44 protein-coding genes and 1 pseudogene (1 of these 45 running past the window's edge) are annotated in these 57,671 nt (G+C 48.2%); 18 read left to right on the forward strand and 27 right to left on the reverse strand.

All coding sequences use genetic code 11. The annotated features are described in order from the left end of the window. Positions 1-125: 125 nt before the first annotated feature. Positions 126-881 (reverse strand): annotated as a pseudogene (locus tag S2091_RS20615) (LLM class flavin-dependent oxidoreductase); the annotation flags it as partial. Between the two features lie 144 nt (positions 882-1,025). Here S2091_RS20615 and lldD point away from each other — a divergent pair. After that, positions 1,026-2,165 carry an FMN-dependent L-lactate dehydrogenase LldD gene (lldD, locus tag S2091_RS20620; RefSeq protein WP_105533857.1) on the forward strand — a complete coding sequence of 380 codons (1,140 nt, stop codon included), beginning with the start codon at positions 1,026-1,028 and terminating at the stop codon, positions 2,163-2,165. A gap of 79 nt (positions 2,166-2,244) precedes the next feature. Here the strand turns inward: lldD and cysK are convergent, their stop codons facing one another. Beyond that, entirely contained in the window at positions 2,245-3,222 is a 978-nt protein-coding gene (gene cysK / locus S2091_RS20625) for a cysteine synthase A (protein WP_105533858.1), read from the reverse strand. 274 nt (positions 3,223-3,496) lie between these two features. Between cysK and S2091_RS20630 the strand changes: the two genes are divergently transcribed. From S2091_RS20630 to S2091_RS20645, 4 genes are all read left to right on the forward strand, one after another. Further along, a complete protein-coding gene (locus tag S2091_RS20630; protein WP_105533859.1) occupies positions 3,497-4,609 on the forward strand; it encodes an HDOD domain-containing protein in 1,113 nt (370 codons plus the stop codon). Positions 4,610-4,791: 182 nt separating this feature from the next. After that, a complete protein-coding gene (locus S2091_RS20635) occupies positions 4,792-7,032 on the forward strand; it encodes a S9 family peptidase (RefSeq protein WP_341477013.1) in 2,241 nt (746 codons plus the stop codon). A 177-nt stretch (positions 7,033-7,209) separates the two neighbouring features. After that, the gene (locus S2091_RS20640; protein ID WP_105533860.1) at positions 7,210-8,613 is read left to right on the forward strand and encodes an FAD/NAD(P)-binding protein; all 1,404 of its coding nucleotides are present in this window, start codon (positions 7,210-7,212) and stop codon (positions 8,611-8,613) included. A gap of 230 nt (positions 8,614-8,843) precedes the next feature. Next, positions 8,844-9,992 carry a porin gene (locus tag S2091_RS20645; protein ID WP_105533861.1) on the forward strand — a complete coding sequence of 383 codons (1,149 nt, stop codon included), beginning with the start codon at positions 8,844-8,846 and terminating at the stop codon, positions 9,990-9,992. Positions 9,993-10,022: 30 nt separating this feature from the next. Here the strand turns inward: S2091_RS20645 and S2091_RS20650 are convergent, their stop codons facing one another. The 15 genes from S2091_RS20650 to S2091_RS20720 form a co-directional block, all read right to left on the reverse strand. Next, positions 10,023-11,270 carry an EAL domain-containing response regulator gene (locus S2091_RS20650; protein ID WP_105533862.1) on the reverse strand — a complete coding sequence of 416 codons (1,248 nt, stop codon included), beginning with the start codon at positions 11,268-11,270 and terminating at the stop codon, positions 10,023-10,025. An 81-nt stretch (positions 11,271-11,351) separates the two neighbouring features. Then, entirely contained in the window at positions 11,352-12,248 is an 897-nt protein-coding gene (locus tag S2091_RS20655; protein ID WP_105533863.1) for an Hpt domain-containing protein, read from the reverse strand. A gap of 27 nt (positions 12,249-12,275) precedes the next feature. Next, positions 12,276-12,605, reverse strand: a complete 330-nt coding sequence (locus tag S2091_RS20660; protein ID WP_105533864.1) for an STAS domain-containing protein — start codon at positions 12,603-12,605, stop codon at positions 12,276-12,278. Positions 12,606-12,616: 11 nt separating this feature from the next. Next, on the reverse strand, positions 12,617-12,985 hold the full coding sequence (locus tag S2091_RS20665; RefSeq protein WP_105533865.1) for a response regulator: 369 nt from the start codon (positions 12,983-12,985) through the stop codon (positions 12,617-12,619). Between the two features lie 333 nt (positions 12,986-13,318). Then, complete coding sequence (locus S2091_RS20670; protein WP_243405515.1) at positions 13,319-14,977, reverse strand: GMC family oxidoreductase; 1,659 nt, start codon at positions 14,975-14,977, stop codon at positions 13,319-13,321. Then, on the reverse strand, positions 14,974-16,992 hold the full coding sequence (locus tag S2091_RS20675; RefSeq protein WP_105533867.1) for an alkyl/aryl-sulfatase: 2,019 nt from the start codon (positions 16,990-16,992) through the stop codon (positions 14,974-14,976). The genes S2091_RS20670 and S2091_RS20675 overlap by 4 nt, the downstream gene beginning before the upstream one ends. Positions 16,993-17,085: 93 nt before the next feature. Further along, positions 17,086-18,669 (reverse strand): class I adenylate-forming enzyme family protein, encoded by a 1,584-nt coding sequence (locus S2091_RS20680; protein WP_105533868.1) that lies wholly within the window; start codon positions 18,667-18,669, stop codon positions 17,086-17,088. Positions 18,670-19,012: 343 nt separating this feature from the next. Beyond that, positions 19,013-19,789, reverse strand: coding sequence for an SDR family NAD(P)-dependent oxidoreductase (locus tag S2091_RS20685; RefSeq protein WP_105533869.1), 777 nt, complete (start codon positions 19,787-19,789; stop codon positions 19,013-19,015). Positions 19,790-19,816: 27 nt separating this feature from the next. After that, positions 19,817-20,974 carry an acyl-CoA dehydrogenase family protein gene (locus tag S2091_RS20690; RefSeq protein WP_105533870.1) on the reverse strand — a complete coding sequence of 386 codons (1,158 nt, stop codon included), beginning with the start codon at positions 20,972-20,974 and terminating at the stop codon, positions 19,817-19,819. 17 nt (positions 20,975-20,991) lie between these two features. Further along, entirely contained in the window at positions 20,992-22,233 is a 1,242-nt protein-coding gene (locus tag S2091_RS20695; protein ID WP_105533871.1) for a thiolase family protein, read from the reverse strand. A gap of 36 nt (positions 22,234-22,269) precedes the next feature. Continuing rightward, the gene (locus tag S2091_RS20700) at positions 22,270-23,058 is read right to left on the reverse strand and encodes an enoyl-CoA hydratase/isomerase family protein (RefSeq protein WP_341477014.1); all 789 of its coding nucleotides are present in this window, start codon (positions 23,056-23,058) and stop codon (positions 22,270-22,272) included. Between the two features lie 280 nt (positions 23,059-23,338). Continuing rightward, on the reverse strand, positions 23,339-24,472 hold the full coding sequence (locus S2091_RS20705; RefSeq protein WP_105533873.1) for a CaiB/BaiF CoA transferase family protein: 1,134 nt from the start codon (positions 24,470-24,472) through the stop codon (positions 23,339-23,341). Between the two features lie 44 nt (positions 24,473-24,516). Then, entirely contained in the window at positions 24,517-24,786 is a 270-nt protein-coding gene (locus S2091_RS20710) for a hypothetical protein (RefSeq protein ID WP_133166949.1), read from the reverse strand. 68 nt (positions 24,787-24,854) lie between these two features. Beyond that, entirely contained in the window at positions 24,855-25,910 is a 1,056-nt protein-coding gene (locus S2091_RS20715; RefSeq protein WP_243405517.1) for a formylglycine-generating enzyme family protein, read from the reverse strand. 67 nt (positions 25,911-25,977) lie between these two features. After that, on the reverse strand, positions 25,978-27,786 hold the full coding sequence (locus S2091_RS20720; protein WP_207769767.1) for an arylsulfatase: 1,809 nt from the start codon (positions 27,784-27,786) through the stop codon (positions 25,978-25,980). A gap of 161 nt (positions 27,787-27,947) precedes the next feature. Here S2091_RS20720 and S2091_RS20725 point away from each other — a divergent pair, with 161 nt between their 5' ends. The 8 genes from S2091_RS20725 to S2091_RS20760 all read left to right on the forward strand — a co-directional run bounded on the left by S2091_RS20725 (position 27,948) and on the right by S2091_RS20760 (position 40,236). Beyond that, a complete protein-coding gene (locus tag S2091_RS20725; protein ID WP_105533877.1) occupies positions 27,948-28,991 on the forward strand; it encodes an AraC family transcriptional regulator in 1,044 nt (347 codons plus the stop codon). Between the two features lie 175 nt (positions 28,992-29,166). After that, the gene (locus tag S2091_RS20730; RefSeq protein WP_105533878.1) at positions 29,167-30,003 is read left to right on the forward strand and encodes an HDOD domain-containing protein; all 837 of its coding nucleotides are present in this window, start codon (positions 29,167-29,169) and stop codon (positions 30,001-30,003) included. 105 nt (positions 30,004-30,108) lie between these two features. Then, a complete protein-coding gene (locus tag S2091_RS20735) occupies positions 30,109-32,235 on the forward strand; it encodes a prolyl oligopeptidase family serine peptidase (RefSeq protein ID WP_105533879.1) in 2,127 nt (708 codons plus the stop codon). 155 nt (positions 32,236-32,390) lie between these two features. Next, the gene (locus S2091_RS20740; RefSeq protein WP_105533880.1) at positions 32,391-32,918 is read left to right on the forward strand and encodes an REP-associated tyrosine transposase; all 528 of its coding nucleotides are present in this window, start codon (positions 32,391-32,393) and stop codon (positions 32,916-32,918) included. Positions 32,919-33,204: 286 nt separating this feature from the next. Continuing rightward, positions 33,205-35,124, forward strand: coding sequence for a DUF1302 domain-containing protein (locus tag S2091_RS20745; RefSeq protein WP_105533881.1), 1,920 nt, complete (start codon positions 33,205-33,207; stop codon positions 35,122-35,124). A 19-nt stretch (positions 35,125-35,143) separates the two neighbouring features. Continuing rightward, on the forward strand, positions 35,144-36,508 hold the full coding sequence (locus S2091_RS20750) for a DUF1329 domain-containing protein (protein ID WP_105533882.1): 1,365 nt from the start codon (positions 35,144-35,146) through the stop codon (positions 36,506-36,508). A gap of 90 nt (positions 36,509-36,598) precedes the next feature. Further along, positions 36,599-37,795, forward strand: coding sequence for a WD40/YVTN/BNR-like repeat-containing protein (locus tag S2091_RS20755; protein ID WP_105533883.1), 1,197 nt, complete (start codon positions 36,599-36,601; stop codon positions 37,793-37,795). Between the two features lie 2 nt (positions 37,796-37,797). Further along, positions 37,798-40,236 (forward strand): efflux RND transporter permease subunit, encoded by a 2,439-nt coding sequence (locus S2091_RS20760; RefSeq protein ID WP_105533884.1) that lies wholly within the window; start codon positions 37,798-37,800, stop codon positions 40,234-40,236. A gap of 763 nt (positions 40,237-40,999) precedes the next feature. Here S2091_RS20760 and S2091_RS24140 read toward each other — a convergent pair. From S2091_RS24140 to S2091_RS20795, 6 genes are all read right to left on the reverse strand, one after another. After that, positions 41,000-41,149 (reverse strand): hypothetical protein, encoded by a 150-nt coding sequence (locus tag S2091_RS24140; protein WP_165795053.1) that lies wholly within the window; start codon positions 41,147-41,149, stop codon positions 41,000-41,002. 539 nt (positions 41,150-41,688) lie between these two features. Beyond that, a complete protein-coding gene (locus tag S2091_RS20775) occupies positions 41,689-42,474 on the reverse strand; it encodes a LytR/AlgR family response regulator transcription factor (RefSeq protein WP_105533887.1) in 786 nt (261 codons plus the stop codon). After that, positions 42,471-43,589 carry a sensor histidine kinase gene (locus S2091_RS20780; protein ID WP_105533904.1) on the reverse strand — a complete coding sequence of 373 codons (1,119 nt, stop codon included), beginning with the start codon at positions 43,587-43,589 and terminating at the stop codon, positions 42,471-42,473. Before S2091_RS20780 ends, S2091_RS20775 begins: the two co-directional genes overlap by 4 nt. A 552-nt stretch (positions 43,590-44,141) precedes the next feature. Continuing rightward, positions 44,142-45,611, reverse strand: coding sequence for a purine-cytosine permease family protein (locus S2091_RS20785; protein ID WP_105533888.1), 1,470 nt, complete (start codon positions 45,609-45,611; stop codon positions 44,142-44,144). Between the two features lie 188 nt (positions 45,612-45,799). Next, positions 45,800-47,077: a glycosyltransferase gene (locus S2091_RS20790; RefSeq protein WP_105533889.1), complete on the reverse strand. Its 1,278-nt coding sequence runs from the start codon at positions 47,075-47,077 to the stop codon at positions 45,800-45,802. 60 nt (positions 47,078-47,137) lie between these two features. After that, positions 47,138-48,121 carry a GntR family transcriptional regulator gene (locus S2091_RS20795; protein ID WP_105533890.1) on the reverse strand — a complete coding sequence of 328 codons (984 nt, stop codon included), beginning with the start codon at positions 48,119-48,121 and terminating at the stop codon, positions 47,138-47,140. 242 nt (positions 48,122-48,363) lie between these two features. Between S2091_RS20795 and S2091_RS20800 the strand changes: the two genes are divergently transcribed. Further along, positions 48,364-50,805: a TonB-dependent receptor gene (locus S2091_RS20800; protein WP_105533891.1), complete on the forward strand. Its 2,442-nt coding sequence runs from the start codon at positions 48,364-48,366 to the stop codon at positions 50,803-50,805. A 130-nt stretch (positions 50,806-50,935) separates the two neighbouring features. Beyond that, the gene (locus S2091_RS20805; protein ID WP_105533905.1) at positions 50,936-52,750 is read left to right on the forward strand and encodes an amidohydrolase; all 1,815 of its coding nucleotides are present in this window, start codon (positions 50,936-50,938) and stop codon (positions 52,748-52,750) included. Positions 52,751-52,910: 160 nt separating this feature from the next. Here S2091_RS20805 and S2091_RS20810 read toward each other — a convergent pair whose 3' ends face one another. Continuing rightward, positions 52,911-53,528, reverse strand: a complete 618-nt coding sequence (locus S2091_RS20810; RefSeq protein WP_105533892.1) for a hypothetical protein — start codon at positions 53,526-53,528, stop codon at positions 52,911-52,913. Positions 53,529-53,570: 42 nt separating this feature from the next. On the opposite strand from S2091_RS20810, the gene S2091_RS20815 reads away from it, so the two are divergent. Together S2091_RS20815 and S2091_RS20820 are read left to right on the forward strand one after the other, a co-directional pair. Further along, positions 53,571-53,753 (forward strand): hypothetical protein, encoded by a 183-nt coding sequence (locus S2091_RS20815; RefSeq protein ID WP_105533893.1) that lies wholly within the window; start codon positions 53,571-53,573, stop codon positions 53,751-53,753. Positions 53,754-54,310: 557 nt separating this feature from the next. Continuing rightward, entirely contained in the window at positions 54,311-55,444 is a 1,134-nt protein-coding gene (locus S2091_RS20820; protein ID WP_105533894.1) for an IS4 family transposase, read from the forward strand. A 52-nt stretch (positions 55,445-55,496) separates the two neighbouring features. Here the strand turns inward: S2091_RS20820 and S2091_RS20825 are convergent, their stop codons facing one another. Then, on the reverse strand, positions 55,497-55,994 hold the full coding sequence (locus tag S2091_RS20825; protein ID WP_165795054.1) for an SMI1/KNR4 family protein: 498 nt from the start codon (positions 55,992-55,994) through the stop codon (positions 55,497-55,499). Between the two features lie 762 nt (positions 55,995-56,756). On the opposite strand from S2091_RS20825, the gene S2091_RS24325 reads away from it, so the two are divergent. Beyond that, positions 56,757-57,029 (forward strand): hypothetical protein, encoded by a 273-nt coding sequence (locus tag S2091_RS24325; protein ID WP_207769768.1) that lies wholly within the window; start codon positions 56,757-56,759, stop codon positions 57,027-57,029. A 189-nt stretch (positions 57,030-57,218) separates the two neighbouring features. On the opposite strand, the gene S2091_RS20840 is transcribed toward S2091_RS24325, so the two are convergent. After that, positions 57,219-57,416 (reverse strand): hypothetical protein, encoded by a 198-nt coding sequence (locus S2091_RS20840; RefSeq protein WP_105533897.1) that lies wholly within the window; start codon positions 57,414-57,416, stop codon positions 57,219-57,221. A gap of 75 nt (positions 57,417-57,491) precedes the next feature. Next, on the reverse strand, positions 57,492-57,671 hold the end of the coding sequence (locus tag S2091_RS20845) for a hypothetical protein (RefSeq protein ID WP_133166950.1). It continues 222 nt past the right edge of the window; only the last 180 of its 402 coding nucleotides appear in the window; the start codon falls outside the window, past its right edge — the gene reads right to left on this strand; it ends in the stop codon at positions 57,492-57,494.

Below are 57,671 nucleotides of genomic sequence, written 5' to 3' on the forward strand. Positions count from 1 at the left end.
TCCAAACCAATCATTTTTACGGTAGTATCCATTTCGGACTCCTTCTCTTGATTGTCGCTTGCCAGCCCACCTGGCTCGCTAGGCACATTATGATGCCGTTTTCAGGAGGGTGGAGTCCATTTCATTAAGGTAGACGGCCTGCCACTGCGTAAATTTACAAACGCCTGCTGCATGGAGGTGGCTCTATAGTTGGCTTCTTCGTCGCTATCTGCTGCAACCACATTCATCCCCAGCATTACATATGGTTTGGCAAGTTGTGCTGACGGCTTGAACGTGGCGCGATATAGCTCAATAGCTTGCATCATTTGTGCCGGTGCAAAATGTGAGGCAAACGCATACGGCCGCCCCAATTCTGCAGCTAGTTGCGCGCCATATAAGCTGGAACCGAGTATCCAGATTGGAATGTTTAAGCCAGTGCCGGGAACCGCGCGTACCGAACGTTTTGGCTCTGCTGAAAAGTAATCCAGTAATTCCACTACATCTTGCGGGAATTCGTCCGCGTCGGAAGCCAGATTGCGCCGCAATGCTCGCGCCGTTACCTGATCCGAACCGGGAGCTCGTCCCAGTCCCAAATCAATCCGACCGGGGAACAGCGATTCCAGCGTGCCGAACTGTTCGGCAATCACCAGCGGTGAGTGGTTAGGCAACATAATTCCGCCTGCTCCGACTCGTATCCGTGTAGTGCCGCCCGCCACATGGCCAATTAGTACCGCAGTTGCTGCACTGGCAATGCCCGGCATGCCGTGATGTTCCGCAAGCCAATAGCGGTGGTAGCCCCAGCGCTCGCCATGTTGGGCAAGATCAAGGCTGTTGCGAAACGACTGGGCAGCAGTGCTGCCTTGCGTGATGGGGGAGAGGTCGAGTATGGATAAGGGGATCATTTCAGCCACTTGAGGATTAAAGTTGGAAAGACAAGGGTGTTACGCTTGAATGATAGATTAATTGAGATAATCTGATTTAATTGCATATCCACAAGATAGCTTGTTACAATTTCCAGCATCTGATTTCTTTATGAAAGAGTTCCCATGATTATTTCGTCTGCAGCAGATTTTCGCGAAGCGGCACGGCGCAAGCTGCCGCGCTTTTTGTTTGATTATATTGACGGCGGTAGCTACGTTGAGCACACCTTAAAAGCTAATAGTGCTGATTTGGCTAATATCTGTTTGCGGCAGCGGGTACTTAAAAACATCACCAATTTAAGCCTTGAAACTGAATTGTTTGGTCAGAAACAGGCCATGCCGATTGTGTTCGGCCCAGTTGGATTAAGCGGTATGTTCGCACGGCGAGGCGAGGTTCAAGTTGCCAAGGCAGCGGCTAATAAAGGGATTCCATTCACCTTGTCGACGGTTTCAGTTTGCTCAATGGAAGAAGTTGCAGCGCAAAGTTCGCAGCCGATCTGGTTTCAGTTGTATGTGTTAAAAGATCGTGGTTTTATGAAAAATGCGCTTGAAAGAGCACAAGCCGCTGGCATAAAAAACCTGGTATTTACTGTTGATATGCCGATTCCCGGCGCACGTTATCGTGACGCGCATTCTGGCATGTCCGGCCGCTATTCCGCACCAAGGCGGATCTTGCAAGCGATGACTAAACCGGCATGGGCATTTGATGTCGGCATTAATGGCCGTCCGCATGATCTGGGAAATGTTTCGGCCTACTTAGGGAAAGCGATAACACTGGAAGATTATATCGGCTGGTTAGGGAAAAATTTTGATGCATCAATTAGCTGGTCGGATCTGGAATGGGTGCGTGAATTTTGGAAAGGGCCGATGATTATTAAAGGTATTCTGGACCCTGACGACGCGCGCGATGCCGTTAAGTTCGGTGCCGACGGTATCGTCGTATCCAATCACGGTGGGCGACAACTTGACGGCGTTCTTTCTACCGCCAAAGCATTGCCTTCGATTGCGCAAGCCGTTGGTAGCGACCTGACTGTGTTGGCTGATTCGGGGGTACGTTCTGGGTTAGATGTCGTACGCATGCTGGCTCTTGGTGCCAAAGGGGTTTTATTGGGAAGAGCGGCAGCCTACGCTTTGGCGACAAACGGGCAGCAAGGGGTTGAACATTTGCTGGATATTTTTGCGCAGGAAATGCGCGTTGCAATGACATTGACAGGCGTGACTACTATTGCGCAAATTGACGAAACCATTCTTAATTTAAAAGTGTAAATTGACGCCGCATATGTAGAAACGAAAAAATCTCGTTAATTTAGCAAATTAACGAGATTATATTGCTACCAGTCGACGATTAAACCTTCAAGCCACTGACATCAAACACGCCATCAAACAACACTGAACTTAAGTAGCGCTCGCCAGAATCAGGCAAGATCACCACGATCGTTTTGCCTGCATTTTGGGGCAGTTTAGCCAAACGTACCGCCACCGCAGTTGCGGCGCCGCTTGATATTCCCGACAAAATACCTTCTTCGCGGGCTAAGCGTAGCGCAAATGCAATCGCATCTTCATTGCTAACGGTTTCAATGTCATCGACCAAACTTAAGTCAAGCACCTCTGGCACAAAACCAGCGCCGATGCCCTGGATTTTATGCGGGCCTGGTTTGATTGTTTCATGGGCGCGTGCCTGGCTTAATACCGGGCTGGCAATCGGTTCGACGGCGACCGACTGCACCTTCGCGCCTTTGATCTTTTTAAGGTAACGCGAAACACCGGTAATGGTGCCGCCCGTGCCAACACCCGCAATAAAGATATCTACTTTTCCGTCGGTATCGTTCCAAATTTCTGGCCCTGTTGTTGCTTCATGAATGGCCGGATTAGATGGATTTTTAAATTGTTGTAGCAAGACATATTTATCGGGATTTGATGCCGCAATTTCTTCCGCTTTGGCGATGGCTCCACTCATCCCTTTTGCGCCTTCGGTCAGGATCAATTTTGCGCCGTAGGCCAGTAACAATTTGCGCCGTTCAATGCTCATTGTTTCAGGCATGGTTAAGGTAAGCGGAATTCCGCGCGCCGCTGCTACAAATGCTAAAGCAATACCGGTATTGCCACTGGTGGGTTCGACGAGTTCTTTGCCTGGCCCTAAAACGCCGCGCTTTTCTGCATCGTCGATCATGGCGGCACCGATGCGGCATTTCACTGAATAAGCTGGGTTGCGACCTTCAATTTTTGCCAGAATCGTGGCACCAGCGCCATCGCTGACGTGGTTTAAGCGTACTAGCGGAGTGCGCCCGATCGATAGCGAATTATCTTTAAACCAGTTTGACATGACAGCCCCTTTGGAAATGGTGAGTAAGTTTAAATAAGTATGAATAAAGCCACTTTTCTAATGAGTTCTATGAGCATACCTAACTCTTTTTATAAGGACAACGAATAAAAAAATATTACTATATGCAAAAATGTTAAGTTTGGATGGCTCTGCACAAGAGCTAAATTTCTGCGTATTTAATCCCCGTTTTAAGCAGGTTTTATGTGGTTCATTTATTTTTTCTGCTATTGTGAATATGCAACATGTACTTGTCTGAGGTCATCGCGGGGATAAAATGCGTACGCTGATATTGTGGTTCCACCGACTGTTTAATCCTGGCTATATACCTAAAAGTAGCCGTGCCGGTACGCAGTCAGCGAGCGATTCAATGTCAACCGCTTCAAGCAGGGCAGCGGCCAAATTGGCTAAGTTAGCCAAATCACTCGCGTCCAGCAAACATGCTGCACCCAAGAATGAGTTTTTAGGAAATTATAAACAATTACCAAGCTATGTTGATGCGCGCTATTTTGATTGGATGGCGGGTAAATCGACTGGAAACGTAGTCGAAGACAGTTCGTTTGAACGAAAATTAATTGAATATCTGGCCGCTTTGGCCGCTTCTGAGTTTGCCGGTTCTAATTTGATTCCACGAGTTCCCAGCGTGATGGTGCAGTTGCTGAAACGTATGCACGAAGAGAATGTTTCCGGCTCAGAATTGTCGCGCATTATTACCAAAGACGTAGTGCTGGTGGCCGCTATTCTCAGTGAAGTGAATAGCTCTTTTTATAATTTGTCGGATCGCATCAACGATCTTAGTCAAGCCATTCTCCTGCTAGGACATAACCGCTTGCGCATGGTGTTAGCCAAAATCTCATTTACGCCTATTTATAATGCACAGCTTGGTGCTTACACCAAATTAACTGCCGCCAAAATTTGGGAAGAGTCGCAAAAGCGCGCATTTGTATGTTATTTGCTGGCAAAGCATCAAAAGGTCGATCCATTTATGGCTTTTTTGGCCGGTTTAATGCAAGACGTGGGCTTAATGGTGGCGTTGCGGGTGTTTGATCGCAGTAGCGGCAGTGGGCAATTGCCGACCTCACCGACTTTTCGTGATGAGTTTCAGCAGCAGTCTATGGTGCTGTCAGCACGTATCGGCCACATATGGTCGTTGCCGGAAGTGGTGATTAAAGCGATTGAAGGGCAGGGTATGGATAAAACCGCTTTAGCCAAGATACCACTTGCCAAAGTATTGCAAAAAGGAGATTTCTTAAGCAAAACCTGTGTTCTGATTGACTCTGGGCAACTTAATGTCGACATGGAACGGGTTCGTGGTGTGCTCACCGAAGCAGAAATGGATTGTTTGTTTACGCTGCTTGAGGGTAATAAGAACGTTTCCAATATTTTGTGAATTCATCGATTACAGCTAACTCAATCAACGCCAATAACATCATTCCCGTGCACTAGGTTGTTATTAGGGAACACTTCTGCTATCTTCTTGCGAGCAATGCAACATCGCTTACATCATTCCCTACACGCGTTATTCCAGAACTTCAGGTTTCTTGAGGTTGACGCATAACAATTAAAGACAACATGATGCGCTTATTACGGCTAACTCTATTCGCTATGACCTTATCTCTTGCCAGTATCCCTTCCTTTGCCGACCGCCTGACACTTGAACGTATTCACGCCGATCCGTCGCTGTCGGGCCCTACCGTTAGTGCTCTTAAAATGTCGCCGGATGGCAGTCGGGTCACTTTTTTGCGTGGACGTAGTGATGATCGGTTTCAGCTTGATTTGTGGGAATTCAATTTAAAAGACAACTCGACCAAGTTATTGGTCGATTCAAAAATATTGCTGCCTGAAGAGAAGTTATCTGATGCAGAAAAAGCGCGTCGCGAACGTGAACGTACTGCTAGTTTTCATGGGATTTCGGACTACAGCTGGTCGCCGGATGGCAAGCAATTACTAGTGACGTTGGCGGGCAATTTATATTTGGCCGACGTGGCACATCCAGACCAGGCGCGACGGATTGTTTCTGGTGATGTGATTGATCCAAAAATTTCACCTAAGGGACATTATGTGTCGTTTGTGCGTGCGCAAAATTTATTTACGATTGATTTAGCCACCAACAAGGAGCAGCAATTAACCACGGACGGTGGCGGTGCAATTCATAACGCCGAAGCCGAGTTTGTAGCGCAGGAAGAAATGTCGCAGACCAGCGGCTATTGGTGGGCGCCGGATGACTCGGCAATTGCCTTCAAGCATTTTGATGAAACGCCAGTACCGAATGCACGTCGCTTTGAAATTTATGCTGATCATACCGAAATTATTGAACAGCGTTATCCAGCGGCGGGTGATCCGAACGTATTAGTTTCGTTGGCGCTGGTAGCACCGACCGGCGGAAAAATCCACACTGTGGATTTAGGTAAAGAAACGGATATTTATCTGGTGCGCGCCGACTGGAGTTCCGACGCGCAGCACTTGGTGTATCAACGCGAAACGCGTGATCAAAAGCGTCTGGATTTGGTGGCAGTGGATGCGTCCACATTGGCGCAGCATACCTTGCTGTCAGAAACATCGCCTAGCTGGGTCAGCGTTGGCGTTGCGCGTCCACACTTTCTGGAAAAAACTAAGCAATTCATTTGGGCCTCAGAACGTAGCGGCCGCAATCATGTGTATTTGTACGACATGAATGGACAGATGCTGCATGCAATTTCAAGCGGCGAATGGGGTATTGATGATGTGCTGGCCGTCGATGAAAAAGCCGGGCGTGTGTATGTTGCCGCTAACCGCGACGCGGTGATTGATAAGCAGGTGTATGCGTTAGCGATAGACGGCAGCATGGCAGACCATCCGGCACGTGTCACCAAAGCCGATGGCTGGCATGAGGCTAATTTCTCCAAGCATGGCAGTGCGTTTATTGATACCTGGTCAGACAACGACACGCCACCGCAAGTCAGTGTCCGGCATGCCGATGGCAGCTTAATCACCTGGCTGGAACACAATGAACTCAACAGCACGCATCCGTATGCGCCGTATAAACCTTCGCATGTGCCAACCGAATTTGGCACGCTGAAGTCAGCGGACGGGCAAGTGCTGCATTATTCAATATTGAAACCACCCGGCTTTGATCCGGCCAAGCACTATCCGGTATTTTTAAGTGTCTATGGTGGCCCACACGCGCAAACGGTGCAACGACGCTGGGGTGATTTATTTGGGCAAGTGATGGCGCAGCAAGGTTACGTGGTGTTTAAGTTGGATAACCGCGGATCCTTCCGCCGTGAACGCCGTTTTACCGATGTGATTTATAAAAATTTAGGTAAAAATGAAGTGGCAGATCAGTTGGTCGGTATTGATTGGCTGGCACAACAACCGTATGTCGATGCTAAACGGATCGGTGTATTTGGCTGGAGTTATGGCGGCTTTATGACTTTGCGTTTATTGGAAGCAGCATCCGATCGTATCGCGTTGGGCGTTGCCGTTGCACCGGTTACCGAGTGGGATTTATACGATACGCATTACACAGAACAATTTTTAACTCGCCCTAAAGACAATCCGGAAGGCTATCAACAAAGCGGCGTAATTGCACATCTGGATGGATTAAAGTCACCGTTATTACTGATCCACGGCATGGCGGATGACAATGTGTTGTTTGTGAATTCGACCCGCTTAATCGACGAAATGCAAAACCGCGGCATCCTGTTTAACATGATGACTTACCCTGGCGGCAAACACGGCATATCTAAGAAATCCAGCAATTTGCATGTGTTCAAGACGATTAATAATTTCTTTAACCAGCATTTTGGTGTGAGTGGCATTGATCAAAAATAAGTTGGATATGGAGATTGGCAAAGTGGGCGCACGTGTCTAGTGCCCACCAAAATGTTGCTGGTGATATTGGGCATGCGCGCGGCGAACTCGGCGTTATACGCTAAATGCTGACCGATTTTTTTGCGGATTATCAGGTGCTGGACGTAGTAGGCATATCGACTTAAGGGCGCATCAACATTGAAAACAATTGCAATTATCGGCGCAGGATTTAGCGGAACCGTTACCGCATTAAACCTGTTGCGCCAGGCTGAAGCTTTAAAAGCACAAATCAATGTGGTCTTGATTGATAAGGCGGCCTCGTTTGGCAAAGGCTTAGCCTACGCAACAGAAGATGACAATCTTGTGCTGAATGTGCCGATCGGTAATATGAGTGCATTTGCCGATTTGCCGGATGATTTTTTAGAGTTCTGCCATGGAATGGATTCCTCTTTAAATCACGGTTCTTTTGTATTTAGGCGCATTTATGGTGAATATCTACAGTTAAGATTGCGTGAAGCAAAATCGGCGTATACCGACAGATTAATTGAAATGCGGGATTTCGTAACAGGGATGCGACCAAGCCAAGGCGGCCTCATCCTCAATTTGCAAACTGGCGCGCAAGTGGCCGCCGATTGTGTGGTATTGGCATTCGGTCATTTTGCACCGCGGGCTTTATCTGAAATCTTAGGTGAAGCAACATTTCATCAACGCATCGATCAACAAACTTATTTAGATAACCCCTGGGATGTTGCAGCGCTTGACCGTTTGCCAGCAGACAAGGATGTGTTGATAGTCGGCACCGGACACACCGCTATGGACACCTTGTTTCGTCTGGTTTCTTCTTCATTAGCACGTAAAATTTATATTGTTTCCAGACATGGACACACACCGAATGGACATCGAAAAGCAGGTGAATTTGTCAAGCTGGCGCAGTTGACCAAGTCGGTAGAAAGTACGATGAGAAGTTTGCTTTCTGACCGGCCAACAATCAGGATGCTATTTTCAACAATCCGTAAATTAAGCAAGCAGCATAGTGAGCAGCAGGGTAACTGGCGTGATGTGATTAACAGTCTTCGACAACTTACTCCGGAAATTTGGCGGGCGCTGCCAGGCAGCGAGCGGGCGCGATTTTTACGCCATGTCGTTTATCACTGGGATGTGTTGCGACACCGACTTGCACCGGTCGCTATTCGACGCTTTGAAGACTTGCTCTCTGCAGGGCGGGTTGAAATTATTGCCGGACGTATTGCGCAATTTGACTCAATTGCGGGCGATAGCACTATCTGCGCAAGCATCCGCCTGCGAGGGTCAAATCGCTGCCGAGAATTCATGGTTGGCTCCGTTATTAATTGTACTGGCCCAAACTATGATATTCACCGCATTAGCAACCCCTTGGTGCGGCAACTGACCGATGCGGGGATTTTGCAGCAAGATGAGTTGAAGACGGGTTTTACCGTCGATGAAAATTATCGTTGCAGTGATTTGCCTAATCTCCATTACATCGGCCCTATGTTAAAAGCCAGTTACTGGGAAGCGATTGCGGTTCCGGAGTTGCGAGTGCATTCGCAAAACCTAGCGAAAATAATACTCGTGAGCGCCTGATAAATTTGTGGATCCGGTTGGGAGAATCGCATTAATTCGCTGATTCACCGGCCATCGCATTTTTATTGACATTTCCTTACAGCTAATTCCCTTATGCGATTTCCGCATATCAAAACTTAAAATCATTCGTTCTGTAAAGAAACTGTGAATGCTAATCTGCGTTTTCCAGTGATAGCCAACGTGTTTGCTCACTCAAACGCTGTCAACTTTACATTTTTACGAAAGAAATAATGAACTACAAACATTTTGCAATCGGCTTGGTTTCTTTAGCTTCAGGCGTAGCACATGCACAATCCAGCACCACAATTTATGGCGTTATTGACGCTGGCACGCGTTACTCTTCCGGTCTGGGTTTGTCGGCGACTTCCTCGCCATCCGCAAGCAACGCGAGCACAACTGGCTTGGCTAGCGGGGTAGACAGGTCAGGACGTTTTGGTTTTACCGGAACGGAAGATCTCGGCGGTGGTTATCAGGCATTATTTAAATTGGAAAGCGATCTATATACAAATACCGGCAGTACCAACGCCAACACTGGTACCGGTAAAGATGCTGCGGCGGCAACGACCGATAAATTTTTTGAACGTGAAGCCAGTGTGGGTATTGCCACGCCATTTGGAAAAGTATTATTTGGACGTCAGCAAAGCGTGATACGTGACATTATTGATGAAATTGATGCCATTGATGGACGCTTCACCGGATTCAACCCAAATTTACAATTCACCTCTCTTAATTCAGCTTCTTTAGTCACTTCGTCGGGTACTTACTATGGCACAGGCGACCCTGGTAATGGCTCCATGATGAGACAAGATAACGCGGTTAAATACATCGCGCAATCGGGCCCGGTTACCGGTACGTTGTTGTATTCATTTGGCGGTGTGGCTGGCTCGACACCATCTGGCTCAAGTGCCCAGGCAGGATTAAGCTATCGCGATGGTGGATTAGTGTTATCTGCTGCGTATGAAAATTTAAACAATAATAACGATACTCTTAAATTGACTGCGTACACAGCTGGTGGCCGCTACACATTCGGTGATTGGCAAATTGCTGCCAACTATGGAAGTAATAGCGCCGACAATACGCCGACTACACAAATTAAAACGGATATTTATTCAATCGGTACCACGTACGCAGCTACCTCGGCAATTGATCTGACATTGGGCTATTACAATGTAAATCGGACCTGGACTAATGATGTAAAACCAGATGCAACGATTAACCGTGTGATTGGTTTCGCAGAATATAAATTCTCGAAAAGCACGCTGGTTTATTTGGAACTTGACCATAACAAATGGGGTGGCGATGTAACGCAATTCCAGGGCGGTGCTGCCAATAAATCAACAACAACGGGATTCACCATCGGGATTAATCATCAAATTTAATGACGTTGATGCTATTTTTTTATCGTTGCCTTAAACGGAATTCTTTACAGAAGCCCGTTTAGCAAGGCTTTGCAGGCGGACTCGGTTGGTGTCAATCCAATCGAGAAGCTCGGATGCCTGCATCGGTTTGGCAATCAGGTAGCCTTGTGCGATGTCGCAACCCAGTTCTTGTAATAACCCCCAGTCAGCTAGCGCCTCGACACCTTCCGCAACAGTAACAACGCCCAGCCGATGCCCCATGTCGATAGAGCTTTCTAAAATCACCAGCCGGTTTGGGCGCTCCGACGCGCCGTCAACGAAGGCGCGATCAATTTTGAGTTCGGTGAACGGGCAGCGGGACAACTGCTGCATGGACGAATAGCCGATACCGTAGTCATCCATCGCCAACCCAAATCCCTTCAGCCGTAGTCGTACCAGATTGGCGAGGCATTGCGACAGGTTGCTCATCACCATCGTTTCAGTGACTTCCCATATGACGGATTCAGGTTCTACACCGTAGGCGTTGGTGATGCTGACTAGCCGTTCAATGAAGCCTAAATTTGCCAGGTTTTCTGCTGATAAATTGATCGACACTTTGATCGAAGTTAGTCCTGCGTGATGCCAGTTGACGAGTTCGCGCAATGACTGGCCGACGATCGCTAGCGTGAAGGGTTCCATTAAGGGAGAGCCTTCGATACGCGGGATAAAGTGTAGCGGCGACAAAATCCCATGCTCAGGATGTCGCCAGCGGGCGAGTGCTTCAACACCTTTGATTATTCCTGTGGCGACTTCAATTTTCGGTTGAAAAAAGGCGATGAATTGCCCTTGTTCCAGCGCTGTTTCGAGTTCTGCTAAATCGAATCGCGAAGGGTCTAGTATGGCAGGGGAGTGACTAATGATGTGGTCGGCACGTTGCAACGTAGTCAGTAAATCGGTTATTTTTACAGGCTTAACTACGGTGCCGAGCAAGTGCATTCCCGCATCATCTAATCCCATGCTCTCAACAACTTCGAGCATGCGCGGGTCGCGCGCGCTGGTGACGATTAAGTGCTTGGTGAGCTGGCGGTCGGATAAATGATTAATGAGCTCAATACCATCCATGTGCGGCATATCCAGATCCGTTATCACCAGATCGACCATTCCTATGCCGTGGGTTGAGAGTACCCGCAAGGCATCAACACCGTTGCACGCTTCCAGTACGGTGCCAAAATTAAGTGACTTGAACAAGCCCGCCAAATGGGTGCGTTGTACCGAGCTATCCTCTACGATGAGAACGCTTTTATTTGTCCAGTTATTCATCTTAACTCCTTTAACTGATCCACAAATCAATTGTCGATGACGCTTGGTTTGATCAGTAAATGTCCAACATCTGTTACTTTTTTACAATAGCTCATGAGTGACGTGAAGCGCGCCAGTTAGTTCTTGCCGGGTAATTATGCCGCAACGGATCAAGATTGTTCCCAGACGTTCTGCTTGTTCCGGCATGCGTTGGATGAGCTGAATATAGTCTGAAACATGGCTTTGCGGTGTCAGCAGTTGAATGCTGCAATCATCGCGTAAAAATTCAAATACGTTTTCTATTGTGGCTTGATCAGCAGCACTACTTAAGGTAATTTCGAATCCCAGGTAACACGACTCAGGGTTCATTTTTTCGCTATCCGGTACCGCATCGATTAGCGTAACGATGCCGGCGATGGTGCCAAGTTTGGCAAGGTAACGAATAAACGAAAGTGGCTCCATTCCGTTGCGCAGTACGTCGGGGCCGAAACGTAAGGAGATCTGCCAGTAGCCGCTTTCTTTATCTGCGTTGCCGCTAGGTTTCCGAATTGCGCCAGATGGCCGAGGCTGAGCTGTGGTAAGCGCTGGAGTTGATGTTGAAATCGATGCGCCTAAATAGAGTTGTAATTGCTCCGACAATAGCAAGCCGCGCTGCGACATGGCTTGATCCGGTTCCAGTTGGCCAGCTTCAGCTGCATCAACCATTGTGCCGATATAGTTACTGCATGAGGAAAGCAGAGTGACCATGCGATCGGCAATGCCAATTTTGTCTTCCCGTACCAGTTCAAGTACGTTCTCAATCAGTTGGCTAAAGGCGGCGATATGATCGAGACCAAACAAACTGGCTGAACCTTTAATGATATGCGCGGTACGAAATATCGTTTTCACCATATCGGTTTGATTTTTTGCATGCTCGACCGTAAGCAATGCCGTGTCCATCGCTGCCAGTAACTCACGACTTTCAATAATAAATGTCTGTAATGGTTGATCGCGATTCATTTGAGTGTCTCTTTACTGGAAAATCGCCTAACGGCGGCCAGTTGCCGGTGATGCTGAAATTAATGGGGAATCGTCAAAATAGGTGATCAGGTTGAACAGCTTCAGCACCTCTATCACCGCGCGACTATGTGCAATCAATCGTAGTGTTCGCCCGTTTGCCAACGCCTGTTTTTTGATCATGATAAGAACTTGTACGCCTGCCGTATCCAGCTCACTGACTGAGGCAAGATCGAGTTCCAGTTGCTTGGTCTGATCCAGTGCGGCCAATAGCGTGTTCTTCAGTTCGGCGGCGCGATAAATATCCATCTCGCCTTCGATACGCAGGGTAGCTGTTGCGGTGATTGTCTCGGCTGTCATGTGATCTCCGCTCAAGGTATTGCCAGCATCTGCACTGCACCTAGTAATACGTCCAGCTTGAATGGTTTTACCACCCATGCCTTGGCGCCTGCAGCCTGACCTTCGCGTTTTTTCACTTCCTGCGACTCAGAGGTCAGCATGATGATGGGTGTAAAGCGATAGTGCGGCAGCAGTTTTATCGCTTTAATAAAGCTGATGCCATCCATATTGGGCATGTTGACATCGCTGATGATGAGATGGATTTTTTGACCGGAAAGCTTGCTGAGCGCATCATTGCCGTCACAGCCTTCAATGACGTCGTAACCGGCATCTTTCAATGCAAGGCCGACAACCTCTCTTAACGAGATCGAATCGTCTACAACCATAATGGTTTTGCTCATCATATTCCCCCTAAAATCTTTACCCTGACTATGTATATTAGGTAGATTTTTTGTACATTCCAGTTATAAGAAGCTTTTTTTATTTCCTAAAGCATATATTGCCCAGCGGCATATAGCTATGCCCTAAATAGGGCATTTACATCGCTATTTTTTTGGTATATGGAGGGTTTTGCTAGCAATTAGTCACTAAAGCTTATGCTATGACTAATTAAGGTTAAATAATTGCTACGGTTGGTTTATATCGTGAGGTAGAAAAGTTGCCTAACTTGACATTGGGTAGGCAGTGTCAGTCGCGGCAACTTGGGGGAAGTGGATGGGTGATAATTTTCCTATTTATTTACAGTGTGCAAACTCTGGCAATTTACTCATGGTTCTTAGTTCCAAAATCATGTCGGATGCTTTTTCTGCAATCATAATGGTGGGCGCATTGGTATTGCCACTCACCACATTCGGCATGATGGACGCATCAACCACCCGCAAGTTATCAAGACCATGTACTTTGAGATCGGGCCCGACTACGGCCATTTCATCAATCCCCATTTTGCAAGTACCAACCGGATGAAAACCATTCCCAAGGTGGTTGCGGCAAGCCTCCAAAATCTCTTCATCGCTGACACGTTCTGCGCCCGGCACCAGTTCTTTTTTACGTGATGCAGAAAAAATTGGCGCGGCTAGCCAGCGACGTGCCAGCCGGATACCGTTCAATAAGGATTTGATGTCATCAGGATGTTCCAGCAAGCATTGGTCAACAACCGGCTCTGCATAGGGATCATTGCTGGCAAGGCGTACAGAACCTCGTGATTTAGGGCGGACCACATAAACATGAACCGAATAGCCGGTTTTTGCGAGAAGGGCAATGTCGCGTCCTGAGTCGTCGAACAGCACCGGGATGATGTGATACTGCACGTCGGGAATCACATGCTCGGGACTGGAGCAAAGGTAAGCTCCGATTTCGGTTGCGGATGCTCTGAGCAAGCCTTTTTTATGTCGGTAATATTGCCAGATTGCTTTGCACATTCTGGCGATGCCTGTCGGCGTCAGGCTAGTTCCACCGTGGTCATGACTGGAGGTTAACACACAGGAATCGACATGTTCTTGCAGATTTTGACCTACGCCGGGCAGCACATGTTTGCACGCAATCTTGTGGCGCTTTAATTCGAACGGATCACCAATGCCAGACAGCATCAGAAGTTGCGGGCTGCCGTAAGCACCGGCAGACAATATCACTTCACATTTCGCGGCAACAAAGCATGGCTGTCCATTGACTTCATAATTCACTCCGCTGACACGTTTTCCGATCAGATTGAGTTGGGTTACATGGGCATGGGTAATCACGGTCAAGTTGCTACGCCGACGTGCAGGATCAAGAAACGCAGCCGCCACGCCACAACGTTGACCGTCGCGGATAGTGAACTGGTAGATGCCGACGCCTTCTGGTTTTGCACCGTTAAAGTCGTCGGTTAATGGCAAGCCAGTCTGCTTGGCAGCCTCAAGAAATTGCTGGCTGATTGGGTAATGCATTTCTGCATCCGAAACATGCAGCGGCCCACCTGAACCATGATGAGAGGAAGCGCCGCGCGCATTGTCTTCAGAGCGTTTGAAGTAAGGCAGTACTTCGTCAAAGCTCCAGCCGGTATTACCTAACGCAGCCCATTCGTCGTAATCGCGGCGAAACCCGCGAATGTAGACCATGCCGTTAATAGCCGAACTGCCGCCCAGCCCTTTGCCACGTGGCAGAAACATGCGCCGACCTTTGCAAACCGTTGGGTCCGCCTTGGCGCGATACGCCCAATTGTATTTGCGGCTAAACATGAAGTAGCCGAATGCGCCGGGAGTGCGAATTAATGCCGATTGATTGTCACCACCGGCTTCCAGCAAACAAACGCTAATTGCCGGGTCGGCGGAAAGTCGGTTCGCCAATACACAACCGGCCGAACCGCCTCCGATTATCACGTAATCAAACATGGTATTTTCAGTTGTTGGTGTGTTCATGGCAGCACTGGATTTGGTGTGACGATGTTAAAGGTCGGTGAAAAAGTATCCATCAGGCTGAGCAGCATTCCAAAGGCCTGCGGATTACCGTCGATCTTGATTAAGCCCGTGGCAATGGCTTGTTTAGGCGATAATTTCTGCAGCAAAATAGCGTCTAGCGTTGCTCTGCTTAATGTGAGCGTAGCGTCGGCGGTTGTCGATTGTTTTCCTACCAAATAAGTTAGCGCTGAATTTTCCAGATTGAGAACGTAGTGCAAGTCGTTTTTACCAGCAGCGTCGCCGTCACTGAAATTCCAGTTAATGACGATGTGTTTGCCTTCTGCTTTTGGCGCATTCAAGCGCACGCCCAGATAATCAAAAATATTGTCGATGCTGAGTGCTTTTACCGTGTCGGCGCTGTCAGTGCGGAGCTCACCTGCAACAGGTGTTTTTTTACCGTTGCGCAGTTCCATCGCACCATATAAATAGGCATTACGCTCAACCGCCGATTGGGCTTGGTAGCCTAATTGTTCCAATGCATCGGCACCCAGATTACGTGCTTCCTGATTGCTTGGATCCGCAAAAACTAAGTGACTCATCGCTTGTGCTACCCAGCGATATTCACCCTGAACATAATCGGCATGCGCTCGTTTTAAAATTGCTTCGGCACCGCCGCCATAGGCCACAAATTTACGTCCATAATCGGCATCACTCAGCGCATCCAGATTGGCCGGATTGCCGTCATACCATCCGATATATTCTTGATATACCGCCTTGGCATTACGCTGCACGGAACCGTAATAACCCTGCGTTTCCCATTCATTGGCCAGACTTGCAGGCACATTTTTACTCATGAATTCGGCGACTTCGACTGGTTTGTAGCCGAGATTAATTAATCGTAAGGACTGGTCATTAAGCCATTTATACATATCGCGTTGTTTAGATAAGTAGTTGATTACGCGGGTATGACCAATCACAGGCCAAGTGTGCTGGCCGACTAACATCGTCGTGTCGTCGCCAAAACGGGCTAACGCCTGATTTAAATAGTTTGACCAGGCTTGTGCATCACGAATCGATGCGCCGCGTAAGGTCAGTAATTGATGTTGGGTTTGGCAGGCTAATTCACCGGTATCGAGTACTTTAAATTGTGGAAAAAAATGAATCATTTCAGCCGGTGCTTCGGTGCCCGGCGTCAGCATGTTAATAATTTCTACGCCATCAATCACCATTTTTTCAACGGCTTGAGTAACGTAACGGGTCGGTTCAATCAGGGTAATAGTTCCTTTGGAAAGCGCTTTAGCACCGCCAATATCAAGCTGCCCCCGATCACTGCGCGGCAGGCTGGTGCCGAACTGGTATTCAGCACGTCGGCTCATGGCGTTACCCGCCAAAACGTTTTCACTAATGGCGTGCTCCATAAATCCGGTTGGCGCAATAATTTGTACTTTGCCGCTCTTCACATCTTCTTCACTGACCAGGCCTTTAACGCCGCCGTAATGGTCGACATGGCTGTGGTTGTAGAGGATGGCAACGATGGGTTTTTTAGGGCGGTGGCTATAGTACAAATTTAATGCGCTGCGAGCCGTCTCAGTACTGAGCATGGCATCGATGATGATAATGCCGGTTTTACCCTCAACAATCGTCATATTGGTCAGGTCGATGCCGCGCACCTGATAAAAGCCGTCAGTGACTTTATATAAACCATTACCCATGCCTTTGCGGGCTTGAATCCATAGGCTTGGATTAACTGTAGCGGGCGCTTTCTCCGCTTGAAGAAACTCATACCCTTTAAGTGTGTACACGACGTTGCCTTGCGCACCGATTGTTGCTGCGTCAGGAATGCTGCCGATAAAACCATGCGCAATATCTGCGTCGATTTGTGGATCTGCAGGCGGTAAATGGCGAGCTGTTTCGGCGTTTTTTGCGATGGTTGCCGGCTCTGCGTCTTTAGGCGCGTTTAGTAACTGCGCTTGCGCTGTGCTCATGATGAACAGCAGGGATGCCGTTATTGCGTTAATTTTCATGATTTTTTTCATGTGATGACCTCTTTTAGGTTCGTCTTGTTATGGTGAGATAGCTGTGGGTTTACGTTGATTTAGCTGATCTCTGTCTCCGTAGTTGAATACCAGCTAGCTGATCTTCCTGTCCATGTGTTGCCAGTACTTTTCTTTCACCTTACGTCGCAATACTTTGCCGACTACCGACAGCGGCAGTTCTTCAACAAAAATTAATGTTTTAGGTGCCTTGTAAGCGCCTAGCCTATTTTTTGAATGTGCAATTAACTCTTCTGCCGCGACAGAAACACCTTGGCGCAACACCACTTCCGCGTGCAGCGATTCACCCCATTCGGGATGGGGAATGCCGACTACGGCGGCCATTAAAACGGCAGGGTGAGCTTGCAAAGCTGCTTCAACTTCAATCGCATAAATGTTAAAACCGCCGCTGATAATCATGTCTTTGACGCGATCGACGATGTAGATATAGCCGTTGGCATCGATATAACCAAGGTCGCCGGATTTCCATGCGCCATCTTCAAATTCGGCAGCGGTAGCTTCTGGATTATCGTAATAGCCTTTGATGATCGCTTTGCAGCGTATTCGAATTTCTCCGGTTTCCCCGAACGGTAAGGGCTTGCCTTGCTTGTCCGTGATGAATATTTCTACCCCGGGTGTAGCGCGCCCGGCTGACGACAGGTGTTTAATTGCCGCGTCATCATTACTCCGATGCTCGGCTTTATCCAGTATCGAGATGAACATGGCGGCTTCGGTGGCAGCATAGCCTTGCGCAAAAATCTGGCCGAAGCATTGCACCAATTCATCGAGCTTGACCGGACTGATTGGCGCAGCACCATAAATCAGCGTCTTCAAAGAAGAGAAGTCACGCGGCAGTGCACGTTGTAACTCCAGCAGGCGATACAACACGGTCGGCACCAGGAAGGAATGCGTCACCCGCTCTGTTTCAACCACTTCGCGCCAGTGATCCAGATTGAGTTGATTCATGGTGAGATTGGTACCACCGGCAAAGAAGGTCGGGAAAAACGTAATCAACGTGCCGTGCGATAACGGTGTTACGTGTACTAGTCGGGTTGCATCGGTAAAGTTGAGATCAAAATTAATAAATCCGCCATCCCGGCTCGCCAGAATATTGTCGATGGAATACATCGCACATTTACCTTTGCCGGTTGTACCACCGGTAAAACGCAGCATAAAAATGTGCTCGTCGGTATCCAGCTCAACATCGTTGTCTAGCTCGGAAGCAGCTTCAACCAAATCCCAGAATGCACGTACTTCAGGATATTTTTGTGGCTCTGGAATTTCATCCATCGCGACTACTGTGCAGCCCTTGCTGTGCAACAGTGCAGAGTAGGTTTCCAATAAGCGGGTTTCGATAAAAACCACCTTGGGCTGTACCAAGTCCAGCTGCCGTTCGTGCTCTTCAATCGAGTCACGCAAATTCGTCATGACGACCGTTCCTTCTTGTTTGAAGACTACCGGAAACAGCATCAAACTAAGATTGTCATTTTCTAAAATGAGCATGAATTTATCGCCGCATCCCACTTGCAACTCAGTGCGCAAGGCATTGGCGATGCGGTTGGTCAGCCGGTGATATTCATCATAGTTGTAGCGCCGCTGTCGCTCGACGTTGACAATCGCTTCCTGCTCGCCAAAACGTAATGCCATGAGTCGCATAACACGACAAAAATTCATTTTCATTTTTTTACCACCTGATAATTTTGGAAAGTCGTTTAATTTTTACTGTTCAGTTACTAGTTTCAGAAATCAGTGGCAATGTGGATTCTATTAGCCGTCATTCCCGCGGTGGAACTGGGAATTCAGACGATACATCGTCTGCCAGTGGAACGGCTCGTGCCTGCAGGCACGGGCTCCTGCTTAGGAATCCAGGAGCTCGCAAATTTACCGATGAAGGCACTTTGTGCCACTGGATCCCCGCCTGCGCGAGGATGACATTATTTATTACTGGGATATATTTCTATAACCAACTCCGATGATCTTCTCTGAGTTTAAAAACTTAACTGGTTGTTTTTGAAACTTACTATCAACGCGACCGCAAACGCGCCGCGCCATCCAGACGAATCGTCTCGGCGTTGACGTAAGCGTTTTCAATAATGAAGGCGCAGCAATGTGAAAATTCACGCATATCGCCTAAGCGTGGTGGCGCTTCGACCTGTTCTTTCAGGGAATTCAGAATTTTTTCATCCAGTGCGGCAGCCATCGGCGTTAAAAACAAGCCCGGTGCAATCGCATTAACGCGCACGCCGATAGAACCCAGTTCACGCGCGGCAGGCATGTTCATGCCGATGATGGCGGCTTTGGATGAGGCATAAGCACATTGCCCGACTTGCCCTTCATAGGCAGCACCGGAAGAGACGTTGATAACGACGCCGCGTTCTTCGCCGGCTTCGGGCTCATTTTTCGCCATTTGCTCCACGCATTTGGACATGACGTTGAACACGCCATTAATGTTGATGGCCGTGGTTTGTGCAAACTTGGCCAGCGGCGCGGCTTTACCTTCGCGGTTGAGTACTTTAAAGCCAGCTGGCGTGGCGGCACCGTTGATACAAACGTGAATGGCACTAAATTTGGTCATTACCGCATCAACTGCCTGCTGTACAGAGGCTTCATCGCTGACATCGGTTTGTACAAAGAGTGCGCGATCGGCGCCGATTTCTTCCACTACTTTATTGCCAGCTTCCTGGTTGAGGTCAAAAATAGCGATTTTTGCGCCTTTTTCTTCGGCCAGATAATGTGCCGTTGCCAGCCCCAAGCCAGACGCGCCGCCAGTGATAACAATAACTTTGTCTAATATACGCATGATGTTTTCTCGATGTTTTAGTCGGGTTTAGAATGCATTAATACCAGTGAGAGCACGTCCAATAATCAACTGCTGAATTTGCGTGGTGCCTTCTGGAATCGGTGCAACGATGGCTTCACGCGCCAATTTTTCCACCAGAAAATCCGTAGTTAAACCGTTGGCACCATGAATCTGCACTGCCTGTCGGGCTATTTTTACGGCCGCTTCGCAGGCAAAATATTTCGCCATCGCCGCTTCCATTTCGGCCGGTACGCCAGCTTCTATCATCGAAGCGGCGCGGTAGGTGAGCAAGCGCGCTGCGTCAACATTGGTCGCCATTTCAGCCAGCATGGCTGAAATTAATTGGTGGCCCGCGATAGGTTTGCCGTGTTGTTGGCGATCTTTTGAATAACGGATTGCTTCCTCCAGCGCACGTCGGGCGATACCCAAACCTTGTCCTGCGACATATACGCGGGAGCGCTCAAAAAAGGACAGAGTGTTTTTAAGCGCCGCGCCTTCGTTGCCGATCATATTGCTGGCAGGTACTCGAACGTCGTGTAAAAAGACTTGTGCCGTTGATTGGCTGTTCCAGGCGATTTTGTGGATATTGCGGGTTTCGTAGGGATGTTCTTTGCGGTCGAGTAAGAAGTGGGTCAGTCCGCGGCGTGGATCTTCCCCTGTGCGGCAAGTGCAAATTAAAAAATCGGAATAGACGCCGTTACTGATCCAGGTTTTTTCACCGTTAATGATGTAATCATCTCCATCGCGGCGCGCCCGGGTTTTGATTTCAAGCACATTCGAGCCCACATCCGGTTCAGAAATTCCCATGCTGACGAAGGACGTGCCGTTGAGTAGTCCGGGTAAATAACGTTCGCGCAAATGTGCCGGTGCCAGCTTTTCTATCATTTGTGCGCCGAATGAATTGATCAATACAGGCACGGATAAATCGGCAGAAGTAGCGGCGACTTCTTCAAATAGCATCGTCATCGTGAGCCAGTCTATGCCCATGCCGCCATTGGCTTCACTGACTGTGCCAGCCACCAAACCGAATTCGGTCAGCTTCTGCATGATCGCAGCCATCTTTTCTTTCGGTACGAACTGATCGCGATATTCCTTGCTAAAAACCTGGTCAACTTCGGCGTCCAGATAACGTCGCAAACCATCAATAGCGCCTTGCTGTTCTTCCGTTCTGATTACATGTCCCATTACTGCTCCTTGTATGATTATTGTTTTGCCAGAATATTGACCACGACGACCGCTTCTTCGATGCCGAACAAGCCGCCGCCATTTTCTTGAATTGCGATGCGCGCATTGCTGACCTGACGTTGTTCAGCCTCGCCACGCAATTGCGTGACCAGTTCGTGAATCTGCCCTAAACCAGTAGCCGCGATTGGATGGCCTTTTGATTCCAGACCGCCAGACGGGTTAATTGGAATCCGTCCGCCAACAGTAAAATCGCCACGCTCCGCCGCAGGCCCGCCTTCACCAAATGGCACCAGCATTAATGATTCTGCGTTGAGGATTTCGCCGATAGCCGAAGCGTCGTGCACTTCCGCGACACTTACGTCGCTCGGCGCGACACCCGCTTGCTCATAGGCTTTTTTAGCCGCCAGATGCGCAACGATTTTGTAAGGCTCATCCAGACTTCGGTTTGAGCCGGTTTGCACAATCGAAGCAAGAACCCGGATGGCACGATCTTTGGCGTCTTGTAGTTTTTTGAGGCCATCGGCATTGCACAACACGACGGCGGCAGCGCCATCGCTGATCGGTGAGCACATTAACGTAGTCAGCGGATAGCAAATCGGCGGGGAAGCCAGTACCTGTTCAATACTGAATGCTTCACGAAATTGCGATAAGGGATTGTGTACGGAATGCCGGTGATTTTTAGCCGCGACAGCAGCGATCTGACGTTGCGTAGTGCCATAGCGCTGCATGTGATTACGACAAATTGCAGCATACACGTCCATAAATACGCTGTAAGGGCGTTCTGAAACAGTGCCCGGCGGAGGGATAATTCCATCACCCATTGCCAACAGCGTGGTTTTATTTTCTTCCACCGTACTGACATCCCAACCGCCATCGAAGGCGGAAAACATTTTGGCTTTATCGGGGATATTCATTTTTTCTGCACCTACCGCCAAGGCAATGTCGCAACTGCCAGCGCGTAGTGCCAAGGTCGCCAGATTGAAGGCGGAAGAGCCTGACGCGCAGGCATTTTCAACGGTAAATACCGGAATTCCCTCTATGCCGAGGCGGCGCATAGCGATCGGGCCGGGAATGGCAGTTTGCCCTTGAAACAGGCCGTTAGTCATCGTTGCATAGTAGGCCGATCCGACATCGGCAGCGGCGCAACCAGCGTCGGCTAATGCTAACCTGACGGCAACGTTGACCATGTCGTAGACGGTACGGTCAAGTAAGCGGCCAAACTGCGTCATGCCTACACCGACGATATAAATTTCATTCATGTTGCATTCCTTTGTGTGACGATGGGCGCAATTGCATTAGCGGCCCTGAAAATTCGGTGCGCGTTTTTCCATAAAGGATTGCAAGCCTTCTTGAAAATCGAATGAGCGCATGTGCTGGCGCAGCATTACTTGTTCGTGCAGCAGGGCATCTTCACGGCTTTTATCTGCGGAAGCGCGTGCTACCTGTTTCATTCTGAATAGCGCGATAGGGCTCTTTTTGGCGATGTGGGCGGCTAGTTTCAACGTTGCATCAGCCAACTCGTCATCTGCGTGGACTTCACAAACCAGACCGCAATTGTGCATCTCTGTGGCGGTCAGTGATTTGCCCGTCAGTAGTAAATACATCGCCATGTTTAAAGGGATTAAGCGCGACAGAACTGCCGCACCGCCAGCACCGGGATACACACCGAAATTGGCGTGCGCATCCGCAATGGTTGCGCTGCTGGCGGCAACGATTACATCGGCGCACATTGCCAACTCCAAACCGCCTGCCATCGTAACGCCGTTTAACGCGGCGATGACCGGTTTTGGGAAGTTGCGCAGCAAGCCAAAGACCTGATTGGCGCGATCTAAAAAGTCCGCTTCACCGGGTTTGTTTTGCTTGCCTTGCAATACTTCCTTGAGATCTGCTCCGGCGCAGAAGGCGGTGCCAGCACCGGTCAGAATAACTGCCCGTAACTCGTCATTGGCAGCGATATTTATTAAATTGCGCTCAAGCTCAGCCAAGATGGCGAAATTAAGTGAGTTCATGGCGCGAGGCCGGTTCAGCGTAATGCGCGCAACCGAACCGATGGTTTCAACTATCAGCACTTCTTCAGTCATCATGTCTCCTGTTATTTGTGAGTCAGGCCTGTGATGCAGACCTTAAGCTAATGAGGTGATGATAGGAACGTTGCGGGGTAGGTGCAGGTCATTGCGATTAAAAGAGTGGTCTTGCGGATCGCTTTGATGGGATTTCAGGGAAGGGGGAGTGCGGAAGATATGCTGGAGATAAATGTATTGGTGTCGGGGTACCTTGATTGCTAGGAACTGAGTATACGAGCTAGTTTGAGAAGGGTACCCACAAGGGATACCCCTACAAAACTAAGCTTAGATTTGAATTTGCTCAAACCTCCGGAATCAATCGCTTAATTTCCCCCTCAGACAACCCAATAGAACGCAAAATTTCCACGCTGTGTTCGCCGCATTTTGGCACTGCACCAATAGCGCTAGCCGGCGTTGCTGAAAAACGCGGTGCCGGTGCTGCCTGCAATACGCCATTGTGTTCAGCATAAATACCGCGTGCCTGACTATGTGGATGCGCCATCGCTTCCCTGGGGTTAAGCACCGGAGCAAAACAGGCATCGCTTCCTTCCAGTAACTCAACCCAGTGCTGGCGTGGTTGCTGCATAAATAAAGCAGTCAACCGTTCGCGTAGCCGACCCCACAAACGTGGATCGTAGGGGGATTTGAAATCAGCATCTTCACCCAGACCTAGCTTGTTAAATAACAGCGCGTTAAATTGCGGTTCCAACGCTCCAATACTAATGCAATGCCCATCTGCACAAACATAACTGCCGTACCAATGCGGGCCGTCCAGCAGGCCGCGTCCACGCTCGAACGGTTGTTGTCCTGCTGCATGCGCAGACAGCAGTAAATTCATCAAATTGGCACTGCCGTCGACAATCGCGGCATCCACTATTTGGCCAGTGCCGCTGCGCTTGGCATTTAATATGCCGGCTAAAATTCCCATAGCAAGATATAGCGCGCCGCCACCCAAATCACCCACCAACGTCGGTGGTGCCATCGGTGCAGATCCGGGTGTGCCAGAGAACCATAAGGCGCCGGAGAGGGCGATGTAGTTAATGTCGTGTCCTGCCGCTTGCGCCAGTGGCCCAGATTGCCCCCAGCCTGTCATCCGACCGTAGACCAGACGTGGATTTGCATTAAGGCAGATTTCCGGCCCCAATCCTAAACGCTCCATTACTCCCGGGCGCATGCCTTCGATCAGTGCATCAGCGTCGCTGATGAGTTGCAGTACTGCGGCGATGGAAGCGGGGTCTTTCAGGTCTAATGCCAGAGATTTTTTGCCACGATTGACGATGGCGTTTTTACCCAGCGCCAACGGATCGTTTTTATTACTGCTGGGGCGTTCGATCAGAATAACTTCGGCACCCATGTCGGCTAATAACATGCCGCAAAATGGCCCCGGCCCTATTCCGGCAATTTCGATAATACGGATTCCGTCTAAAACACCCATGCTATTCCTTGAAAAAGTTTGTTCATTATTTGTGGTTCACAGCATCAAATTTTTACATCGCGTTTGCTCGCATCCAGCAGCGGTTTCCAGTGAAATAGGCCAAATATCAGCGTGAGTAAAATACTGGTGGAAAGTGGCCCTTTATAAAGGCGCAGATGCGGCATAAAAATCATCACTTCGATTACATGGGCAACCAGAAATAGTACCGTAATGCTTTGGCATGCGAGGGCTAAACCATGCGGTAAATCGACTACTAAACTTAGTGCAGCGCCGAGGTAGATAACTATGCAGGCGATTTTTAATAAAAAATACATGTGGTCTCCGTTGATGTTGTTGTGATTTTTTTGTGAATTATTAGCATTCGTATTGTCATTCATTCCGCTTATTGCGTTGCAATTTTTATGCTTTCCTGTTGGTTTTCTGCGGACAAAACCAGACGAAACCCAATGTGCGACATCGGGTTGGCAGGGTCAGCTCCGCGCCGTGCGCTGGGACGATAACTTTGGCAATAACTCTCGTCGCATAAAAAAGAACCGCCACGGATAACCCGTTTTGGGGCATTCGCGGGCGCATTACTATCTTCAGGATCAAAACTTTCTGCGGGGCCGGGTGGGTTTTGTACTACTCCGAACTCATTTTTCAACCCCTTTAATTGCTGGAAGCGGTCGGCGCGATAATAATCAGCCGTCCATTGCCAGACATTGCCCGTCATGTCATACAGCCCGTAGCCATTGGCCGGATAACTTTTAACTGCTTGCGTGCCGATTTGTGTTGTGGTGTGCGCTTCAGTTGCAACGTCAATGACAGGGAATTTACCTTGGTTGGGGAAAATATTCGTCATGGTTTTTCCTGCAGGTTTGAGCTCATTACCCCAAGCGTAGTCCGCTTGTTCTATGCCGCCTCTTGCCGCGTATTCCCATTCCACTTCGGTCGCTAATCGTTTGCCTACCCACTTGGCATAAGCTTGCGCGTCTAGCCAGGAGACTTGTACTACCGGGTAATTATTTTTTCCTGTTAAGTCACTGGCAGGCCCATTTGGGTGTTTCCAATTTGCTCCCGCTACATAAGTCCACCAGGCCGACCAGTCATTCAGTAGAATTGGCTTGGATGTACCGGTGAATACCATCGCACCTGCCACCAATACCGCATCATCTGGTTTTGGCGTGCCAGCAGGCAGTTGCACCCGCAATGACTCCCAATCTGGCTTGCGTTCCGCCGTTGTGATGTAACCCGTGGCGCGCACAAAGGCGGAAAATTGCGCATTCGTCACGTCACAACTATCCATCCAAAATCCAGACACGCGAGCTTTAAATACTGGTTGCTCGTTGGCTTTGGCGAGTTTGCTGGCGCTGCCCATTAAAAAGTCGCCAGCAGGAATCCAGACCATGCCGGTAGGCGGCGGTTTTCTTCCGTGCGAGAGCGAAGTGACTATGATCATGCTGCTTATTGCCAGCAATCCCAGTAAAATTTTTAGCAGTAAAGAGTTTTTCATGGATGAAGGCAGCTCAGGATTTTTTCGGTATCGTGGTATTCCGCTTGCGACGCCGGATCAAAAATAGTCCGGAAATTAACACAAACAGGCCGAATAAAATCTTAGGTAATGACGCTTTTAATTTGGGGATTAATACATGATGCACAGCGTATAACTGCCCCTGCGTGATGTAGTTATAACCGGCTGGCATCGGCAACACATGATTCGCCCGTGCGTAATTATCGTAATCGTTCTTCATGCTTTGAAATAATTGCGGCATACCTTGTTGCAGGTCATGCACTTCGCCGGGATCATTAGCAATATTGTAGAGATGCCACTGGCTATCGCCGACCGGCCCGAGGTTTTTTAAGAGTTTATAGTCGCCCTTAAATAAGGCAGCATTGCCAGACAATTCATAGCCTATCGCCTGATCCGCAGAATGAACCCGCATGGACTTTCCCTGCAACAGCGGTAGCATGCTGTTGCCGACCATGGGCTCGACAGTTTTACCTTGGTAATGGTCATCGTGCGGCTTAATCCCAGCTATATCCAACAAGGTCGGCACGATGTCGGTAACGTGGGCAAAGGTAGAGGAAATCTGATCCTTTTTCATATTGGGTACGCCACTGATGATGAGCGGCGTGCGTAACCCGCCTTCGCCAGCAAAAAATTTATAGGTACTTAACGGAGATGCGGCGGCGCTTGCCCAACTTGGGCCTATCGCATCATATGCGCCTTTGTCGCCGAGTCGGTCAAAGTCATTGGTGTAGTTCATGTACAGCCATAATTTGACTGACAAAATCTTATATGGATCGGTTGGTTCGGCACCGTTGTCGGACAGAAAAACGAACACGGTATTATCAAATTCTCCAGTCTGTTTCAGGTGCTCCACAAAGCGCCCAACATGGTAATCCATGGCTTCAGCCATCGCTGCATAGACTTCCATCCGACGTGCATCATATTTTTTTTGCTCAGGACTTAGTGTATCCCAATTGGCGGTGCTGGCCATGGTCACCATCTCGGTATCTTTTGGTATCAGGCCCATTTCCGCAGCACGATTGCGGCGTGCCGTGCGTAATGCGGTCCACCCGTCTTTATAAACACCTTGGTATTTATCAATAAACGAACGCGGTGCTTGTACCGGAATGTGGTTGGCCTGAAAACCTAAATAGGCAAAGAACGGTTTTCCGTTTTTTTTATCCGTAGCAATGTAATCAATCGCCTTGTCGACGATGAATTTAGACGAATAATAATCTTCCGGCAACGTAGCGGGTTTGCCCTGTTCAAACCAATACGCTTTGTCATACAAAAATATGTAAGGTCGGTTTTCCCAATTGTCGGAACCGCTATCGGCTTGAATAAACGAGCGCTCAAAACCACGTTGCGGCGGTAGTTCGCCCGGTTCTTTGCCCAGATGCCATTTGCCGGTGATATAGGTGTGATAGCCGTTGTCCTTAAGCATGGTCGCCAAAGTAACTGCGTCATCATTTAATGTGCCCTTATAACCGGGTTTGCCCTGATGTTCGAATGGCATGGTTTCCGGCATATTGCCCATGCCATTACGGTGATTATCAACCCCCGTTAATAACATGGCACGCGTGGGTGAGCAGGACGCGGCGACATGGAAATTAGAAAACTTAAGCCCTTGTTTTGCCAAGTTATCTATATTTGGCGTGGCTATTTCACTACCGAAAGCACCGACATCGCTAAAACCCCAGTCGTCAGCCACCAATATGACGATATTCGGCTGTGCTTTTGTACCAGTTGCATGGCTGAAAGAGAACATTCCTACACTGAAGATGAGTAGCGTAATGCGACAAACGACGGATATTTTGTTTTTCACGCGCTGTTCCATTTATAGCGATTAATCACAGGTTGATAATAGAAAGATCGGAACACACTCACAGGTCTTTGTAGCTAAAACACTGGTCTTGCGGATTATATTTATTGACCTGAGGCAATGGTGGTGGAAGAATAGCTTGGTCTATTTAATTCAAGAACCCCATGGCAATCGCAAAACCGGAGGCACAATTACCAGCCAGTGAGACGACCACTATTGGTAGCTATTGTCTGGTGATTGCTAAGGCGCTCGAATCTTGTGGTGTAGATAGCGCACGGGTATTTCGTGCGGTAGGCATTCCAATTGAATTGTCGACCGACCCGCTAAGTCGCTTGCCGACCGAAACACTCACCAAGCTGTATCGGGCTTGTGTGGAGGTGACGAATAACCCGTATTTCGGTTTAATTGTCGCAAAATTAATTCAAGCTAATAATCTTCATGCGCTGGGCTATGCCTTGGCATCGAGTTCCACATTAATGGATTTTTGTCAGCGCTTGGAACGTTACTTCCGGCTTGTTTCGCAAGCGGCCAGGGTGAGCATTAGTACGGTTGATGACAAGGTGTTTCTGCGTTGTGAGTTGTTGACGGAGGTTTGTGGTGAAACCGAAGACGCTTTTTTTGGGTTTTTGGTCTTAACGATGCGCTCGCTGTATAAGCCCACATTTAACCCGATACGAGTGGAACTGTGTCATGCAATGCCGTTGGAAGGCGCGGGTCCTTACGAAGCATTATGTTGCTCACCAGTCACTTTTTCAAACAAGGTCGGGCTGTTAGTTTTTAATAAAGCAGACCTTGAGCAGCAGTTGGATGGCTCGTGTCCGGAGCTGGCGCAAATGAATGACCACATCGCCACTCAATATCTGGCACGCATTGATAAAGGTGACGTTGTCACGCGTGTTATACAAAAAATTATTGAATTTTTACCATCCGGGGAATGCAGCCGTGAAAAAGTGGCCGATGCGCTGTGCATGAGCCCGGCCACGATGCAGCGTAAATTATCGCTGCGCGACGCTAAATTTCAACAACTGCTGGACGACACACGCAAGGAACTTGCTTGCAGTTATGTACAACAACCTTCGCGCTCCATGACCGAAATCACGTTCTTGCTGGGATTCACCGATTCCAGTAATTTTACGCGTGCCTTCAAACGATGGACCGGTACTTCCCCGACGCACTTTAAATCGTCAATGTCAGTAGAAGAAATCTAAGCTTAGCTATCCCTGTCTTATCGGTAATAGCATTTAATAATTGGAAAAAAAAGATCAAAAAGTAAATGATCTAAATTTCTTCTGTAGGATAATAAGTTACTGGAAAAAGGCCAGATATTGCTTGATTGGATAGCAGAAAATTGATTAAATAAATGCTCGAAACCGGAGAATGACTATGGACAGACTTGAAGCCTTTCGCAGTATTGCAGCGCAAGCCAGCCGGGGAGAGATATCGTTCTCGGCTAACATCAATGCCACGTTAAAAATTAAGCAATTACTGGATGACCCAGATGCCCACTTAGCAAGTGCAACCAAGCTTGTGCTTGCTGATCCCCTTTTCTCTGCCCGCGCAGTGGCCGTCGCTAACTCCGTTGCCTACAATCGCACTGACACCAAAATCACCAATGTCACGACGGCTGTGATGCGCTTAGGGTTTGCTACATTACGATCGCTTGCGATGTCGCTCATCGTTCGCCAGATGAATGATGGGTTTTCCAATCCAGTCATTCGGAAAAAATCAGCCGAACTCTGGGAGCACACCGCACGTGTTGCTGCGTTAGCGCAAGTCATCGCCCGCCGTATGACCAAAGTTGACCCTGATGCAGCACTGTTCGCCGGTATTGTGCATGAAGTGGGCGGATTCTATTTGTTATCGCGTGCTGAAGAGTTCCCCGGTTTGCTGGATGGTGAGCTCGAAGGTTGGATGGAGTATGGTGAAAAAATCATCGGACGAGGCGTGCTGAAAGCACTTGAAATACCGGAAACAATTTGCGAAGCAATCGAACAAGTCTGGGTTGGGGTGGGTGCGCAACCTCCGGTGACCTTAGGTGACGTTCTCACTCTGGCGAATGATCTGGCCGGTACGTTTTCTCCATTGCAATCGCCAACCGAATTGGCAATCCGTGATACCGATTCGCAGTTTGATTTCAGAATCGGTGACGAAACATTGACGTCGATCATTGAGGACGCAGCGGAACAGATCGAGTCGTTGAGAGTAGCGCTGCTTGGTTGAGAGCATTAATTTAGCGTTGATTAGCTGTTGTTGCTCATCATCGATTGATTTTGAAAAAAGTTTTTGTATACCGGTTTTTTACTCATTATTTAAAAATTTACCCCAATGAAAAAACAAATTATTCACCGATTTTTTTATATTTTACTTAGCGTTATCAGCGTCACATCATCAGCATCACCTTCCGTAGCACCGTCATCAAATGATCCTTATTTATGGCTAGAAGACATTGATAGCGTTCGCTCGTTGAAATGGGTTACTCAGCAAAATGACATTACCAAAGACCGTCTATCATCTTTGCCCGGCTATACTGATCTGTACAACGACGCCCTCAAAATTCTCACCTCAACATCTCGCATTCCACAAGTCGAACAACATGGCGCCTATTTTTATAATCTTTGGCAGGATCAGTTACATCCACGCGGTTTGTTCCGGCGTACAACCCTTGCTGAATTAAGTAAGCCCGATACGCAATGGGAGTTACTGATTGACATTGATGCGCTCTCCAAATCCGAAGGCAAACTTTGGGCGTTTGGCGACGCTATTTTCCTTGCGCCTGAAAACAAACGCTGCCTGATTTCTCTGTCGCCAGGTGGAGGCGACGCTTCTGAAATCAGAGAGTTTGATGTTGAAGCTAAGCAGTTTGTTTCAGACGGATTTACTCTTCCTGCCGCAAAGTCACATGTGAGTTGGCGTGATGCTGACACCTTGTATGTCGCAACTGATTTTGGCCCTGGCTCACTGACAAAATCGGGCTACCCCCGCATTGTGAAAGTATGGCAGCGTGGCACCGCTCTCGCGAATGCTCCTACGTTGTACGAAGGAGATGAAAATTCCATGACTGCCAGCGCCGGAGTCGTGAAAATACATGGTGAGAAACAGATAGATGTCCTGACTGAAAATCTGACTTTTTGGAACAGCAAGGTCAGCCTGATCGTTGATGGAAAACTTCAACCGCTTGCATTACCTGCTACTGCAAGCATCCACGGCGGGTATCATGGCCGCTTAGTCATTTGGCTCAAAGAAGTCTGGGTAGTGAATGGCCGAACTTACCCTGCCGGTGCTGTTGTGCTGGTTGATCCCCATGCTTCACTTGAAAAGCCCGGCGCGATCGAGCTGGTTGTGGCTCCTGATGCACACTCGAATGTCATCGGCGTGGTAACGACACCGAATGGCCTGCTGGTTTCCACGCTGGATGATGTACGCGGGCGGTTAAATCGCTACACGCTCGGCACAGCCGGTTGGGAGCACGTGAAAGTTCCGTTTCCGGATAATGGTTCACTTGAAGTGAAATCAGTTGATGATGACACTGGCGACGCGATCGTACAGTTTCAAACTTTTCTCACCCCGCCATCGTTGTACTTTGTTGCAGCCGATGGTAAATCGATTAATCTGCTCAAGCAGCAAGCAGCGAGTTTTGATGGAAGCAATTTTGAAGTGACTCAGCACTGGACGAAATCGTTAGATGGCACGCAGATACCGTACTTTGTCGTTGCATCAAAAAATATCAAGATGGACGGAAAAAATCCAGTCTGGATGTTTTCCTACGGCGGATTTGAAAACTCCCTGACACCCAGCTACTCGGGATCGTATGAAGATTTACACGGTGCCTACGGCAAATTATGGCTGGAACGCGGCGGGGTTTTTGTGCTGGCCAATATTCGTGGCGGTGGTGAGTTTGGACCGACCTGGCACACTTCTGCACTGAAAGAAAATCACGTTAAAGCCTTTGAAGATTTTGAAGCGGTAGCCGCCGACCTGTCTAGAAGTAAACTTTCTTCACCGGTGCACATCGGCATTGAAGGCCGCAGCAACGGTGGACTTCTGGTTTCCGCTACGATGCTGCGACACCCTGAACTTTATGGCGCGGTTGTATGCGGCAATCCACTTATCGACATGCAGCGCTATAACAAACTTCTCGCTGGTGCGAGCTGGGTAGGCGAATATGGCGACCCTGACGTGCCGGAACAATGGGGCTATATAAGCAAATATTCACCCTACCAAAATCTCAAATCCGGTATGAAATTACCGCACGTCATGTTTTATTCAACTACTCGCGACGACCGCGTTCATCCTGGTCACGCAAGGAAAATGGCTGCGAAAATGGAAGCCATGAACTATCAAATAGAGTATTTTGAAAACGTCGAAGGCGGACATCATGGGCCGGTAGTGACGGAACAATTGGCAACGCGTATTGCGCGAACTTACTCATTTCTTTGGCAGCATCTTCAATAAATAGTTGGGATGCAATCGTAGGTTGGGATGAATCGTAGGCTGGGATGTAATCCCAGCATCTGTGAATGTATAAGCTGGGATTGCATCCCAGCCTACCACTGGCGTCCACTGTCGGTTCTTGAGTTTGGTATGCAATCCCAGCATATAATCATCCGATGCGAATTTACACACGATCCCGGATACCGGGCGCCACGTATTTTTTCACCGTGAATTTAGCTGAGCGTCAAGGTAATGACCTGCTCGTAAAACATATTGATGCGTTGCGCGAAGCATTCCGGGTAACGAAGAAAACACATCCTTTTGTGATTGAGGCCATGGTGGTATTGCCTGATCACTTGCATTGTCTATGGCGCTTGCCGCCAGATGACAGTGACTACCCGAAGCGCTGGCGTTTAATCAAAGCACATTTCTCTCAAATGCTCGCGTGTGGGGAATTCATTTCTGCTAGCCGAAAGAAGAAAGGTGAGCGAGGCATATGGCAAAGACGTTATTGGGAGCATGTGATTCGAGATGAACGAGACCTTCACAATCATCTCGATTATATTCACTACAATCCAGTTAAGCATGGGCATGTTTTGAGAGCTATTGATTGGCCGTACTCTTCATTTCATATCTATGTGGTGCGAGGTCACTATCCAGCGGATTGGGCTGCCCCATCCAATTTAGATCGTAGGCTGGGTTGAAAACCCAGCTTATACACATCACAGCCTACGATTGCATCCCAGCTTACCAACCACGTCCACTTATCCCACCGTCAGAGCCTTATTGTTTTTAACACGCCAGCTGTTAAAACCTGTTTAAAAAATAATTCACATGTGTAGTTTTCGGTTGGATGACCAGCGATTGTCTGGAAATGACAAGCGCAAAGTCGTACACCTGCCGACAATCAGTGTCAGGAAATCGCATAAGAATTTCCAATGTCAGGCACGAAATGATGAATTCATTTTATAAATAATAATAGGGGACAAAATGATTGATTTAGGAAAATCAGGCAAGCAACGCCAGTTGTTGCGCTTAAAGCCACGGGTGATGGCGCAGGCATGTAGCGTTGCGTTGATGGCGCTCAGTGTTGGCGGTATTAGCTATTCATCGACGGCGTTTGCCGATGCATTTACTCTTGATAATGGCGATCAGGGGCAATGGACGGCCGATATGTCGTTAGGGAATACCTGGCGCACCATGAACGCTAACCCAGCTCTATATAGCAAGCCTTACGGCGGTACGGCCGGTGACGGCAATCAGGATGGCAATCTTAACTATGGCAAGGGTGATTCGGTTTCGACGCCATTTACCATTAGCGGTGAGCTTCAATTAAAACACGATACCTTTGGCGTCGTGTTGGGTCTCAAAGCATGGTACGACTACACTCTTGAACACAAAACCGTGCCGATTGGTTCTGCTGCAAACGGTTTCATTGCCAACTCTAAATTAAACGATAGTAATTACGCGCCCCTCTCTAAATTTTCCGGTGTGGCGGTCAATAACGCCTATCTGTTCAATACTTTCTCTACCTTCGATGACAAGCCACTAACGATCAAATTGGGCGACCAGGTTGTCAATTGGGGGGAGAGTTTATTCATTCCCGGGATGAATCAGTTCGGCGCTTTTAATCTGGGTGCGACGCACGAACCCGGCGCGACGGTGAAAGATATTTTAATTCCGATTCCACAAGTCAGTGCCAACTGGGGTTTGGGTGGCGGTTTGAGTGTGGAAGCGTTCTATCAGTTTGTGTGGATTCCGAATGTGGCACCCGGTTGCGGCACATTCTTTTCCCCAAGTGATGTGTACAACTGCGGCAATGCTACGACACCTTTATTGGGCGATGCAATCGGTAATCAATATACCCAGCTGACCGGTTCACCACTGTTACATGGCATTAATTTTGGTGTTTCGTCGTTGCCAGAAAAAGATCCGAAAAGCAGTGGGCAAGCTGGTATCTCATCGCATTATTTTGCATCCAGTATCAGCACTGATTTCGGTGTGTATTTTGCGCGCTATAACCAACGCACGCCGGACTTGAGTATCTCCAATACGCCTAGCAATAACCCGCTGTCTATTTACTCCGGGAATTACACGGGTAAGTTAGGCGCTAAGGCTGGTGTCGCTAATTTCTTGTCGCCCTTGACGGCGTATTGGGATTACTCAGCAACCGATATTCAGGTAGCTGGACTTTCAGCGGCAACTGAAGTGGGTGGTTGGTCATTGGCAGGTGAAGTCAGCTACACCAAAGGCTTGCCCGTGCAAATTAACCCGGCCGATCTGGTAGTTGGTGAGCAATTGGGTAAATTATTTGGGCCGTTGGCTGGGCCGCTTTACAAAATGGGAAGCTCTCCATCCAATAGTGAAATTCAAGGCTATGACTTGCACAATAAGTCGCAGTTGCAAATGAATACCACCAAAGTCTTGTCGCAAGTGATTGGTGCAGAATCGCTGACGTTAGTGGGTGAGGTCGGTATGCAGCACTGGAGCGGTATTGGCGACCCGAATGATCCTGCATCGATCCGTTATGGTCGTGCCTTTTTGTATGGTTTCGCCACCAACAATGCCGCGGTGTGCGCGAAGTTGAATCCGAATCCAGCCTACTGTGCCGCCAACGGGTTTGATACGAGTTCGGCGTGGGGCTATCGCATGCAGGCCGAGTTGAGTTACCCGAATGCGCTTGCGGGTTGGAACCTGAAACCTCGCGTGTTTTGGTCGCAAGACGTACGCGGTACTTCCGGAGATGGTATTTTTTTACAAGACCGGGAAACGCTGGGTTTAGTTTTACGTGCTGATTACCTGAATAAATACTATGCGCAGATCGCCTACACCACCTATAACCATCATGCGATCTATGACCCGATGAATGACCGCGACAACATATCCGCTGTTATTGGCATTCATTTTTAATTAATCAGGAGACGACATAATGAAAAAAAATCAAACGACCAGCAAAGCACTGGTCACGCTGGCGGTGCTGGCTTGTTTTTGCAGTGCCTCATTTAATGCTTTGGCCGGTATGGCGGCAGCGGATGCAGATCGTTTAGGTAAAGACCTGACACCGATGGGCTCGGAAAAAGCAGGAAACAGTAATGGCAGTATTCCAGTTTGGGATGGCGGCATTGCTAAGGCACCAGCCGGTTTTGATGCTAAAGCAGGTTACCTTGATCCGTTCGCAAATGAAAAACCTTTGTTCACTGTTACCGGCGCTAACATGCAGCAGTACAAGGACAAATTAGCGCCCGGTCAAATGGAAATGCTCAAGCGTTTTCCGGATTATAAAATCAATGTTTACCCTAGTCACCGGACTACTGCCTATCCGCAAAACGTCTATGACAGTATTAAAACCGAAGCCACTAAAATTGAATTAGCCGAAGGTGGCAATGGCATTAAAAATGTCACGCATTCAACCGTTCCATTCCCGGCACCAAAGAGCGGCATTGAAGTGATCTGGAACCATCTGCTGCGTTATCGCGGCGGTAGCATTCAGCGGTTTAGCACGGAATTTCCTGTGCAGGCGAATGGTGCATTTACACCTGTGACGCGCTCTGAAACCTTGGTGCTGGCACAGGCGATGACGAACCCAGAGCCAAATCGGCTGCTTTATTTTATGGGTTCCATCACCGGGCCGTCGAGCGTTGCGGGTGAGTCGTTATTAGTCATTGACCCGATGGATCAGGTTAAAGAGTCACGTCAGGCCTGGGTTTATAACCCCGGCCAGCGTCGGGTGCTGCGCGCGCCTGATATTTCTTATGATTCCCCCGGCACAGGTGCTGATGGCTTACGTACTACCGATGACTATGATGGTTATAACGGTTCACCTGACCGTTATGACTGGAAGTTAATCGGTAAAAAAGAAATGTTCATCTCTTACAATAACTACAAACTCACTAGTAAAAATGTGAAGTATGTCGACATCATTCGTCCCGGCCATACCAATCAGGAGATGGTGCGTTACGAGCCGCATCGGGTGTGGGTCGTGGAAGCAACCCTGAAAAACGGGATGCGCCACATTTATGCCAAGCGTACTTTTTACATAGACGAAGACAGCTGGCAGATTGCACACGCAGATGCTTATGACGGACGTGGCGAATTGTGGCGTGTGCATGAGTTGGCTGCCGTGCAGTATTACGATGCGCCAGCGCCTTGGTTTGCTTGTGAAACTATTTATGATTTACAGGCGCGCCGCTATTTGGTGACAGGTTTGTCTAATCAGGAAAAGCCGATCAAGTTCGGTGCCAACATTCAAGCCAGTTATTTTACTGCTGATAATTTGCGTCGTATTAGCAATTAAAAAAACGTGTTTGATGATTAAGTGCCCTTCGTGTTTGAAGGGCACTGGCACATGCGAGCACTGCATAGTGCTTGCAAATAAGGATGGCAAATGAATGCAATTATGCGGCGACAGAGCCGGGCAGTATTGCTGGCAGTCGGTATGCTGCTGGCGGTGGAATCAGTAAGTGCGGCACATGCAGCACCTGATCCGTTGGAGCACCCTGCAGCGACTTCAGACAGAGCAGCAAGAGCCATGTTGTTAAGCGTGACAACGGCGGGTAAAAGGCTGGTTGCGGTCGGTGAGCATGGCGTCATCGTCTATTCAGATACACAGGGAAAAAACTGGGTTCAGGCCAAGGTTCCCGTTTCAGTAAGTTTGACGGTAGTGTTTTTTAGTGACGCCAAAAACGGTTGGGCAGTTGGGCACGATGGCGTTGTGTTGCGTAGTCAAGATGCCGGGCAACACTGGGAGAAACGTTTCGATGGTAACCAAGCCAATGCATTGATGCTGGCTGAGGCAGAAAAAAAATTAACCAGCATTCGCGGTGAACTTGAAAGCAAGCCTGGCGATGCGGATAAGGCGACTTCTCCTGCGCTGGAAGCCGCACAAAATACACTCGCCGATATTCAGGCTGGTGCAAAATTCGGACCTTCACGGCCATTATTGGGAGTCTGGTTTAAGAATGCTGACGAAGGTTATGTGGTTGGTGCATACGGCCAATTCTTTCATACGCTGGATGGTGGCCTGCATTGGGAATCGCTGGCTAACCGCATCAATAACCCGGACGGCTTGCATTACAACGCGATTTCAGCAACGCCAAGCGGCGCTTTGCTGATTAGTGGTGAAGGCGGAAAAATTTATCGTTCCGAAAATCAGGGTGAAAGCTGGCAAACACTGGATAGTGGTTATAAGGGCCAATTGTACGGCGCACTTGGCATCACCCATGCTGGCTCTGAAGAGCAGCTGTTAGCGTTTGGTTTTGGTGGGCATATTTTGCTTTCTAATGCGGATAAACCAGCAGGCGGATGGCAAGAATTAGCAATCATCACCAATAAGAATTTGATCGGCGGCTCACAAACATCCGATGGCAGTGTGTGGCTAGTTGCGCAGGACGGCAGTGTGTTGCGTAGTAATGAGCATGCTCAACATTTTACTATCGTGCAGCAGGGAACTGGGTTGCTGATTGCAGGCTCCGCTGTGTTGAAGGAAGAAGCAGGGTATGCGGAAGTTGCGGTAGCTGGGATGGGCGGTGTGCACTTAATTAGCATCGATTCGGGCATTAACATGTCAGGGAAATTGAAATAATCATGACAATCAATTTAACTTTACTTGAAGTAGTTAACGGTGAGAATAAAACTCTAACCCAAACTCAAGCTCAAATTAAGCCGCAACCGCAATTGCATCCCAAGCTCGGTCTGGTGGAACGGTTTATTGAACCTATTTTGTTTAACTTCCGTTTGCCGGTGTTGATTTTCTTTTTATTGGCATCGATTTTATTTGCGTATGAAGCAGCACAGTTACGACCTGACGCCAGTTTTCAAAAAATGGTGCCGATCTTTCATCCCTACATCGCCAACTACTTAAAATACGAAAATGAATTACGGCCACTCGGTAATGTGGTGCGGATTGCTGTGGAAAATAAAAACGGGGATATCTACAGCAAAGAATATCTGGACACACTGAAAAAAATTACCGACGAAGTGTTTTATGTGCCGGGCGTTGATCGGGGTAACCTGAAATCACTGTGGACCCCGAATGTGAACTGGATGGAAGTTACCGAAGCTGGAATGACCGGCGGGCAGATCATCCCACAAGGTTTTGACGGTACGCCAGAAAAAATTGAACAGGTACGCACCAACATAGTTCGCTCAGGCCGCATTGGTAGTTTAGTGGCTGCTGACGGACATTCAACGATAGTTCTGGTTCCGCTGTTGGAAACGGATCCAGACACGGGCGCCAAGCTGAACTACGGTCAATTTTCTGAACGGCTAGAAACTCTGATTCGGCAAAAATATGAAACCAAGGATATAAAAATCCACATCACCGGCTTTGCCAAAGTGGTTGGCGATTTGATACACGGGGCTAAAGCAATTGGCGTATTTTTTGCGATTGCTTTTGTGTTGACTATTCTGTTGTTACTGGCTTATTCGCGCTGCTGGCGTAGTACGTCAGTCACTATTTTGTGTTGTAGTCTGGCGGTAATCTGGCAGCTGGGAATTGTGCGAATGCTGGGTTTCGGCCTGGATCCGTATTCTATTCTGGTTCCGTTTCTGACCTTTGCTATCGGCGTCAGTCATGCCGTTCAAAATATTAATACCATGGCCGCGGCGCGTCTTACTGGCAGCTCGAATGTGGACACGGCCAAACTCACTTTTCGCCAGTTATTTATTCCCGGTTCGGTGGCCTTGTTATGCGATGCAGTCGGATTCTCAACATTATTGGTGATTAAAATCGGTGTTATTCAGGAGTTGGCGATCAGCGCCAGCATCGGTGTGGCCGTCATCATCCTGACTAAAATGTTTCTGTTGCCGATATTGATGTCGTATGTCGGCGTCTCGGATGCGTGTTTGCGCCATCAGGCAAAAAAACAGGGTAGCCAGCATCGTGCAGCGCATTTTTTATCACGCTTTGCCGAACCTCGTTTTGCCTGGGTGGCGGTGCTCGGCGCGGCTTTGTTACTGGGTGTTGCGTGGAATATCAGTCGTGATCTTAAAATTGGCGACCTGGATGCCGGTGCGCCGGAGTTGCGCCCTGACTCACAATACAACCGCGACAACGCGTATATCAGCGCCCATTACTCAACCAGTCCAGACGTATTCGTAGTGATGGTCAAAACACCTGCTAATGAATGTGGCAGCTATCCAGTGGCCGAAGTAGTGGATCGGTTTCAATGGGAGATGGAGCAGGTCGCCGGAGTGGAATCAACTACGTCGCTATTCTCCGGAATGAAGAAAGTGATCGCCGCAACCAATGGTGGCGACTTGCGCTGGCAGGCATTATCGCGCAACCGGTTTGTGTCGAATGCGGCACACCGGATGCTGCCATCGGAGTTGTACAGCAATGACTGTTCCATGTTGCCAGTGCTGATTTTTTTGACTGATCATAAGGCCGACACTTTGACGCGGATAGCCAAAGCGGCGGAGAATTTTGCTGCGGCCAATAACGATGCAACGGTTCAATTTTTACTGGCAGCGGGGAATTCCGGTATCGAAGCGGCCACCAATAAAGTGATCAAACAGGCCGAGCCGCAGATGTTGATGTTGGTCTATGGAATTGTGGCCTTGCTTGTGCTGTGGGAATTCCGCTCTTGGCGGGTGACGCTGTGCATTATGCTGCCGCTGTATATTACTTCCGTTCTATGTGAGGCGATTATGGCTAAATTAGGGCTTGGGGTGAAAGTGGCGACCTTGCCGGTGATTGCGCTGGGAATTGGTATCGGTGTTGATTACGGTATTTATATCTACAATCGCATCCAGCACTTTTTAGATCAGGGTTTGTTGTTGAAAGCCGCCTATTTTGAAACACTGAAAAGCACTGGTGCTGCGGTCGCACTCACGGGCGTCACCTTGTCGCTTGGCGTGTTGACGTGGGTTTGGTCGGATATTAAATTTCAGGCCGATATGGGATTGCTACTGACCTTTATGTTCTTGTGGAATATGGTCGGGGCGATTGTGATGATACCGGCGTTGGCGGCACTGCTGGTGCCGCAACGGCCGGGTTTAATATCGTTAAAGCGAATCACATAAGCAGAACAATTTGGTTTGTCTGCCGCGTTAATAGACGAAATTACGATTAAAGGCGGGAAAATTGAGCGGAAAATTTTAATGTTTATCCTGTACAGCGCGTGGCTTAAACACCATACGTCGATGCGGTGATGGAATTGTAACTGTTATCTGTATTGTTTCTGACGGACAGCGTAATGGGAAGCGGACATTGATTGGCATGGAATCCCAGCATCAACGGTTGTAATGCTGGGTTTTCAACTTAGCCTACCGCGCTCGGATGAATTAGATCAACATCATTATTACTTCACGTTGCGCCACGGGTTACTCTGATTTTTTACATAATGATTGTAAACATAGGACCAAGGCATAGCGATATAGACGAGCACTACGCAGCTGACATTAATAACATTAGGTATTAGCGAGTCGTCCAGAGTTCCAGATAACCATAGCGGCAGGGGTATGAGGATGAGCCACACGGTTTTCCAGATCAATTCCCACATAAGTATTGGTAGTAACTGCAAGGGGTATCGTAGCCCAAGTATGCAAAGCAACCAAAATGCAACCAACATACAGGTCGTCACTCCGTGAAAAAACTCCCAGGGCTTTGTATGGGTAAAAATTTGTGGCACTACCAGCATTCCCAGTCCGATAACAACAAATAAATACAAGGCGCGTAATACGTAGAGGCGAAATAGAGAAACTTCATTCATTTTATTTACTCTTTCAATTTTTTTGCGATACGGTTTCGGTAGATTACCTAGGTGTTTTCAATTGTTCTTCAGCGTCAGTGTGTGACTTCGGCATATTTCTTTGCTTTGATAAGCGCAGTGTATTCGTGCCCGTATGCTGATTGCATGCCAAACGCTGGTAGCAACAGCAGCACTGCAACAGCAGATCCTTCAACGATGGTTTGGTGATCAGAAAAGATATTCATAGAAAATTTCCTAAATAAATGAATGGTGAAAAGGAAGCCCAAGCGATGTAAAGAAGTTCAAACTATCAGCAAAACACTAAATCTATTAATGAGGATTTCTCTTCAACTTACAATCGATAATGGAGTGTGCCTTTTTGCGGATGGCGCTATCAATCAAAAAGCGATGGCTTACGGTCTGATACCCATGAGTTACAGGAAAACTGGCTTGAAATACAAGGGGCTTGTTCAAAGAAACCTGCCCTTAGATAATTTTCAACTATCGCTAGACAGTAGTCATGAGCAATAATGCCGGCAACTTCGCTTTCATTTGGTCGAGTGATGTCAGGCGATGATGAACCGGGTTGAGTATGGGGAGTTGTGAAGGAGGTTTAGCGATTTAACGCGTCGCCTGTACGTAATCGATTTTTGGAGACCTATTATCGAATTTTTTGAGCTGACAGGCTGAGCGGAATGTTAAAGAATAGCGCACTGAGAATGCGCCAAAGCTGGATAGATCAATGACGGCGTCAGTCGCCATTGAATTCAAAATAGAGAGGAATTTACATCTGCTTGAAGTGGTGCAAATAGCTACGGCTAACTGACAATTTCTCTGAACGCCCTTTCATGTAAACAGATGCCGTCTCGTTCTCACCGCGCGTAACATGGCTGACCATATTCATATTCACAACCACTGAGCGATGCACTTGAATAAAATGCGTGCCATCGAGTTGGTCTAGCAGTTCCTTAAGTGAAGTGCGTATCAGTGCTTCACCCGCTTTGCCATCAGCTCCACGCCAGGCGATTAATGTGTACTTTTCGTCCGAACGCAAATAGTCAATATCCGCAACCGAAATCATTCGCAGCGACTGCCCGACTAACGCTTTAATCCAACGCAAGGGTTCTGGAGCTGCCTTTTTTTGCAGGCGAGCCTCCAATTTGTCGAGTAAGACCTCGATGTCCGGTGCTTCCTGTGTCGTGCCGAGGCGTTCACGCACTCGCATTACGGTGTCGGCCAGCCGCGCCGGATCAACTGGTTTCACTAAATAATCCAAGGCACCTTGCGCAAATGCTTCCACCGCATAGTCGTTATAGGCCGTGACAAATACTATGTGCACACCTCGACCAATCTGGCGCGCCGCTTCCACACCCGAAATGCCCGGCATATGAACATCGAGAAAACAAACGGTTGGCTTGTGTGCCTGGTATTGTTCAACCGCTTCTCGTCCGTTACGAGCCTGCGCCACGATTTCTAATTCAGGCCAGGCTTGGGCAAGCATGCGCGTCAAGGAGCTGCGCAGCAAAGGTTCGTCGTCAGCGATTAATGCGGTAGGACGTGCTGAAGTCATGATTTACTTCCCGATACTAGAGATTCAAATTGAGCCGGAAAATTGAGTTCGGCGTTAAAGCCGTGAGGGACGCGCGCAGTCAGGCTAAGCTGTGCGTCACCGGAAAATACTAACTGCATACGTTCACGCAGATTTGTCAATCCAGTACCTAATCCCTTGCTCCCTTGATTGCCGTGGGCATCTTGTGCAAGTCCAATACCTGTGTCACTGACTTGAGCTAGACAGCGTCCGTCTTTCAGTCGTACAGTGACGTCAATCTGCCCGCCGTCTTCACTGGGATCAATGCCGTGACGCACTGAGTTTTCCACCAGAGTGAGCAAAGACATTGACGGACATTGAATCTTTAACGCTGCTTCGTCAACATCAATTGAAAACTGCATTCGATCTGGCATACGCATATGCATCAGTTCGAGATAGGCCCGCACAAGCTCCAACTCTCGCCCCAGAGTGCTGGACGCGTTATTCAAATTCGGAACGGCAGCGCGCAGGTAGGCGATCAGGCTATTCAGAACCGCTGAAGCCTGCGGTGAACCAGAATCAACCAATTCACGCACATTTGCCAACGTATTGAACAGGAAATGTGGCTCCACTTGTGTCTGCAACAAACGCAGACGCGAATCGAGCGCGTCGCGTGCGAACTCACTCCGCTCCAGTTCAAACGACAGCGCCTGTCTCTGTGCATGGCCATTAATATGGCGATACAGCGCAGACATCGCGATCCATGGAGAGACTAACAGGCCTACAGCAGTCAAGAGACCAAAACCAAGCATCTTTTTGTCATCAAGAGACCAAACGGCAGGGGTGGAAAACGTGGTTAACGAATAGATAAATACCGTCGCGAATGGCACAACGATCGCGACTGCGGCAACTTGTAACACCCATCGTGCCAACCAGAGCGGCAAACGTTGTGGCCACCGTTCAAACAAACCATAAATCAACAATTGGACTAAACCAACGAACAGCAGCCGAAACAGAAGCAAGACCCATGACGATTGGAAAATTGGCAACCAGATCAGGCCGACAACTACGCTAACAATCAATACGACACGCACACGGCGCCAACCCATTAGAGGTTGTGGCTTTGGAAATGAAGGGGCTGACACTGAGCTATTCATGATCGGGATCATTTCAATATATTAAGGAATTGGCGCTCAGAATGGGGCTTCAAAGCGATAAAAAAAGCAAGGAATGAGGCAAGTTACACTGCTTATAAGACCTTAGGTGCTTCCAGTAGACGGGCAACGCTCTGATCTACCTGGCACACGCTATACAGCGATGAAATGCAGTGGCAAGGAGATTAAACGAACGACTTAGAAAGACATTAAGCTATAAAACACCGGCCGAAATATTTTATCAATCTGTTACATCGATCATTTGAATCTGCCGCCGTTTTGCGTCAGTCACCAACGCACAAGGGCCGAAAAATCTTGTAAGTATCTCAGCTAATTATTTCTTAAAGACAATAATTTATAAATTGAAAAATAGCAATTATATTTTTTGAAAATTAAGATGAGCTGCAATTAACGCCGGGCGCGAGTAGGGAGGGCTGTAAATTTAATCGGTCATTGATAAGTGCTTCAGTATTGCACTTGGTGTGAGGGTGTTATGGCGCTAATGGTCAACGAAAAAACACCGCAGACCATAGCGCCAATTGATGCCGAACTTAGTTAACTCGCTTGTAATTCACTGCCTTCAAAAACGGCTTCATCAACACAAACAGCATCCGGCAGAATGAGTTTTTCAGGAATCTCATAAGGCCATTTCTTCATGGCGAAGTAATACAAAATTCCAGGAATGACTAATCCAATAATCCATGAAATATCGGTATCACCTAAATGCGCGACCATCGGCCCGGTATAAAATCCGGTTGCCAAAAACGGCATTTGAATCACAACACCGATCACGTATGTGCTGATGCCGATTTTATTCCATGCACCATAGCGGCCATTGGGATCTGATAAGGCTTTTAGGTCATAGCGGCCTTTGGTGACCCAATAATAATCCACCAAATTGATCGCGCTCCAAGGGGTGAAGAACGCGAGTAAAAACAAGATGAATGATTTGAAAATGGTTAGGAATGAGTATTGCCCCGCTAGTGCTAATCCGGTTGCTAGTCCGACCATGGAGAAAATATAGATAAAACGTACAACGGGGGAGATCTGTCTGTTGCCCCTAAATCCGCTCACAATCGTCGCTATCGACATAAAGCTGCCGTAAGAGTTGAGTGTGGTGGCAATAATTTTTCCGAAAATAATGCTGAAATATAAAAAACTGGCAATGATACCGGTGCCTCCTAAGCTGACGATGTAATTCAGTTCGTTGCCGGCGAATTGTTTACCTGCTAAAGCAGCTGCAAATACGCCTAGAGTCATTGATATTTGTGTGCCAAGAACTGAGCCGCCACCCACTGCCAAAAATGTTTTTATTGGTGAAATAGTGCTTGGCAAATAACGCGAATAATCAGCCACGTAAGGGCCATAAGCAATTTGCCACGAAGCCGATAAGGAAATCGCCAGTAAAAAATGTGCGAGCGTGAAGTGGCGGTTATTCATCAGCAGTTCAGTTAAATTAAATTGCATTACTAAAGAGCTGAATAAATAGACGAAGGCAATAATGCCGATGACGCTGGCCGCGCGGCCGATTAGGTGAATTAAACGGTAGCCAAATAAAGTCAGCACCACGATTAACGCGCCGAATAATAAAATGCCGGTGCTGTTCGTTGTATCGAGTAACTTGGCGATTGATTGGCCGGCTAATACCGTCCCGGTAGCAGAAAATCCGACATACAGAACGCAGACTAAAACAATCGGTATGACCGCGCCATATACGCCGAATTGAACGCGGCTGGAAATCATTTGCGGCAAGCCCAAATGCGGTCCTTGCGCGGCGTGTAGCGCCATGACGCTGCCGCCAAGTATCTGCCCGATCAATAATCCAAATAAAGACCAAAATACATCACCACCAAGTACAACCGCCAAAGCGCCGGTGACGATGGCGGTGATTTGTAAATTGGTGCCAAACCACAGTGTGAATTGGCTCAGTAAGTGCCCGTGTCGTTCCGATTCAGGGATGTAATCAATAGATCGGGTTTCGATCAGTGATTTTTTTTGCGTGTTGCCGCTGCTGTCTAGTGCCATAACATGTCTCCGTTTTGTTGGTAATTATTTTATGACTTACGCAAAACCGCCCCAGCGGCGTTGTGCTTTCCTTGCCGTACTAAAGTACTGTCTGCGTCGGCACTCCTTGCTGGAACAATTTTGCGTAAGTCCTTTAATTTTGATTGGCAAGAATCTGCGATAAATGTGCTGAGTTTGATTAATACATCCTATTCTTTAATTGCATGCAGAATCGCGGCGGCGGCCACCTGGGCACCATTAGACGCTTGCATGTGTTTGGCATTTAATTGCAGGCGTTTGTGCATAGCCTGATCGTCGATCAATGCAGTGATTGTTGCCCGCAATTGTTCGTCACTCCATTCATAGCGCGGCAGGTGTTTTCCAACGCCGGTTTCTTGCGCTCGTTGTGCGTTGTCATGGCCGTCCCAGCAGTAGGGCATGATGAGCGACGGCACGCCGAAGTAGAGCGCTTCGCAAAAACTGTTGTTGCCGCCATGGTGTATGAATAGCTGCGTTTCACGTACCACGGAAGGTTGTGGGAACCAGCTATCCAGATAGACATTGTCTGGCGTGGTTTGATAATGCTCGCGCCAGCTGCCGACATTGATGATGAAGCGGTATGGCAGCGTGGCAAAGACCTGGATCATGCGTTCGAATAGTTCAATGTCCATCGCGCCTAAACTACCAAAACTGGTGTACACCAAAGGCTTGTCATTGTGTGATGCGAAGCGTGGTGCGTGCCATGGAACTTCTGTGCGAACACAGCCTTCCAGGAAGATAAATTTGTCAGGCATTAATGGGTTCTGGCGCTGATGGCGTAGAATTTTTGGCGCCAGCAGTAAATTAAGCCACGGCGAAGTTTCCATGAATTCATCGTTTTGAAACGGTGCTAAATCGCAGGAGCGCAGAAACGTCATATAACGTTCATGGATAGGTGCGATTGCGCTGGCGTAGTGCTCGCTAAACTGTTCCCAGTCAGCGCGGTCTTTGCTTGCACATCCTGATAAATAAGGTGGAATATCCGGGTCGGTTATTTCTGTTTCGGCGCAGGAGACTACCCGCACCCAAGGTATGCCGGAATTTATTACTGCAGGAAATGCGATGACGTTATCAACCACAATGGCAGCAGGTTTTAAGCGGCTTAGCAATTGGCGTAACGGCACCTCAATACGAATGACGGACGCAACCACCGCTTCCCAGGTTGGCGCTATGTAGCTATCGATCTGCTCGAAAGCAGAAGTGCGAAAGGCCTCGCGATGTTGTTGTACAAATTTGGTCCAGTCTATATTGCCCGCATCATCCGACTCTTGCTCCGTAAATAAGCGATATTCCGGAAAGCCATATTCTGCGAAGACGCCATGAAAACCCGGGTGGCAGATGAAGACCGGGCGGGCACCTTGTTTGAGTAATTCTTGAGCTATGCCTAAACAGTTTAAGGCAGCGCCGTAGCTGGCTTCAGGGAAGAGGGCGATGGTTTTTTCAGTCATTTTGTTCAATTTGGCCTTTTGGGGTTTATTGGTAGCTAATGTGGCTTATGCAGCTTATGTTTAGGCGCTCATCGTTTGCGGCATCGGAGGAATACTGCGTCCAACTACCCGAGGCCGGCCAAAACTTAGTAGACGTAAATGCGCGCGCATCAAGTCAGCTGCAAGCTCCATTTGATTGCGCTCGATTTGTTCAATGATGTGCAAAAGTTCACGTACCGACTGACGCATTCTGAAAATATTGGTCCCACCGCCAGCAGTGACATTACGACGGCGTAGGTGATGATTAAGCAGCGCATCCTGGAAAAAAGGGTTGCTGCAAGCGCGTGCGATCATGATGTGAAACTCGTAATCCAAACGCTCTGCCAACTGAATATCAAAATTTTCCTCGGCTATCTGCTCCAGAGCTTCAAGCGATTGGCGCATACCAGCCAGCGTAACGGGATCTGCTTTGAATCCAGGCGAAAGCAGCGCCGCAGGTTCCATCAGTATCCTGAATTCATAGCTTTGGGCGGTTGCCTCACTCCCTACAACCATCGGTTTAAAAAGCCAGCGCTGACCCGCTGCGCGTTCAACAAACTGTTCTTCAAGCAGTCTTTGTAACGTATTTTGTACCGTTAGTCTACTTGCCTCGTATCTGCGTTGAAGAGCTGCCAGGGTTTGCGAGGTCGGGATTCTACGAGCCGCAAGGTCATCAAGTATTGCTTTGAATAACTCGTCTTCTTCGGTCTGTGGAAGGTCGCTGATCTGGCCGGTTGATGTGTCTGAAATATTGCTCATTCGGTAGCCACCGTCTGGGTCAATGGTGGCAATCCCTTGTTCTGCAAGTAGTTGCAAAGCCCGTCGAATCGGCGTTCTTGAAACATTGCACTGAATAGCTAGCAGCTGTTCCGGCATCCGGTCGCCCGCATTAAGTCCCGCGTTAATCGCTACCTCATAAACGCGCTGCGCCAACTCAACATGGCGTTGACGAAGTGGTTTTGCGGTGTTGGGACGTGCTTCGGTTGGTGTGTCTGACTTTGGCAAAAGAGCTGGTTTTTCTTTCATGATGTGTATTTTTTGCCTCAATAAGTGTGTTCATGTAGCAACAATAATAAATTACTGTTGGAGTTTTTTTAAAAAATAGTACAATCAAAAAAAGTAAATTGATGGTTTTAATATTGGTAATTGTACCGCAATCTGTTTTGTTGAGTCCACGGTAGTGTAGCGAAATTAGGGAATCTTGGTGCGTTGAAGAGACGCCTTCTTTGAAGTATTAAAAACATAAATAGTAAAAGAGAGATAAAAATATGAGACATCATTCAGGACGTTCTGTAAGCATCATTGCAGCTTCTTTGAGCCTGGCATTCAGCACAGCCGGCGCGCAGCAAACACCGGCAATGCCAGCCATGGCAGTTACGGCAGCAACAGCGCCGGAGCCAGTGGTAACGGAGGTGCCAAGTGCAGATCAACATGCCACTAAGGACACAGGGCAAATTAAAACAGTGGTTATTACCGCGCAAAAGCGTACCGAAGATGCCAGCAAGGTGCCGCTCAGTATTTCGGTCATTAGCGGTGACGACCTGGTTGCGCAGCATATTGTGGATTTTGCCGATATCACCCGTTCGATCCCCAATGTTTCTTTTTCCGGCGGAGGCGGTAGCGGTAATGCGGGTAATGGGCCCGGCTTGTCCAGTATTGAGATGCGCGGTATTAGTTCTACATCCGGTTCTGCAACCGTCGGCGTTTATCTGGATGATGTTTCCATGACCGTCGGAAATATCTACAGCATGGGTCAGGCTGAGCCGAAATTTTTCGATCTGGATCGCGTGGAAGTATTGCGTGGCCCGCAAGGTACGCTGTATGGTTCCAGCTCTATGGGCGGTACCGTCAAATTCCTCAGCAATCAACCGAATCTGAAGGAACAGGAAGCCACGATTTATTCCGAGGTATCTTCCACCAAAGGTGGCGGTACCAATTACACCGCCAACGGTGTTTTTAATGCGGTGCTAACTCCAAATGAATTGGCGTTTCGGATCGGTGTTGAGGATATCCATAAGAGCGGATTTATTAATCAGGTATCGCAGACCACGGGCGCGCTAGTGGCTCCCAATATTAACTGGGAGGCTGATCAGGTGGTGCGTATGGCGATGAAATGGGCGCCGACTAAAGATTTAACGATTACACCTTCTGTGTTTTATCAGCAGGTGCAAAGCGGCGATATCGATGTTTCTTACACACAAACACAAAATGGCACGCCGTTGCCGATGAACCAGACTAGCAAGCTAGTGCGGGAGCCTGGCGTAGACCGCTTGCTGGTGCCGAGCCTGACGGTGAATTACGGTACCGACTATGGCGACCTGACTTTTGTTTCCAGCTACTTCCAGCGCAAATTTAACCGCACCCAAGATGCTACTGCGGTTGATAGTGTGTTACTTGGTTCTCTCATTTCGATTCCCTCGCTGGCGGCCAAGGTCTCTGTTTTACCGGCGGCAGTCTGGTTTAATAATGATATTCGTCAGTCTTCGGAAGAATTGCGTTTTGCTTCCAAACCTTACGATCCAAGTGTCTCGCCAATTACCTGGGTTGCCGGGGTCTATATCGCCGACATGCATACCAACATTACCGACAATGAACCTATCTTCGGCGTGAATGCGGCTTTTGCGGCGGCTGGTGCCAGCACTACTGATCCAACTGTCCTGGCGAATCCGGTGAGTGCCGGTTTTCCGAATGATAATTCCTACTTTGGTCAACTGCATTACCACGATACGCAACAGGCAATTTTTGGTGAAGCTAATTATTACTTCATGCCGAACTTGCACGCTACGTTCGGTCTGCGCTATTTGGAGGCGAAAGAAGAATTTGAACGTGAGGGCGGGCTTTATTTTAATAATGACGGCACCAACGACGGTAATTCGCATACCTTCGCCAATACCAGCGGCAGTAAAGCGACGCCAAAAATCGCGCTGACCTGGGAAGTGGATCATACCGATACCTTATATGCGTTGGCAGGTGAAGGATTCCGTCTGGGCGGTGCAAATTTACAGATACCGCAAACACTTTGTGGCTTGAGTACGCCTAATCCGGCTAGCTATGCGTCGGATACTTTATGGAGTTATGAGGTCGGTGATAAATCACGCTTTTTGGATAATCACTTATCAGTCAATAGCTCACTTTTTTACGTAGACTGGAAAAATATGCAGCAGCAAATTTTTCTGGGCTGCGGTTATGACTACAACACCAATGTCGGTAGTGCCACCAGTTATGGCGCGGAGGTCGAAGTCAAGGCCAGACCTATTTCAAGCCTGCTCATCGATTTTTCAGCAGGCATAACGCATGCAACGCTGTCCGATAACGGCGGTGAAAATGCTGGCGTTCCTGGTGCGGTAGCTGGAGCCTTGATTCCTGGCGTACCTAAATTTAATGCCGCGTTGACTGGTCAATATAATTTCAATATAAGTGACGATAATTTCGGTTTTGCGCGTGCAGGAGTTCATTGGACAGGCACTAGCAATGGAGGATTTCCTACGCTGACTAACGGATCAATCGATCCGGATTACCGCCGTCCGGCTTATGCAACGGCAGATTTTAGCACTGGTATTTCTTGGGAAAAATGGGAGTTGTCGTTTTTTGTGAAGAATCTGGCCAATAACGAAAAAATTATCCAGCATCCAATAGTTCAAACCAATACCAGTGAGGCTTATCGTATCGATCCGCGCATTATTGGGATTAGCGTATCGGGCAAGCTATAAACGTCGTCAGGTACGCGTAGACAACACTTACGGTGTAGTCTCTGAATTCCCGCTTGCGCGGGAATGAGGTTAATGCAAGTGTGACTGTGGCAGTAAAACAAGTTGAATTTGACTAGTAATGGATCAAAACATGACGTTAAAACCTATTTTTTCTTCGCTGACAATCGGAACTATTGCCGTTGCGGTGCTTACATTGACTGGATGCGCGAATTCACCCAACACAAAACAGGCACTTCAAGCCGATACGGTATACCGCAACGGCTATATCTACACCGTTGATGCCAGCGATTCTGTGCAACAGGCCTTGGCCGTGCGTGACGGCCGCATTATGTACGTTGGGAGCAATGACGGGGCTGAAAAATTAATCGCTAACACCACCAAAGTCATTGATCTTAAAGGTCGGATGCTAATGCCGGGTTTAATCGATGCGCATATGCATCCCATGGATGGTGGTGATGGGCTGCGCGGTTGTAATCTTAATTACGAAGCGCTCACCATTACCCAGTTCCAGGCCCGTATTCAGGCATGTCTGGATGCTGATGCGGGCAACGAGCCCGATGGCTGGCTTGAAGTGACCAACTGGTATCGGCAAGCGATGTTGCCGAAGGGCGCGGATGCTGTGCGCGCAACGCTGGACGTATTGCGCACCAAGCGACCTATACAGGTTCAATCGAGTGATTATCATAGCGTGCTGGCCAACTCGCGGGCTATCCAGTTGGCGGGCATTAATGCCGCATCCAAGAATCCGGAGGGAGGAAGTATTGCGCGTGACGCGGCCGGAATTCCAACCGGGATTTTTGAAGATGAAGCGAGCAGCCTGATTGCTGCAGTCAAACCACCGCATCCTGCCAGTGACGCGATTATTAGCGCCAATCTGGCGCTGGGCGTATTGCGTACGCAGGGTGTTACTACATTTTTTGATGCTCTGGCAGATGAACCTCAATTGACCGCTTTTGCTGCGCTACAAAATAGTGGCAAGCTCACTGCTCGGGCTTATTTTGCGCCGCTAATCACGACCGATATGGCAAGCAAACCGGCTGATGCGGTAGCCATGCTGCAGGACCTGGCAAAGCGCTTTGATCAAGGATCGGTCAACGTGAACCCGACCATCAGCGTGCATCACGCCAAATTGTTTATGGATGGTGTCGTGCAAACGCCCGCTTTTACGGCGGCTTTGCTCAAGCCCTATTTTGTTAATCAGGGCAGTGAAACACATCCTAATTTTGTTCCCGGAACGCTTAGCGGACAAATCTACTTACCGTCGGATGTGTTGAATCCGATGATGGTTGCGCTAGCAAAGGCCGGATTTAATCCTCATATTCATGCAATTGGCGACCGGGCGGTGCGCGAAGCGCTGGATGCTGTAGCTGAAATGCGCAAACAAGTTCCCGACCCGTCTATTCGCCCCGGTATCGCACATGTTGAGGTGACTGATCCTGCCGATTATTCACGCTTTGCCCAGTTGAATGTGACGCCAGTGATGTCTTTTCAGTGGGCCAAACCTGCGCCGGACATGACTGATGCCACTAAAGATTTTTTAGGGCCGGTGCGTTTCGCACGGATGGAGCCGGAAGGAAGTTTGCACGCTGCCGGAGCGCGAATCGCTTTTGGTAGCGACTGGCCTTGCGATCCGTTCAATGAATGGTTTGCACTGAAAGTCGGTGTTACGCGCACCAATAATCCGGCCTTGTGGGGTAAATATCCAGGCCGTCTTAATGCGGATGTCGGATTGTCACGCAAGGAAGTTTTGCGTGCCGCAACCATGAATTCGGCCTATACGCTGCATCTGGAGAAAGATGCAGGTTCGTTGGAAGTCGGTAAATTAGCTGATCTGATTATTTTGGATCGTAATTTTTTCAGCATAGACGAAGAGCAGATAGCCAACATCAAAGTTCAAGCGACTATTGTTGGCGGCAAAGTGGTGTATCAGGCGGATGGATTTTAATAATAAAGTTGAAACAAGTTAGGCTGATTTGAAGGCGAGTCTGCTAAGGCAGACTCCGTCGAAATTCCACGTCATGCTTGCTATACAGTGCTCTTATGTGGCAGTCAAAGCCCTATATTGCCTCCGTTGAAGATTTTGATGCTATTACATAAAATTGCCATTATTTTAGTTCATACGTTGCTTTGTATTCCGCGGGAATCTCGACCGGGTGTAGAACTCCCGCAAGAGACAGGACGATAAACAGCGAAATTACTAGACCGCATCCAGCGGGAATCAACACAGTAAGGGCGCGAACTAAAGTTGGGCGAGCTTGAACCTGCCAATATGCGGCACAGCCGAGATGTGTAAAAAGCGCGAATATTGCAAAGAAATAATAAGGTGCAAAGAAGAATTTGTATGGCGTCTCGTAGAATCCGGCCGCCGCAAAATAGAAATTTGTGTCGAGTTTCAATACTGCACGACCTAACAAAACAGCGCTCACATGAACCACTAGGAAGAAGGCGAGGTACATACCGGAAGCTGCCTGAACCCACGGGATTAGGCCGTGTCGCTGTTTCCAGCCACGGATAGCCAAAAACAAGCCGCTTCCCACTTGAAACATTACGCAAAACAGAAGTACCGCTTCTATCACGGGTTGCCGGTAGATCGGCCGGATCGCTTCCATGAAGTTGATATGAGAAACGGCACCACCAATGCCTACGATGTGATTCGTAACATGCAGAGCCGCATATGCTGCGATCATCAACGCTGAAATACGATGTAAATCTCGAATTGCCATTTAAGACCTCAGATTTTAAAATTTGGCTGGCGAATATAGGGCGTGCGTCTACTTTGGAGCGCGATACTAAATGGCGGGTACCGGATTTCGATATCTACCATTTCGGTGGACACTACCGTTGCGTATGTTGCTCTGGCCGCTGACGAAACTGCGTGCGCCATTTTCTGGGTTGATGCGAGAACTGATGAAGATACCTTACTTGTGGCAAAAGCCACTGCGGCTTGAAAACAGTAAGCTGCTGCACTTGTTGGGTAGAGAGCCATATACACCCTTAGATGAAGCAATGCGTCTGACGTTAATAGGTTTGGGTTGCGTGGGGCATCAGCGATTAACGTGTAACACATATGTCGTCATTTAATTCACACCAAATCTTACTTTCATTTTCAGACATTGGAAAGTAAGAACATGGGGATTGAGCATCAAAAATCGGGATGCGGATTTTTTAATGATGTTCAAATGACTGATTAACGACAGGTAGCGGGCTGATGGGAAAATGGGATGGATGCCGTGATCGATCGGATTGCAGTCGTTGAGGCTTTTCAGTGGTTGCCAGGACGGTGCCCTGAAGAGACAGTCGGCGATCTACATTGCAGTCATTCAAATCGACGATCCTATGATTCGTCATTCCCGCGCAGGCGCACTGCTGTCTGGAATAATTTAGGAAGAAATGATTGAAAGTGTTGCGGGTATTGATTTAAAGGGTTAAAACCCTGTTTGCCGACTTAAAAATCAAACCCACAACATGTTTAGAATAACCAATTTTCAAGAAATAATGAAGGGGGGTGCCGCGAGGTTCCTTCGATGCGATTGTAGAAAAACACAAGGCAAACAAATATACGAAGCAATTTGGCTATTGGCAGCATGCGGTGGCGATGATTTATGCGCAATTGAGTGGCGCATCCAGTTTGCGGGAATTACAGGCGGGATTTAATGGACATGCTGCACATCACTATCATCTTGGCGCTTGTGCGATTAAGAAATCGACGCTCGCTGATGCGAATAGCCGACGTAAAGATGCCGTGTTTATCGATGTTGTGCAATTGCTGATGCAAAAGGCGTCCCGATCGGTTCGTCAACAAACGAAAGAATGGCTGTGCTTGCTTGATTCGACGCCGATTATGTTGAAAGGCAGAGAGTTTGATCGCTGGACCGACGAATCAAAAACACATCGTACACAAGGATTGAAATTGCACGTGCTGTACGACACCCAGACAGAAGTGCCGACGTGGCAAAGCATCACGGCACCGAATGTCAATGATGTGAGCAAAGCCTGGGATGTGCCTCTGCAAAAGGGAGTAACTTACGTGTTTGATAAAGGTTATTGTGACGATGGTTGGTGGCGAGAAATTGACTTGGCAGGCGCGCAGTTTGTAACGCGGTTTAAGAATAATGCGGGCATTGGTATTGAAGAAGAACTACCGATTGCAGAAGCCGATAAAGGCATCGTAATCAGCGATCAGCTAGTACGCTTCAAACATAGGCGCACGCGAGGGCAACGCAAATCATACTATGAGCGCACGCTGCGTCGCATCACCATTGTGAGGGAAGACAAAGCCACGCCGTTGGTATTGGCAACAAACGATTTAACAAGAAGTGCGAAAGAGATTGCGCAGAATTACAAAGAGCGCTGGGGCATAGAGTTATTCTTTAAATGGATTAAGCAGCATCTCAAAATAAAGAGTTTCTATGGTCGTACAGAAAACGCCGTACGGATACAGTTGTTGACCGCACTGATCGGTTATTTATTGGTGGCATTGCATAAGCAAACCCATCAAATAAAAGCGACTTTATGGGAATGCTTATGTTTACTCCGTGCAACGCTGTTTCAGCGTAAAGAATTAGATGAACATCGAGAACGAAAACGACGACAGAGGGAACAAAAAATGAATCAATATCAGATCGGTCTATTTGCATGAAGCTGTTAAGAATAATATTCCGGACAGCAGTGCGCCTGCGCGGGAATGACGACTAATTGCGACCGGCCGGAACGTGCCGGGTGCATGTAGTCATCGAAGCAGAAACATACGTTTGCAACCACTTTTCCATTGATGGCGCTACAAGCTCCACAGTGCCGAAATCATGGTCAAACAGATAAACAGGCGCGTCCAACGGTCTAGGCGACGAGCGTGGGATGCGGTGGAAACAAAACATATTTCCCATGCAGTCGTTTGCGAACCCTACGTTTTGAGTTGGCATGCCAGCTTCCCAATATGCTTTTGTACCTACAACGGCTTTTCTTGGAAGAACGATGTTTTGAATATCGAAAAGATCGATATTGTTGTCAGTTACGAGGGATAGCAGCGACGGTGTGAACGCTTCGCCGAATTGGATGACAAATGCTCGATACGATTCCGGCACCATGGTATCGAGTTCATTTTCCATTTCGGTAATTTCAGCATCTGTGGCACAAACCATGGAGTGACTTCGGTCGAATAGACCCATAAAGCGGCTGTAGACTTGATGCATGGAGCTCCCGAGATTTGCAATCGTAATTGCGGTGTATATTAGCATGTTAAATTGCCGTGGCTGTCGACCGTCCCATTTGTGCACCGTCTGCTGTCCTTTGCACATTCTTTATTGTGCAGGTTTACCCGGAACTGCGCACAATACACACAAACCGAAAAGCTAATGATTGATGAAGTACTGAACGTTGAAACGGCTATCTGAGCAGTTTCCGAGTTGAGCGTCCTGTTAGACTCGATTGACCTCACAAGCCGATCCAATCCTCAAAAAAACCGGGAGTCTTCTCGTCAATAGGCCCAATGTGTGTGGCTAGGACGTCGCCATGTGATCCTATCTCTAGACTACAGTATACCCTTTTGTAATGTGGTCCATTCCAAATTACATGCCTTGGCCATGTGGGTTGGCCTTCTCGTTGTTCGTAAATAGTGTTGAACTGCACGCCACTTTCTCCATGCCCCACCTTCTTCATGATGAAAGAGACGTCGTCTCCCGGCTTCACGCTCTGGCAGAATTCGGTCGTATTTTGGGCGGCCTCGCTGACAACGTTCAATCGGTGCGCTATCGATGCGACGATAAGTCCAAAAAGACCGACTGCCCCATAAGTAACAATCTTCGGTACCGTTGCGCGCATTCGATGTGTCCTAAGTCTAACTTTAATTAGGCGGACACATGCCGCCCACCTAATTCAACCAATCAAATCCATGGACAGGTTTGTCACACCGTCATTTGAACAATATACTGCATAAAAAACAGTGCTAAATAACCATGAAAAACGTTATTCCCAATGTACAGGCTTCAGACGCAGTTTTAAAACCAAAATTGCTCGATCAACTTAAACGCTGCATTCGGGATAAATATTATAGCTTACGCACTGAAGAGGCCTATGTCTATTGGGCGCGTTGGTTTATTCGTTTATTTTCTCAATTGCTGGTGACGCCGAAAGGCGGCTTTGTGCCGTCTGCTCTCAAATCCCGAGATACGGCACTGTCTCCTGTCTTGCGCATTGCCACCATTCACAGCCGTCAAACTATAAATTAAAAAATTCAAAATAGCGATTCTTCTGTTCTATGGCGGCTCCGATCAGGTTGCAGCCGTTTAGTTTAGCCTTTCCAGCGATTGCCAACAGCGTGACCTGAGCCGACAAATAATGTCCTCTGAACCAGTCATTCAAAAGACGCAATTACGGGAAAACAATAGGCTCTTGCATGGGTTTAGCGGTAGCGCATACTAAGAGTTTATTTGATTGTTTTCTATTGCCGCTTCAAATTCAGATTTACACTTCGCCATATTGGCAATCAACCACTCTCGGTCGAAATTCTCGGACGGAACACCATTTGAAATGCTTTCAATTGCATCCTGAAATGCATTTTCGGCATTCTTCTTCGCAGTATAAGCGTCAATTACTCTTTGCCATTTTTGATCCATACATTTCCTTTAAAATTTTAACCTACCGAAACTAAAAAAGGCTAACAATTGGACACCTAAAAGCTGACTGGACTTCTATTTGTCGGATCGAGATTTCGAATCTCGAAACCCTACGGCGATCCAACGTACTACCACAGCAGAAATCTCAACAAAAAGCCACAGAAGAAAAGGAAAAAAAATACCGATAATTAGGAAGCGAGGCCAACGTATTTCAGGTAATTTTGGAACGCCTACTTGCTTTGACCAATCGACCTC

It is taken from the genome of Solimicrobium silvestre (assembly GCF_002976435.1).
GTDB classification, from domain to species: Bacteria; Pseudomonadota; Gammaproteobacteria; order Burkholderiales; family Burkholderiaceae_D; genus Solimicrobium; species Solimicrobium silvestre.

Bases quoted from the DNA above. Each gene is read 5' to 3' on its own strand.
- lldD (WP_105533857.1), top strand. From the start codon at position 1,026: ATGATTATTTCGTCTGCAGCAGATTTTCGCGAAGCGGCACGGCGCAAG.
- cysK (WP_105533858.1), bottom strand. From the start codon at position 3,222: ATGTCAAACTGGTTTAAAGATAATTCGCTATCGATCGGGCGCACTCCG.
- S2091_RS20630 (WP_105533859.1), top strand. From the start codon at position 3,497: ATGCGTACGCTGATATTGTGGTTCCACCGACTGTTTAATCCTGGCTAT.
- S2091_RS20635 (WP_341477013.1), top strand. From the start codon at position 4,792: ATGATGCGCTTATTACGGCTAACTCTATTCGCTATGACCTTATCTCTT.
- S2091_RS20645 (WP_105533861.1), top strand. From the start codon at position 8,844: ATGAACTACAAACATTTTGCAATCGGCTTGGTTTCTTTAGCTTCAGGC.
- S2091_RS20650 (WP_105533862.1), bottom strand. From the start codon at position 11,270: ATGAATAACTGGACAAATAAAAGCGTTCTCATCGTAGAGGATAGCTCG.
- S2091_RS20655 (WP_105533863.1), bottom strand. From the start codon at position 12,248: ATGAATCGCGATCAACCATTACAGACATTTATTATTGAAAGTCGTGAG.
- S2091_RS20660 (WP_105533864.1), bottom strand. From the start codon at position 12,605: ATGACAGCCGAGACAATCACCGCAACAGCTACCCTGCGTATCGAAGGC.
- S2091_RS20665 (WP_105533865.1), bottom strand. From the start codon at position 12,985: ATGAGCAAAACCATTATGGTTGTAGACGATTCGATCTCGTTAAGAGAG.
- S2091_RS20670 (WP_243405515.1), bottom strand. From the start codon at position 14,977: ATGAACACACCAACAACTGAAAATACCATGTTTGATTACGTGATAATC.
- S2091_RS20675 (WP_105533867.1), bottom strand. From the start codon at position 16,992: ATGAAAAAAATCATGAAAATTAACGCAATAACGGCATCCCTGCTGTTC.
- S2091_RS20680 (WP_105533868.1), bottom strand. From the start codon at position 18,669: ATGAAAATGAATTTTTGTCGTGTTATGCGACTCATGGCATTACGTTTT.
- S2091_RS20685 (WP_105533869.1), bottom strand. From the start codon at position 19,789: ATGCGTATATTAGACAAAGTTATTGTTATCACTGGCGGCGCGTCTGGC.
- S2091_RS20690 (WP_105533870.1), bottom strand. From the start codon at position 20,974: ATGGGACATGTAATCAGAACGGAAGAACAGCAAGGCGCTATTGATGGT.
- S2091_RS20695 (WP_105533871.1), bottom strand. From the start codon at position 22,233: ATGAATGAAATTTATATCGTCGGTGTAGGCATGACGCAGTTTGGCCGC.
- S2091_RS20700 (WP_341477014.1), bottom strand. From the start codon at position 23,058: ATGATGACTGAAGAAGTGCTGATAGTTGAAACCATCGGTTCGGTTGCG.
- S2091_RS20705 (WP_105533873.1), bottom strand. From the start codon at position 24,472: ATGGGTGTTTTAGACGGAATCCGTATTATCGAAATTGCCGGAATAGGG.
- S2091_RS20710 (WP_133166949.1), bottom strand. From the start codon at position 24,786: ATGTATTTTTTATTAAAAATCGCCTGCATAGTTATCTACCTCGGCGCT.
- S2091_RS20715 (WP_243405517.1), bottom strand. From the start codon at position 25,910: ATGATCATAGTCACTTCGCTCTCGCACGGAAGAAAACCGCCGCCTACC.
- S2091_RS20725 (WP_105533877.1), top strand. From the start codon at position 27,948: ATGGCAATCGCAAAACCGGAGGCACAATTACCAGCCAGTGAGACGACC.
- S2091_RS20730 (WP_105533878.1), top strand. From the start codon at position 29,167: ATGGACAGACTTGAAGCCTTTCGCAGTATTGCAGCGCAAGCCAGCCGG.
- S2091_RS20735 (WP_105533879.1), top strand. From the start codon at position 30,109: ATGAAAAAACAAATTATTCACCGATTTTTTTATATTTTACTTAGCGTT.
- S2091_RS20740 (WP_105533880.1), top strand. From the start codon at position 32,391: ATGCGAATTTACACACGATCCCGGATACCGGGCGCCACGTATTTTTTC.
- S2091_RS20745 (WP_105533881.1), top strand. From the start codon at position 33,205: ATGATTGATTTAGGAAAATCAGGCAAGCAACGCCAGTTGTTGCGCTTA.
- S2091_RS20750 (WP_105533882.1), top strand. From the start codon at position 35,144: ATGAAAAAAAATCAAACGACCAGCAAAGCACTGGTCACGCTGGCGGTG.
- S2091_RS20755 (WP_105533883.1), top strand. From the start codon at position 36,599: ATGAATGCAATTATGCGGCGACAGAGCCGGGCAGTATTGCTGGCAGTC.
- S2091_RS20760 (WP_105533884.1), top strand. From the start codon at position 37,798: ATGACAATCAATTTAACTTTACTTGAAGTAGTTAACGGTGAGAATAAA.
- S2091_RS24140 (WP_165795053.1), bottom strand. From the start codon at position 41,149: ATGAATATCTTTTCTGATCACCAAACCATCGTTGAAGGATCTGCTGTT.
- S2091_RS20775 (WP_105533887.1), bottom strand. From the start codon at position 42,474: ATGACTTCAGCACGTCCTACCGCATTAATCGCTGACGACGAACCTTTG.
- S2091_RS20780 (WP_105533904.1), bottom strand. From the start codon at position 43,589: ATGAATAGCTCAGTGTCAGCCCCTTCATTTCCAAAGCCACAACCTCTA.
- S2091_RS20785 (WP_105533888.1), bottom strand. From the start codon at position 45,611: ATGGCACTAGACAGCAGCGGCAACACGCAAAAAAAATCACTGATCGAA.
- S2091_RS20790 (WP_105533889.1), bottom strand. From the start codon at position 47,077: ATGACTGAAAAAACCATCGCCCTCTTCCCTGAAGCCAGCTACGGCGCT.
- S2091_RS20795 (WP_105533890.1), bottom strand. From the start codon at position 48,121: ATGAAAGAAAAACCAGCTCTTTTGCCAAAGTCAGACACACCAACCGAA.
- S2091_RS20800 (WP_105533891.1), top strand. From the start codon at position 48,364: ATGAGACATCATTCAGGACGTTCTGTAAGCATCATTGCAGCTTCTTTG.
- S2091_RS20805 (WP_105533905.1), top strand. From the start codon at position 50,936: ATGACGTTAAAACCTATTTTTTCTTCGCTGACAATCGGAACTATTGCC.
- S2091_RS20810 (WP_105533892.1), bottom strand. From the start codon at position 53,528: ATGGCAATTCGAGATTTACATCGTATTTCAGCGTTGATGATCGCAGCA.
- S2091_RS20825 (WP_165795054.1), bottom strand. From the start codon at position 55,994: ATGCATCAAGTCTACAGCCGCTTTATGGGTCTATTCGACCGAAGTCAC.
- S2091_RS24325 (WP_207769768.1), top strand. From the start codon at position 56,757: ATGAAAAACGTTATTCCCAATGTACAGGCTTCAGACGCAGTTTTAAAA.
- S2091_RS20840 (WP_105533897.1), bottom strand. From the start codon at position 57,416: ATGGATCAAAAATGGCAAAGAGTAATTGACGCTTATACTGCGAAGAAG.